Source organism: Porphyrobacter sp. TH134 (assembly GCF_002855495.1).
Lineage (GTDB): Bacteria > Pseudomonadota > Alphaproteobacteria > Sphingomonadales > Sphingomonadaceae > Erythrobacter.
This window is the reverse complement of sequence record NZ_PKRO01000017.1, coordinates 1-57,391: the sequence shown is the minus strand read 5'-3', so window position 1 is coordinate 57,391 and position 57,391 is coordinate 1. Positions and strand designations below refer to the sequence as shown.

Below are 57,391 nucleotides of genomic sequence, written 5' to 3'. Positions count from 1 at the left end.
GATGCTCGCCGGGTCCCCGCCATGTTCGCCGCAGATGCCGAGCTTGATATCGGGGCGGGTCTTGCGCCCACGCTCCGCCGCCAGTTCGACCAGTTGGCCGACACCCTCGATATCAAGGCTGACGAAGGGATCGCGCGGAAAGATGCCTTTCTCGACATAAACGCTGAGGAACCGCGCCGCATCATCGCGGCTGACGCCCAGCGTGGTCTGGGTGAGATCGTTGGTCCCGAAGCTGAAGAACGCGCCTTCCTCGGCAATCTCGCCGGCCATCAGCGCGGCGCGCGGCAATTCGATCATGGTGCCGACGAGGTAATCCACCCGCGTGCCGACTTCGGCAAACACCGCTTCGGCCACCCGGTCAACCAGCGCGCGCAGGATCGCCAGTTCCCGCTTTGTGGCGACCAGCGGGATCATGATCTCGGGCAACGGCGCTTCGCCCGTCGAGGCCTTCACCGCGCACACCGCCTCAAAGATCGCGCGGGCCTGCATCTCGTAGATTTCAGGGTAGGTGATCCCGAGGCGGCAGCCGCGGTGGCCGAGCATCGGGTTGAATTCGTGGAGTTCCCCCGCCCGGCGCTTCAGGTGATCGACCCCAAGCCCGGTGGCATCCGCCAGTTCGGCAAAGTCCTCGTCCGCATGGGGCAGGAATTCGTGCAGCGGCGGATCGAGCAAGCGGATCGTGCAGGGCAGGCCCGCCATCACCTCGAAGATCGCGGTGAAATCGGCGCGCTGTTCGGGCAGCAATTGCTCCAGTGCGCGCCTGCGGCCAGCCTCGTCATCCGCCAGAATCATCTGGCGCACCAGCGAGATACGCGAGGCTTCAAAGAACATGTGTTCAGTCCGGCACAGCCCGATGCCCTCCGCACCGAACTGCCGCGCCATGCGGCAATCATCGGGCGTTTCGGCATTGGTGCGCACCTTCATCCGGCGCAGCTTGTCGGCCCAGACCATCAGCGTCCCGAAATCGCCCGCCAGCTCCGGCTCGACCGTGGGGACGATGCCGAGCATCACCTGCCCGGTTGCGCCGTCGAGGGTGATGGCATCGCCTTCCTTGAGCTCGGTGGAGCCGATCCGCAGAGTGCGGGTGTTGCGGTCGATCGAGACCTGCCCGGCGCCCGAGACGCAGGGCCGCCCCATCCCGCGCGCCACAACTGCCGCGTGGCTGGTCATCCCGCCGCGCGCGGTCAGGATGCCCTGCGCGGCGTGCATGCCGTGGATGTCTTCCGGGCTGGTCTCCACGCGCACCAGAATCACCTTTTCGCCGCGCCCCGCCCATTGTTCGGCCGTGTCGGCGTCGAGCACGATCTTGCCCGCTGCCGCGCCCGGAGAGGCGGGCAGGCCCGTGGTCAGCACATTACGCTCGGCCTTGGGGTCGAGCGTCGGGTGGAGCAGCTGGTCCAATGCCATCGGATCGACCCGCCGCACGGCCTCGCGTTCATCGATCAGGCCTTCCTCGACCATGTCGACCGCCATCTTGAGCGCGGCCTTGGCGGTGCGCTTGCCCGAGCGGGTCTGCAGCATCCACAGCTTGCCGCGTTCGACCGTGAATTCAATGTCCTGCATGTCCTTGTAGTGAAGTTCCAGCAGGTCGAACACGCGGGCGAGTTCGGTGTAGGCGTCAGGCAGCGCCTCTTCCATCGACAGCGGCTTGGCGCCTGCTGCCTCGCGCGCGGCCTTGGTGAGGTATTGCGGCGTGCGGATGCCCGCGACCACGTCCTCACCCTGTGCGTTGATCAGGTATTCGCCGTAATAGGCCCGCACGCCTGTCGCCGGGTCGCGGGTGAAGGCGACGCCGGTGGCGCTGGTGTCGCCCATGTTGCCGAACACCATCGCCTGCACGTTGACCGCGGTGCCCCAGTCGCCCGGAATGTCGTTGAGCCGCCGGTAGACCTTGGCGCGGTCGCTGTCCCAGCTGTCGAACACCGCGCGGATCGCGCCCCACAGCTGTTCGTGCACGTCCTGCGGGAACGGGCGGCCCAGCTCGTCCGCGACGATCGTCTTGTAGTGCCCGACCAGCGCCTGCCAATCTTCACACGACATCTCGGTATCGCTGTAAAAGCCCTTGTCTTCCTTGGCGATCTCCAGCGCTTCTTCAAAGTGTCCGTGATCAATCCCGAGCACCACGTCCGAATACATCTGGATGAACCGGCGGTACGAATCCCAGGCGAAGCGGGCATCGCCGCTCGATGCGGCAAGCCCGGCCACGGTCGCATCGTTCAGGCCGAGGTTGAGCACCGTGTCCATCATCCCCGGCATCGACACCCGCGCGCCCGAGCGGACCGACACCAGCAACGGATCAGCGGCATCGCCGAAGGTCTTGCCGACCGTGGCTTCGACATGCTTCAGCGCACCAGCCACTGCACTTCGCAGATGGTCGGAGAAATCCGCGCCATCCTGCAGATAGGCCACGCATTCTTCAGTGGTGATCGTGAAGCCCGGAGGCACAGGCAGGCCGATGCTGGCCATTTCGGCAAGGTTGGCGCCCTTGCCGCCCGCAACGGTCTTGTCCTTCTGGCGCGGGTCGGAATGGTCGGCTTGGCCTCCGAAAACATAGACCGTCTTCAATGTCATGGCAGTTCCCGCGCAGTGTGGTGAAAGTTACAAAGGCTACACGCTGTAAACTTCAAAAAAGGCACTAATCTCCTGATCCTGAACGTCTTTTCCCAAGGTGACGGACAAAGGAGCAGCGAGGAAAATCATCCCTCGATCCGGCTGAAATCGGCGACCCGGTGCACCGCATCGCGAAAACGGGCGAGCAGGGCAAGGCGCGCTTGCCGCTTTTCCGCCTCTTCGGCATTGACAGTCACCTCTTCAAAGAACCGGTCGATGGGCGCGCGCAAGGTGGCAAGCGCAGCCATGGCATCGGCGAACTGCTCGGCCTCCACCGCCTGCGCGGCGCGCGGAGCGGCGGCATCGAGCGCGTCGATCAGCGCTTTCTCGGCGGCTTCCGGCGTGTAGGAAAGGCCCGACAGGGCGTGCGCCTGCTCAGCGACGATATCACCGATATCGGGATCATCGACCATCGCGAGCGGATCTTCCTCGCCGGTCTGCTCAATTGCGTCATGTGCCCCTTCACCGTGGGAAAGGAGTTGGGGATCGGGGTTCACCCCATCGAGCGCGGAAGCCCCCACCCCCGACCCCTCCCCGGCGGGCAGGGGAGATTGATAGCCTTCCTTCTTGAGGATATTCGCCGCGCGCTTGTAGCCAGCAAGGAGGTTGGTGCCGTCCTCGGTGGTGACGAAAGCTTGCAGCGCGCGGACGCGGGCGAGCAGGCGGACAAGATCGTCCTCTCCGCCGAGCGCGAACACCGCGTCTATCAGATCGTGGCGAACGCCGGCTTCGCGTTGCTGGACTTTGAGGCGATCGATTAGAAACTCGATAACTTCGTCCGCAATCATTGCTATGCGACGTTTGTCTTCGGCTTCAGCTTCGCTGGACGTCAGTCCGCTGTCAAAACTGTGGCCATAGATCCGCTCGAATGCAGCAAACGAGTCACTGTCGGGACCGAAAATCGGTGCATTGGCAACAACCTGCTTCAATACTGAGAGCTTGGTGCAACGAAGATTATTCGTTAACGTGAGCGCCAAGTCGCTTAAAGCCGCCCGTCGAAGCGCAAACGGATCACGAGAACCAGTGGGTCGCTCGGAAATTGCAAAGAAGCAGGTGAGCGTATCCAGCTTATCCGCCAACGACACCGCCACCGTCACCGGAGCCGTCGGCACATCATCCCCCTGCCCGACCGGCTTGTAGTGATCGCGGATCGCGTCCGAAACTTCCTGCGGCAGGCCTTCCTTTGCGGCGTAATAACCGCCCATAAGCCCCTGCAATTCCGGGAATTCGCCCACCATTTCGGTGACGAGATCGGCCTTGCACAGCTGCGCGGCCTGCTCGGCCATGTCGGCCAACTTTTCCTTCGTCATGCCAGCGGAAGCTGGCACCTCGGGCGTGGGGTCACTGCCGCCCGAGGCCCCAGCTTTTGCTGGGGTGACGATATCGGATTCAACCAACCACCGCGCCAGCTTGGCCACCCGCTCGACCTTGTCGGCGACGGTGCCGAGCTTCTCGTGGAAGGTGATGCGCGCCAGCTTTTCGGCATGAACCGCCAGCGGAGTCTTCTGATCCTGTTCCCAGAAAAACCTTGCATCCGAAAGCCTTGCCGCGAGCACCTTACGGTTTCCGTTAACCACCACCGCGGGGTCAATCGCGTCGATATTGGCGGTGCAGATGAAGGCATTCGCCAGCTTCCCGTCTGCGCCCTCGCACACGAAATACTTCTGGTTCACCCGCGCGGTCAGCTGGATGACCTCGGGTGGCACCTCCAGAAACGTATCATCAAAGCGGCCCAGCAGCGGCACCGGCCATTCGGTGAGGCCGGCATTCTCGGTCACCAGCCCCTCGTCAGCGACCAGGGTCAGGCCCGCTTCCGCAGCTGCCTTGGCCGCGCCGTCGCGGATCAGGCGGCAGCGTTCGGAGAAATGGACGATCACATGGGCGGCGCGCAGGGTTTCGATGTAGCTCGCAGCATCGGCGATTTCGACCGGGCCGGAATGGTGGAAGCGGTGCCCCATCGTTGTGCGCCCGCTGGCAATCCCGTCAACCGCGCAAGGAACCACCGCGCCGTCGAGCAGCGCAATGATCCCGGACAGCGGGCGCACCCAGCGCAGGCTTTCGGTCGTCAGCGAGGCTTCGCCCCAGCGCATCGACTTGGGCCAGGGAAAGGCGCGGATGATCGCCGGGATGGCTTCGGCCAGCACATCGGCGGTATCGCGGCCCGGCTTTTCGACCACGGCGAAATAGACCCCGCCGCGCTCGACAAGCTGTTCGGCGGTGAGGCCGACCTTGCGCAGGAAACCCTCCAGCGCCTGCGGCGGTGCACCGACCTTGGGGCCCTTGGTTTCCTCAGCGACCGCCGTGGTTGCGAGCGGCAAATCCTTCGCGATCAACGCCATACGGCGCGGCGTGGCGAAGGTTTCGATCGATCCCGCCGCCAATCCGGTCTTGGCCAGCGCATCGGCGAACAGCCGCGCCAGATCCTCCTTGGCCTTGGGTTGCATCCGGGCGGGGATTTCCTCGCAGCGCAGTTCGAGCAGAAAGTCAGCCATCAGACGAGACTCCACTCGGGATATTTCGCTTCCCATTCCGGCGTCATCTTCTGCGCGTATGCCTCACACGAAGAGCGCGCCAGATCACGCACGCGGCCCATATAGCTGGCGCGTTCCTGCACAGAGATCACGCCGCGCGCCTGCAACAGGTTGAACACGTGGCTCGCCTCGACTGCCTGTTCGTAGGCGGCGATGGGCACGCCTGCAGCAAGGGCATTGCGGCATTCAGCCTCGGCCTTGGCGAACAGATCGAACAGCGCGTCCGTATCCGCGACCTCGAAGTTCCACTTCGACATCTGGCGCTCGTTTTCGAGGAACACATCGCCGTAAGTCACGCCCGAGGAGTTAAACGCCAGGTCGTACACGTTGTCGACGCCCTGGATATACATCGCCAGACGCTCAAGCCCGTAGGTCAGCTCGCCCGCGACCGGCTTGCAATCGAAGCCGCCCATCTGCTGGAAATAGGTGAACTGGGTGACTTCCATCCCATCGCACCAGACCTCCCAGCCCAGCCCCCATGCGCCGAGCGTAGGCGATTCCCAATCGTCTTCCACGAAGCGGATGTCGTGCGCCAACGGGTCGATGCCGATGGCGCTGAGGCTTTTGAGGTACAGCTCCTGAATGTTGGGCGGAGAGGGCTTCAGGATCACCTGATACTGGTAGTAATGCTGCAAGCGGTTGGGGTTTTCGCCATAGCGCCCGTCGGTCGGGCGGCGGCAGGGCTGCACGAAAGCGGCGTTCCACGGCTCCGGGCCGAGCGCGCGCAGGGTGGTGGCGGTGTGGAAGGTGCCTGCCCCCATGCGCATATCATAGGGCTGGAGAATCACGCATCCGGCCTCGGCGCTCCAAAAATCGTGGAGCGTCAGGATCATGTCCTGAAACGAACGCGCCGGATCACGCGGCGCAGGCTGATAAAATGGGACGGCGGTCATGGCGGCTCGCCATGGCCGAACACCCCCACAGCGTCAATGCCGCAGCGCAGCAAGGCCGGGCATCAGCACGGCAATGGTCAGGGTGATACGACATAAAGTCAGGTGTTCTTGACATTGTCACCAAATCGCGACATAAAGTCAGGCATACCTGACATACACAGACACCCGACAGGAACGTCCGCGCCATGACCACCCAACGCCGCGAAAAAGCCACCAGCATGGTTCTGACCGCGTCCTACATCGGCAGCTTCGGCACATTGTTCGTCGCTCTCGCTTTGTTGCTGCACATGCCTGACTTTATCCGCGGCGTGGCGATCGGGCTGCTCATCGCCAGCCTGTTCGTCTTGTTGCTGCGCCAATTGCGCGACGAATATCTCCAGCGGCTATGGTCAGCGGGGACATCATGGGCGTTCATCGCCACCGTTTTCTGGGTCACCGCCGTGCCGCTCGCGCTTGGCACCTTTGAAGGCAGCCGCGCCGATGCCTGGGTGCCGGATGTGCCGGCGATCTGGACCTTCATCGTCGCGCTCGCCGCATTTTTTGCAGGGTTCCACTGGACCCGGCTGAGGGCGTGAGAGGATGAAGAACCGGCTCAAGGTCCTGCGCGCCATGCGCGACTGGTCGCAAGCGGATCTGGCAGTGCGTCTGGATGTCTCGCGCCAGGCGGTGAACGCGATTGAAACAGGCAAGCATGACCCGTCCCTTCCCCTTGCCTTTCGGATTGCTCGCCTGTTCGACATGGCAATCGAGGAGATTTTCGATGACCAAGCCTGATCTTGCCGACCATGACGATGGCCCGTCGGCGAATGCGGTGAACACCAGGCGCGCGCTCCTGGGGACACTGGCCGGGATCGCTCTGTTATTCCTCGCTGGCGTTTTCGCAGGCTTTCTCAGTGGCGCTATCGAACAGGGGACGGTGCGGCCGCTCGATGTCGTAATTCTCGCAGGCATCGCCGGGCTGATGGCCGTGGTGGCGTATAGCGTCTGGCGGTTCTGGCCGGGCAGTTCGGGCGAACCGGTGGCACAAAGCGCGCGCAAAGCGACCCGCATTATCTACGCCATGTGCGGCATTGGTGCGATCATGGGCTTTGCCCTCGGCGCGGCTGATGACACGGGTTCGATGGCCTTTCTGTCCAACCGCCCTGTCAGCAATGTGGTCGCTGGGCTGAGTATCGCCGTTTGGGCGGTGGTGGTTCCGGCGCTGACCTGGATGTGGTGGCGGACCGTCGATGAGCATGAAACCGCCGTTTACGCAGAATCCGGGCTGGCTGCCGTTCACGTTTACCTCATCGGTGTGCCGACATGGTGGATGGCAACCCGCGCCGGGTGGCTTCCTGCGCAGGATCCGATGATCGTCTGGGTGATCATCGCGGTGCTGTGGTCGGCCATCTGGCTGTATCGGCGATATACGTAATCCCGCCTTTCAAGCAAACTTCGTTGCAAATGCAGCGCCAAAACCTACCAACCATGTTTATCGAAAGGGAATGATGATGAAACTTGCTTCCGTGCTTACCCTGAGCGCTGCGCCCTTTGCCTTGCTGGCGGCAAGCCCGGTGCTGGCCACCGAACCGGCGCCGACCACTGCCGCAGCGCCCGCCGCGCCCACCGGCAATGGCCCCGCCCTGTGGAAGGTCGCTGACGAGGATACGACCATCTATCTGTTCGGCACAGTCCATGTCCTGCCGCAAGGGGTCGAATGGTACGACACGACGATCGCCGCTGCCCTTGAAGGGTCCGAGACGATCGTGACCGAAATCCCGATGAACGCGGCCGCCGATGCCCAGCTCCAGCAGCTCACCATGGCCAAAGGCATGCTGCCCCAGGGCACCACACTCCGCTCGTTGCTGACCCCTGAGCAGGCAGCCACTTACAGCGCTGCGGTGGCTAAGCTGGGCATGCCGGTCGAAGCCCTTGATACCTTCAAGCCGTGGATGGTGGGCCTTACCTTGTCGCTTCTGCCGCTGATGCAGCAAGGCTATGATCCCAATAGCGGGGTGGAAAAGGTTCTGCTGGCGAAGGCGGGCAACAAGCCCACCGACGCGCTGGAGACGGCTGAATTCCAGCTCGGCATCTTCGATGGGATGACGCAGGAAGCGCAGATCAGCTTCATGATGGAAGCCGCCACCGGCATTGACGAGATGAAGCCGATGCTCGACCGGATGGTCACCGAATGGGCCAAGGGCGATGCTGACCGGCTTGCCGAAGTGATGAACGAAGGCATGACCGATCCGGCTGTCGCTGAAGCGCTGCTTTACAGCCGCAACGCCAACTGGGCCGAATGGATCGACACGCGCCTCGATACGCCGGGTTCTGTTTTCATCGCGGTCGGTGCTGGCCACCTTGCCGGGGCCAAAAGCGTGCAGGATTATCTTGAACAAAAGGGCATCTCGGTCGCACGGGTGAAGTGATGCGCGGTTGGCTGAGGGCACGGGCCATGCGCTTTGCCGCGCTGAGCATGGCTCCCTTGGCGCTGGCTCTCGGCGGTTGCAGCGACACCGGCGGTGAGGCGGCCGCCGGGCCGCCGCCGGACCCGCTGTTCTACGAAATCGCGAACGCCGACGGCACGGTGGAGGGGTGGATGCTTGGCACCATCCACGCCCTTCCCGATGGCGCGCGCTGGCGCACTGCAGAAATCGGCCGGGTCATCGACACGGCCGATTTCCTCGTGGTCGAGATCGGCGAATTGAACGGCCGCGGCGAAGGCCCATCGATCTATGCGAACCTTGCGCAGAGCCCCGGCCTGCCCCCGCTCGATACCCGCCTGCCGCCCGAACTGCGCCCGCAGCTGGCTGCGTTGCTGGAACGCGGCGGGTTGGAGCCGGACGATTTCTCCACCGAGGAAAGCTGGGCTGCCGCCATTGCGCTGGCCCGGATCGATGCGACCGGCGATCCCGCCAATGGCGCTGATCGCGCGCTGATTGCGGATTTTGCCGACCGCCCGGTGCGCGAACTCGAAGGGCTGCGCGGGCAATTATTGATCTTCGATCGCTTGCCCGAAAGCGCCCAGCGTTCGATGCTTGCCGCCGTGGTGCGCGAAAGCGAGCGGGGGCGCCGGGACCCGGCCCGGCTCCAGCGCGCCTGGCTGGCAGGCGATGCGGCAACCATCGAAGCCTCAACCCGCGAAGGATTTCTGGCCGACCCGATCTTGCGCGAAGCGCTGCTTGTCGGGCGCAACCGGCGGTGGACCGCCGCGCTCGTCCCCGTGCTCCAGCAGCCTGCCCGACCGTTGATTGCGGTGGGCGCGGCGCATCTGGTTGGCCCTGACGGCCTGGCCGCGATGCTTGCAGCCGAAGGGTTCACTGTGCGCCGCCTGCCATAGGGGCTGCGCCCTAAAGCGGTTGCCAATCAGGCCATCTGTCTCTAAGGGCCCGCGCTTCGATGCTCCGGACATCCCTGGAGGCGGTGCATCGGATACCACGCTAAACAACACGCATTCGAAAGGCAAACGTATGAGCGAGACTCTTACCCTGCCGGCTGAAGCGCGCGAACGGGCTGGCAAGGGAGCCTCCCGTGCAATTCGCCGCGAAGGTCGGACACCTGCTGTCATTTATGGCGGTAAGGAAGAACCCACCATGATCCACGTCGAGCAGAAGGAACTGGTCAAGCTGTTGATGACCGGCCACTTCATGAACTCGATCGTCAACATCGAGATCGGTGGCAAGACCGTCCGCACTCTGCCCAAGGATGTTGCGTTCCACCCGGTGACGGACCGCCCGCTTCACGTCGATTTCCTGCGCATGACCGGCGATAGCATGGTTGAAGTGCAGGTGCCGGTTGTGTTCGTGAACGAAGACGCCTCGCCGGGCCTCAAGAAGGGCGGCGTGCTGAACATCGTCCGTCATGAACTGGAACTGCTGTGCCCCAACGCCGACATCCCTGACGAAATTCAGATCGATGTCACCGGCAAGGATGTGGGCGATGCGATCCACATCAGCGAAGTCACCCTTCCAAAGGGCGTGAAGAGCGTGATCACCGATCGCGACTTCACCATCGCCACTCTGGTAGCCCCCTCGGCGCTCAAGAGCAGCGACGGCGACACCACGACTGCTGAATAAGCCGTCTTTGTCATGACAGCTATCGAACGCCGGGCTTCGCAAGAAGTCCGGCGTTTCGTTTTGTGTGAGCGGCAGCTAGGGATCTTGCTATGCAAATCTGGGTCGGCCTTGGAAATCCCGGACCGCGCTATGCGCTCCACCGGCACAATGTCGGCTTCATGGCGCTGGACGTGATCGCGGACATGCACAGCTTCGGCCCGGTGCTGACCAAATTTCAGGGATGGGTGCAGGAAGGGCGGATCGGCAGCCAGAAAGTGCTGCTGCTGAAACCGGCCACCTTCATGAATGAAAGCGGCCGCGCTGCCAGCGAAGCGTTGCGGTTCTACAAGCTTGGCGCCGACGCTCTCACCGTATTCCATGACGAACTCGACCTCGCCCCATTCAAGGTGAAGGTGAAGCAAGGCGGCGGCCATGCGGGGCACAATGGCTTGCGCTCGATCGACCAGCATTGCGCCAGCATCGGTGCGCCCGAATACCGCCGCATCCGCCTCGGGATTGGTCATCCGGGGCACAAGGACCGTGTCACCGGCCACGTGCTTGGCAATTACGCCAAGGACGAACAGGATGATCTGGTCGCCATGCTCGGTGCGGTTGCCGCGGAGGCGGAATGGCTCGCCAAGGGTGATGACGTGCGCTTCATGAACGATATTGCCATCAGGATGCAGGGTTAGGGGCACCCGTTTGTCCCATTCCGCAACAGGCCTTGAAGGCTGCGAGATTTTTCCGATCCGTCCGATTAACCCCGCACATGAACCAACGCCATTGCTGCGTGGTCAGGGCTAAAGGAGGGCATCTGTATATGCTGAAGACCAATTTCGTTTCCGGTTGCTTCGCGGCCGCAATGCTGACCGTTTCGTTGGCTGCACCGCTTCAGGCCATGAAGCTGCCGCCGCAGGAGCCGCCGGTCAGCTCGTCGTCTGGCGGCGGATCGTCGGGCGGCACCGCCGTTCCCGAGCCTGCAACGGCCGCCCTGTTTGGCGCGGCCGCGGCTGCGGTGCTTGTGGCGAAGCGCCGCCGCCGCAAGGGAGCGGACGACTGACCCGCTGAAAGCTGCGGGCGGCTCTCATTGATTGTCCCGGATTGACCCGGGGCCGATAATCGGCGAGGCGGCGCCATGCGCCGCGTGCTGATTATCGGCCCCTGTGGCTCGGGCAAAAGCACCCTCGCCCGCGAACTTGCGCCCCTGCTGGGTCTGCCGCTTGTTCACATGGACCAGCTTGGCTGGCAGGCCGGCTGGGTCGAGACCGCCAAAGCCGATCTCAACGCCCGCCTCGCTGCAACCCTTGCGGGTGACGCTTGGCTGATCGAAGGCAATTACGGCAGCACGCTCGCCCCGCGCCTTGAACGGGCGGACACGGTCATCTATCTCGATTTCCCGATCCGGCTGTGCCTGTGGCGGCTTGTCAAACGGATCGCCGCCCATCGCGGCCGTTCGCGGCCCGACATGCCCGATGGCTGCCCTGAACGGTTCGATCCGGCCTTTTTCTGGTATGTCATGACATGGCACGCCGGCCCCGGCCCGCGCACCGAAGCAAAGCTGGCGACTTTCACTGGCGACATCATCCGCCTCACCAGCCCGCGTGCCTTGAAGCAATGGCGCACGCGCAACAATCTGGCCATTGCCGATGGGACCCGCTAAGGGCGGCGGCTTTCCAGCTAATCAAGAGAAGACACCATGGGTTTCCGCTGCGGCATTGTCGGCCTTCCGAATGTGGGCAAGTCCACTTTGTTCAATGCCTTGACGCAAACGCAGGCGGCGCAGGCTGCGAACTATCCGTTCTGCACCATTGAGCCCAACGTGGGTCAGGTCGCGGTGCCGGATGAACGCCTGCAAAAGATCGCCGCCATCGGCAAGAGCGCCAAGATCATCGAAACCCAGCTCGGCTTTGTCGACATCGCCGGCCTCGTGAAGGGTGCGAGCAAGGGCGAGGGCCTCGGCAACCAGTTCCTCGGCAATATCCGCGAGGTGGACGCCATCGTCCATGTGCTGCGCTGCTTTGAGGATGACGATATCCAGCACGTCGCCAACAAGGTCGATCCCATTGCGGATGCCGAAGTGGTCGAGACAGAACTGATGCTGTCCGACCTCGAAAGCCTCGAAAAGCGCGTGCCGGCTGCGGCCAAGCGCGGCGCTGCGGGCGACAAGGAAGCCAAGGCCATGGCAAGCGTGCTCGGCCAGGCGCTGGAGCTGTTGCGCGATGGCAAGCCCGCGCGGCTCACCGTACCGGGTGATGACGAGGAAGCGCGCCTGTTCAAGCAAGCCCAGCTGCTCACCGCCAAGCCCGTCCTCTACGTCTGCAACGTCGCGGAAGAAGACGCAGCGGAAGGCAATGCCCTGTCAGCCAAGGTGTTCGCCAAGGCCGCCGCTGAAGGCGCGCAGGCTGTGGTCGTCTCCGCCGCTATCGAAGCCGAACTGGTCGCCATGCCGGTGGAAGATCGGGGCGAATTCCTCGAAGCGCTGGGTCTCACCGAAAGCGGCCTCGCCCGCGTGATCCGCGCCGGATACAAGCTGCTGGGCCTCAAAACCTTCTTCACCTGCGGCCCCAAGGAAGCCCGCGCCTGGACCTTCCCCGATGGCGCCAAGGCCCCGCAAGCGGCCGGCGAAATCCACTCCGATTTCGAACGCGGCTTCATCCGCGCCGAGACGATTGCCTATGACGACTACGTCGCGCTCGGCGGCGAAGCGGGCGCCAAGGAAGCGGGCAAGCTGCGGCAGGAAGGCAAGGAATACGTCGTGCAGGACGGGGATGTGCTATTGTTCAAGTTCAATGTTTGAGGAGTGGCGTCGCCCTTCCGTCACCCCAGCGAAAGCTGGGGCCTAGGACATCTGGACACTGCACTTGCCGCTTGAGGTCCCAGCTTTCGCTGGGATGACGAAGGCGGGACGGCGCTTTTAATGCCGCCCAAACAGCTTCTCAACGTCCTCCATGCTCAGCTTCACCCACGTCGGCCGCCCGTGATTGCACTGGCCTGAGCGCGGGGTTGCTTCCATTTCGCGCAGCAGCGCGTTCATTTCCGCCACGCTGAGCACCCGCCCTGCCCGCACCGAACCGTGGCAGGCCATCGTCGCCAGCACCAGTTCAAGCCGCTCGGCCAGCAGCAGCGCGCCGCTGTCCTCTTGGCTCCCGTGCTTGGCGATATCGTCAGCCAGATCGCGCAGCAGCTTGGCGCTGTCCGCCTTGGCAATCGCGGCCGGAACCGCGCGCACCAGCATCGCGGCAGGGCCGAAGCGTTCGATCACGAGACCGTAGCGCGCCAGCCCCTCGGCGGCGTCCTCCAAGCGGTCGCAATCGACCTCGTCCAACTCGACCACATCGGGGACCAGCAGCGCCTGGCTGCGACGTTTGGCTTCCTCCGCCCCGGCAGCGCGCAGGCGTTCCAGCACAAGCCGTTCATGCGCCGCGTGCTGATCGACCAGCACCAGCCCATCGGCGGATTCGGCGACAATATAGGTGTTCGCCACCTGCCCGCGGGCGATGCCGAGGGGGTATGCTTGCGCTTCGGCAGGCACGGGCGCGGCTTCCTCGGCGCGGCCCTGCGGCTGGGCGAGCGGCGCATTCCACGCGGGGCGCGCTTCGCCGAGGCGGGGCTGCGAAGCGCTCCAGTCACGGCCTGTAAAAATGCTCTCTAGCATCGGAGCTATCGGCGCAGCAGCCGGTGCGACCGGCTCGGCCTGCCACCGCGCCATCGCGGCGCGATCCGGCCCCTGCGCACTCCGCCGATCCCCCGTCGCCAAAGCCTGCCGCAGGCCCGAGACGATAAACCCCCGCACCCCCGCGCTGTCGCGGAAGCGCACTTCGGTTTTCGCCGGGTGGACATTCACATCGACATCCTGCGGCGGCAGGTCGAGGAACAGGGCGAGCACCGCATGGCGATCCCGCGCCAGCATATCGGCATAGGCCCCGCGAACCGCGCCCACCAGCAGCCGGTCCTTCACCGGACGGCCATTGACGAACAGGTACTGATGATCGGCCACGCCGCGATTATAGGTCGGCAAGCCCGCCAGCCCCGTCAGCCGCATTAATCCATGCGGCGTCTCACGCTCCATTGCGATGCCGACCGAATTGTCCTTCATCTCATGCGCGATGATCCGCGCTACGCGGGTTGCCAGTTCTTCATCCGCTTGCAGCGAGAGCACCGTGCGTTTGCCCGCATCACCCACTGTCTCCAGCGTGAAAGCAATATCCGGGCGCGCCATCGCGAGCCGCCGCACCACATCAAGGCAGGCCGCATATTCGCTGCGGGCCGTGCGCAGAAACTTGCGGCGCGCGGGCACCTTGGCGAAGAGTTCTTCAACGCGAACCCGCGTGCCGGGAGGGAGCGCGGCGGGTTCGTCTGCCACGAGCGCGCCATGATCGACCACGCGCCGCCAGCCCTCAGCCGCCCCGGCCTCGCGGCTTTCGATGGTCAGCCGCGCAACACTGGCAATGCTGGGCAAAGCCTCCCCGCGAAAGCCGAGGGTGGTGACCAGTTCGATTGCACCGTCCGGCCCGATCAGCGAATCGGGCAGCTTTGATGTCGCGTGACGTTCGAGGGCCAGCGCCATGCCGTCCGGCCCCATGCCGCAGCCATCGTCCACCACTTCGATCCGGGTCAGCCCCCCGTCTGCCAACACCACCCCGATTCGCCGCGCGCCAGCGTCAATCGCGTTCTCGACCAGCTCTTTCAGCGCTGCTGCGGGGCGTTCCACCACTTCCCCTGCGGCAATGCGGTTCACAAGCGACGAAGGCAGGCGGCGGATTTCGGGCATTTGTCGCACGCTAGCGATGAGCCATCGCAATTTCGAGGCTTAGCGCACAGAAAACGTCGCGGCAGTGGACAAATATTTTGGCCTTTTCTGCGCGGATTCGCTAGGCGCGCCGTGTCATGTCACAAACGGGTCGATAGTCCCGCAGCCGCACTGCAAGCGCGGCCCGCGGCCCTGCCCGCCACCACTGGAACACCGCCACCCATGAGCTTCCTGTCCGACCTCTTCAAATTCCGTTCGCAGAATATGGCGATCGACCTCGGCACGGCCAATACGCTGGTTTATGTGCAGGATCAGGGGATCGTGCTGAACGAGCCATCAGTGGTCGCGATTGAGACGATCAACGGGATCCGCCGGGTCAAGGCGGTGGGCAATGATGCCAAGATGATGATGGGCAAAACCCCCGACAGCATCGAAGCGATCCGCCCCTTGCGCGACGGCGTGATCGCCGACATCGAAGTGGCCGAGCAGATGATCAAGCACTTCATCCAGAAGGTGCACGGCAAGAAGTCGATGTTCCGCTACCCGGAAATCGTGATCTGCGTGCCATCGGGCTCGACGTCGGTGGAACGCCGCGCGATCCGTGATGCGGCCTCGAACGCGGGTGCCAGCGACGTGCACCTGATCCTTGAGCCGATGGCCGCCGCGATCGGCGCGGACATGCCGGTGACCGAGCCGGTCGGCAGCATGGTCGTCGACATCGGCGGCGGCACCACCGAAGTCGCCGTTTTGTCCCTGCGCGGTCTCGCCTACACCACTTCGGTCCGCACCGGCGGCGACAAGATGGACGAAGCCATCGTCAGCTACGTGCGCCGCCACCACAACCTGCTGATCGGTGACGCGACCGCAGAGCGCATCAAGAAGGATTACGGCATCGCCATGATCCCGGAAGACGGCGTGGGCGAAACCATAACGCTCAAGGGCCGCGATCTTGTGAACGGCGTGCCCAAGGAAATCACCATCAACCAGGCGCATGTTGCCGAAGCCCTGAGCGAACCGATTGGCGCCATCGTCGAAGGCGTGCGCATCGCGCTGGAAAACACCGCGCCGGAACTGGCTGCGGATATTGTTGACCAGGGTATAGTGCTCACCGGCGGCGGTGCCTTGATCCGGCGGCTCGATGAACATCTGCGCGAAGAAACCGGCCTTCCGGTCTCGGTCGCGGAAGATCCGCTGCTTTGCGTCGCCATCGGCACAGGCCGGGCGATGGAAGATCCGATCTATCGCGGCGTGCTGATGACCGCGTGACGCCAGCCACGGTGAGCCGGGCCGCACGGCAGAAGGGATTGTAAGCCATGGCGCCTCCCTCGTCGCGTCGCTCGGGTTTTTCCAAGAAAGCGCAGTATTCGCTGTTCACCGGCTATCTTCTGGCCGGCGGGGCAGCGGTTGTTGGAGCAGGCCTGCTGGCCGTGTCGCTGCTTCAGCCTGCGGCCTTTGCCCCGTTGCGCGGGGTCGCCAGTGATGTGGTCGCTCCTGTGGGGACGGGAACCGCAGTGGTTCGCACCGAAAGCCAGGGCTTGTTTGCGGGCATCGCGGGCTACTTTTACGCCGGACAGCAAAATGCCGCCTTGCGCCGCGAAATGGAAATCGCCCGCATCCGCCTTGCCGAAGCTGACGCGGTCAGGGCCGAGAACCTGCGCCTGAAGGGCTTGCTTGGACTGCGGGAGGGCGAGGCAAATCCTGTTGCCGTTGCCCGCCTCGTTGGCTCCACCGCCACCAGCAGCCGCCGGCTTGGCTTCATCAACGCTGGCGCAAACAACGGCGTGCAGCCGGGGATGCCGGTCTTGTCGGAACGCGGGGTGATCGGGCGGGTGCTTGAGACGGGGCGCAATTCAGCCCGCGTGCTCTTGCTGACCGACAGCGAAAGCGTGCTGCCCGTGCGCCGCGCCAAGGACAATATCATCGCCTTTGCCGAAGGGCGCGGTGATGGCTTGCTTCGCATCCGGCTGGTCAATCTTGGCGTCAATCCGCTCAAGGTTGGCGATATGATGGTCACCAGCGGTGCCGGGGGATATTACCGGCCCGGCGTTGCGGTTGCAGTGATTGCCAAGATTACACCGGACGGCGGTATTGCCCGCCTCGTGGCGGAACCGGCGGCAACCAATTTCGTCGCGGTTGAACCGGTGCATCAGCCTGCTGCCATTGCCGAGCTTGCCGACCCCGAAACGCAAGACCCGGCTCCCGTTGCGACAGCCTCCGGGGCGGCGTCCCCCGGTGCGGCAGCGTCGGCCGCGGTGGCGGAATAATGGAACGGCTCGACCCGCGGGCACGCTCGGACCTTTACGGGCTCCGGATTAACCGCGCGCCCTACCCGTGGCGCGTGCGCAGCGTGCCCTATGTGTCGATCATGCTCGGCTCGTTGTTGCCGGTGTTGCTGATCGCCGATCTCATGCCGCTGGTTCCGCCGCTGGGATTTATCATGCTGCTGGGCTGGCGCATGGTGCGCCCCGGCCTCCTGCCGCTGTGGGCCGGTGCACCGCTGGGTGCGTTCGATGATCTGGTGAGCGGCCAACCCTTCGGCAGCGCGATCCTGCTCTGGTCGCTGGCGATGATCGGGCTGGAAATTATTGAAACGCGCTTTCCCTGGCGCGGGTTCTGGCAGGATTGGTTTACGGCCAGCGTCCTGGCGCTGCTCTATTGGTTCGCCGCCCTTCTGGTGTCCGGGGCGAAAGCTTCGCCCGAGATGATGCTGGTTGCCGTGCCGCAGGCCTTGCTGTCCCTGCTGCTCTATCCGATAACAGCCCGCATGGTTGCTAGCCTTGACCGGTTCCGGCTCGCGCGGGCGCGGAAAATCGATTGATGAAGATCCCGTTCCTGCATGACAGGCCGGATCGTCCGACGCGGATGATCAGCGCTTCGATACTGCGCAGCACCTTTGATCGCCGCGCTGTCGTGATCGGCGCTGTCCAGGGGGGCATCGGCGTGCTGCTCGCCTTGCGGCTTGGCTATCTCGCCATCGCCCAGAACGAAAAGTACCGGCTGGAATCCGAAAGCAACCGGGTGAACCTGACGCTGGTGCCGCCGCGGCGGGGCTGGATCCTTGATCGCAACGGCGCTCCGCTGGCTTCAAACCGCGCCGATTTCCGTGTCGATCTTATTCCCGAGCGGCTCCAGAATGCCGATGCGACGATTGATCGGCTGGGCGAATTGCTGGCGCTTGAACCGGCCCGGATCGCTGACATCAAGGACAAGGTCGAGACCGCTCGCGGATTTCAGCCGGTCGAAGTGGCGACCGGCCTGCGGTATGAACAATTTGCCGCGCTCAGTGTGCGCTTGCCCGATCTGCCCGGCGTGGTGCCGCAGCGCGGGTTTTCGCGGTATTACCCCACCGCGTCCAGCGTGGGCCACCTGATCGGCTATGTCGGCCCGGCTTCGGCCGAGGAATACGAAAAAGACCCCAACCCGCTGCTCATCACGCCCGGCTACAAGATCGGCAAGGACGGGCTGGAAAAGCAGTTCGAAAAAGAACTGCGCGGCGTGCCCGGCGCGCGGCGTGTTGAGGTGACGGCCGGCGGCCGGATCGTGCGCGATCTGGAGACCCGCGAGGATGTTCAGGGGGCGCCCATCCGCCTCACCATCGATGGCCCGCTTCAGGACTATGCCGCGCGCCGCATCGGGCTGGAAAGCGGCTCGGTGGTCGTGATGGATTGCCGGTCGGGCGACCTCTTGTGCATGGCCTCCATGCCAAGCTTCGATCCCAATTCCTTCTCCGACGGGATCGGCGGGGTCGAATATGGAATGCTGCGCGATGACGAGCGGGTGCCGCTGCGCAACAAGGTGCTCAAAGGGCTCTATCCGCCCGGTTCGACCGTGAAGCCGATGGTGTCGATGGCCCTGATGCAGGCCGGGGTCGATCCCAACGAAACCGTGTTTTGCGGCGGGGGTCTTCAGGTTGGCAACCGGCGGTTTGGCTGCTGGAACCGGCGCGGGCATGGCTCGGTCGATATGGCCAAGGGCATCTACCAAAGCTGCGATGTCTATTTTTACGCGATGGCCCAGCGGGTCGGGATGGACCCGATTGCGGCCATGGCGCGGCGCTGCGGGATGGGGCAGGAATTCCCGCTGCCCGTCACCAGCCAGTTCTTCGGCACGGTGCCCGATGCGGCATGGAAGATGAAGAAATGGGGGCGCGAGTGGCAGGCTTTCGACACCGTCAATGCCACCATCGGCCAGGGCTACATGCTCTCCAGCCCTTTGCAGCTGGCCGTGATGGCCTCGCGCCTGGCCACCGGGCGGCACGTCATGCCGCGCCTCACGCTCGATACCAAACCCAAGGGCTTTGAAACGATCGATTTCCCCGCCGAGCAGGTGGAATATGTCCGCAAGGCGATGAGCGATGTGGTCAATGGCCCGGGCACAGCGGGCCGCGCGCGGCTGCCGATCGATGGCACGCTGATGGCCGGCAAGACCGGCACGGCGCAGGTTGTCTCGCTCAGCATTTCAAACGGCAAGTCCGGTCCGTGGAAGTACCGCGACCACGGCTTGTTCATCTTCTTCGCCCCGTATGACAATCCGCGCTACGCTGGCGCTGTCGTGATCGAGCATGGCGGCGGGTCGGGCGCGGCCTATCCCATCGCCCGCGATGTGATGACCTTCATGTTCGATCCGGCCAAGGGATTGGAGGCGCTTGCCGCCTTGGAAGCGGGATGGGGCGGCACAGCGCAACAGCGGCTTGAGGCGCGCTATGCGGCCTATGCTGCCGAGCGCGGTGCAACTGTGAGCCGTCCGCCGCGCCGCGATGAGGAAATCTTCGACCGGGTCGAAGCCGAAGCCCGCCGTGCCGCCACGCAGACGGATGCAATCGCCAATGAAGTGATTGCGCCGCGGCCTGAAGCCAATCCGTCTGGTACGCCGCCGCGGGCAGCCGCGACAGCTCAGCCTGCCGCGCCTGCGACGCCCGCAGTTTCCGCAATCGCGCCGGTGGAGGTCAGCGAATGAACACCCTTACCGCCCGCAGCGGGATCGTGCCCGAACCGATTGCCCGCCAGCCATGGGAAATGCTGATCCCGCTGGTGCTGCTGACATGCTTTGGCGGGATGGTGCTTTATTCAGCCGGCGGCGGAGCAATGGATCCGTTTGCACGGTCGCATTTTATCCGGTTTGCCGTGTTCGCCGTGATGACCGGGATCATCGCGTCCCTCCCGCGTGAGGCGGTGCGGGTGTTGACCTATCCGGGCTATGTTGTTGTCCTGCTGATGCTGCTGGGGGTGGAGATCGTCGGCCAGGTGGGCGGCGGCAGCCAGCGCTGGCTGGAAGCCGGACCGATCCGCATCCAGCCTTCGGAAATCATGAAGCCTGCCGTGGTGCTGGCGATGGCGCGGTTCTACGAGACCTTGCCGGCCGGCATGATCGGCTCGTGGCGATCCGTGGTGCCTTCGGGCATGCTGATCATGCTGCCCATCGGTCTGGTGCTGATGCAGCCCGATCTGGGCACATCGGTCGCCATTGCGTTTGGCGGGGTGGTGGTGATGTTTCTGGCAGGCCTGCCCTTGTGGTGGTTTCTGCTGGCGGGCGGCGCCGGAATTGCCGCCATGCCGCTGATCTACTTTTTCGCGCTGCACGATTATCAGCGCGCACGGGTGACGACCTTCCTTGATCCGGAAAACGACCCGCTGGGTGCAGGCTATCATATCGCCCAGTCCAAGATCGCAATCGGATCGGGCGGGATTTTCGGCAAGGGCTTCAACAACGGCACCCAAAGCCACCTCAACTATCTGCCCGAACCGCACACCGATTTCGTCTTTGCCACCATGGCCGAGGAATGGGGTCTGATGGGCGGATTGTTTGTGCTGACGATGTACGCGCTGATCTTGCGCTGGGGTTGGAAGGTGGCGAGCGAATCGCAGGACCGCTTCTGCGCCCTGCTGGCCGCCGGGGCGACCGCGACGATCTTTTTCTACATCGCCATCAACCTGTTGATGGTCATGGGCATGGCACCGGCCAAGGGCATCCCCCTGCCCTGGATGAGCCATGGCGGGTCATCGATGATGACGAATATGATCTGCATCGGCCTGCTGATGATGGTCAACCGCTGGAACCAGGCCGCACCGCGCCGCGGTTTGACCGTCTGAAAGCCAATTCGTGCGATTAGGTGCTTGCCATCGAAGCGAGACGCGCTAAATGCAGCGCCTCACGCGAATCGGCCCTCGGCTTCAGCCTACCGTTTCGCAGTCCGACACCCCCCACGGGGACTGACGGAATGGACGCATAGCTCAGTTGGTAGAGCAGCTGACTCTTAATCAGCGGGTCCTAGGTTCGAGCCCTAGTGCGTCCACCACATTTCCCTTACTTTTCAATCAGATACTAAGCTCGTCGGATCGGGCGATTGAGAGCATTTTTGTGCTAGGTAGCTCTCTAGGTAGCAGCGCGCTAATTCGGCACTGCGGCTGCTCAGCCTCCGCACATCAGCGTTCACGGTGAAAGATTCATGGCCTGCGCTTTGTCCGACTGCGTTTGAGCGAGTCGTCGTTTCACCTCCCAGTCAGCGCGACTGCTACCCATCTTGCTCCGCACCAGCATCGCACGCTGGGATGGCCACTTAGAGCCTCAGGCAGCGCGGTGTCATAATGACAGCTAGGCCACCCGAGCTCCGATCCAGATCACGCGGCCGACAATATCGACGCCCTTGCGCTGGATGCCCTGCCAGCTCGGATATGCAGGGTGGTCGGTTAGAACGGTGAGACGGCTCTTCGTTGGGTCGATCGCTATTCGCCTTACGAAGATTTCAGAAGACCCACGGATGGCGTAAAGGCCTTCACGCACCCTCTCCTGGAAGCGAACTCGGCTAATCATAACCTCGTCGCCATTGCAGAGGGTCGGCTCCATCGCCTCACCAACAATTGGCAAGATTGCGACACTGGCGGGCTGATCACACAGCCGACCGAGCCAGGCCGCATCAACCAGCCGCCATTGTGAGCGTGAATCGTTACCCGTCCCGTTCAGCAAGGGGACTTTGACTATCGAACGCTGCCCGACTGTCGGCCCCTCCTTTCCACCGAGCATCTCTACGGGCACGTCAAAATGCAATGCCAGCAGCGCTATATCGCTTTGGTCAAGGCGGGCTGGAGAACCTCGTTTAATGAACTGCTGGATGTATGCCGAGTTTCTTCCGAGGAGGCGCGAAATCGATGCGTAGGTCTCTCCTCGCTCGCTGATTAGGCCATCCAACGCCTCCCGCGGCTCCATCCTATCATCTCCTTCGATTTCCTACCTCTCTATCACATACCGGAGGAAAAATCCTAGTCGGACAGACCTTACAAGGTCAGTAGGGCAAGCGAATGAGGCAAACGCCGCACGGGAGCAAAAATGCCACGGCATCAGCACTATTGGGTCGGCCTCGACGCCGGCCACCTGGAGACTGCGGTCTGCCTCGTCGATGCCGAAGGCCACGCATTCTTCGAGGCAATAACTGAAACCCGTGCCGCTCCGATAAGAGATATCCTTCGGCGGTTCGGCGTTGAGCCCGTCCAGTCTGTTACGATCGAAGCCGGTGTCGGCACTCAAATGGTACGGGATCTCCGTTCGTTCGGGTTTCCCGTTCAAGTCGTCGACGTTCGCAAATCAAGCAAATTCCTGGCGATCCGACGTCAAAAGACTGATGCGAATGATGCCAAAGGTCTCGCTGAGCTTGGCCGACTGGCGCAGTCCTTCGGTCCCCATGTTTTCATCAAATCGGTGGAGCACCAGGACATCCGGATAATGATCAACATCCGCCGAACCCTGCTAAAGCATCGAGCCAAGACGGATGCGCTGCTCCAATCCATATTCAGATTGCACGGTGCCAGTATCAAGCTCCTGAATGGGCGAGGATCGCTCGCAGCTGAAGTCGCGAACCGACTCAGGCTTTTGAGCACCAACGGCGTGACGATCCGCGTCGATTTGGATCCCCTGGTCAAGATGGGAGAAGATCTGCGCTCTCATATCTGGGATATGGATCGAAAGATGCGCACAATGGCCGCCAGCATCCCGGTTTGCGCCAGATTTCAGACGATTCCTGGCGTTGGGACAATTACAGCGCTGTCATTTTACAGCGCCGTCGGAGACCCGTACCGCTTTAGAAGCAATCGAGATGTCGGGCCTTATCTCGGCCTAACGCCCAATCTGTATCAATCCGGCGCCACCGCGCGCCGCGGCCGGATCAGCCGTTACGGAAACAAGCTGACCAGGTCGCACCTAATCACGGCAGCCACCGTGCTGCTTCGCACAATCAAAACCGAAAGTTCATTGCGTACTTGGGGCCTCCGGCTGGCAACAAAGATCGGATTTCTCAAGGCTCGCGTTGCCGTCGCAAGGAAGCTCGCTGTGATCATGATGGCAATGTGGAAGACGGGCGCCTCGTTTGATCCAGACAAATCAAAACCGCGGTTCCTCCAGCCGGAGGAGGCAGGCTTGGACCCCGTACAGATTTCTGGGACCAAGATCCCGTTGTAGGTAATTGGGCCAAGCCTGCCGTCTGATCCCGCGTCCGGCGGCCCTTTAGCAGGTCGAGCCACGGTGCGCCCTGCTAGGCCGCAATCGCACGATCCTCTTCGAACGAATAGGCACGAGGCATTGCGACGGCGTGCCCGTCGAAGTTTCGCGTTATCTCGACAGCACAGGGCTTGTACCGAACCATCCCCTTAAGCTCTGTAATTTATGATTAAATAATGGACCTTAAGAACAATTCTCCCACACTTTCTCCCACATAATAGGCTCTCTTCGATTGACATTTGTTCGATCGTATTCTGCGGGATGGTGTAGCTGGGGGTCGGCCCGCTCATTTCGGCGTCAGTATGAGCCGATTATGCGCCTGGCACTGCCGACAGCATGGTGATGGGAACGTCGCTGAGCAGAGGCATGGTTTCAAGTGTCATGTAGCGGGCGCGCTGGACTGCCCATTCGTCTGACTGCTCCATGAGGATGGCGCTGACAAGGCGGGTTATCGCGGCCTCGTTCGGGATGATGCGGACGACCTCGGTTCGGCGCTTGATCTCGCCGTTAAGCCGCTCAATGGGATTCGTGCTGTGGAGCTTGGCGCGGTGCTCCCTGCGGAACGTCATGTAGGCCAGCACGTCGGGCTCGGCATCGTCCATCAGGGTCGCCAGTTTGGGCAGCTTGGGCCGCACCTGATCGGCCACGCTCCGCCGCTGCTGGCTTGCGCCTTCAGGCTGCTCCTGCGCGAACGCGGTTGCAAAAAAGGCGGAGACGGCGCGCCTGCCGCTCTTGGCGGCGTGGGCTAGGGCGATGCGCATGAAATGAACGCGGCAGCGCTGCCAAGTGACGCACGGCAGCTTGGAGGCAGCAGCCTTGATGCCCTCATGGGCATCGGAGATTACCAGCTTCACGCCGCACAGGCCCCGGCGCGTCAGCTTGCGCAACAAGGCTGTCTAGAATGGTTCTGCCTCGGAGGGGCCGATGTCCATACCGAGGACTTCGCGGCGGCAATCACTGTTCACGCCCGCCGCGACGATCACCGCGACCGAGACAATCTGCCCGTTCTGGCGCACCTTCACGTAAGTGGCGTCGATCCACAGATAGGGCCAGTCGCCCTCGATCTGGCGAACGAAGAAGGTATGGGCGCGCTCATTGAGCTCCTCGCACGGCCGGCTGGCCTGGCTTTTGGAGATCCCGTCCATGCTGAGCACTTTGACCAGATCGTCAACCGAACGTGTCGATATCCCCTGGATTTAGGCATCCTGGATCACCGCGGCCAGCGCCCGCTCCGCCATCCGCCGAGGCTCGAGGAAGCCACGGAAGTAACTGCCCTTGCGCAGCTTGGGGATGCGAAGCTCGACCGTCCCGCGCGGGTCTGTCAGTCGCGCTAGCGATGGCCGTTGCGCTGGATAAACTGGGCCGGCGACTTCTCGCCGTAGCCAGCACTGGTCAGGTTGCCCCCAATCGCCGAGCCGGCGATCCGATCCTGCCCGCCCTGCCGCACCTGCGGCGATCCGCACAAGATCGAACCTCGGCTGTTCCGGCACCGATCGGACCGTAAGCCAGGCAGTGATCGCTAAGAAATTGCCTCGAACCTACCGATCCTGACGAGTCTACATTCGGACCGGCGCACGGTTTTTGCTTTGAGCAGAAATGTATTCGTGATGAAATAATTCGCGAATCGAGGGCGGAGGGGAGAATGTCTGAATTCTGCGTGGCAGACATAGTCGTGGGCAAACACGATTCGAACAATCGCGAAGTGCTCGATGTCTATGCGCGCCAGTTCGACCGCTATGCCGTCTATCAGACGGACCGCCGCGTTGTGATCGCCTATTCCGACGATCCGCTTGTCCAGAAGATCCAGCGCAGGCGGCTTGCCGGCCTGGCCCTGCAACGCGCCGAGATCGACGGGCTGCTCGATCCTTGGCGGATCAGGCCTGCGGGCTACAGCCGACTCTACCAGACTGCGCGGCAGTTCGACATGCGCGTGGCATCCGCACTTATCGAGGCGCTCGAGGGAGAAACCGATGCCGCCCGCGCCATCCTCGATCAGGTCAAGGCGGAAATCCGGGGCGAAATGGGCTCGCGGGCCCGTCTGGCCTATGTCATCTGGTCGATGGTATCGGCGATCGCGGTGCTAGCCCTGTGCACGGCGGTCTTCCTGATCGCGAACCATCTGCTTGGCAATTCCCTGATCGATGCCGCCGACCGCCAGCTTCTGTTTGCCGGCATGGCGACAGGAATTCTGGGCGCGCTCTATTCGATCGCGATGCGCATCGAACGGCGCAATCTCAGCAACGACATGCGGCGACTGGACAGTTTCACCGATTCCTTCGTGCGCCTTGGCCTTGGCGCCATGGGGGCCTTCGTCCTGGTCTGTTTCCTCAACAGCGGCGCGATCGAAATCAATTTCGGCGCGGATATCAGGCCGCCGGCTGGAGGCGGAGGGAAGAACTTCATCTACCTGGTGCTCATTTCCGGCTTCCTCGCCGGCTTTGTCGAACGTTTGGTTCCCGACCTGCTCAATTCCTATTCGATCGCGCCCCACAAGGAGCCCCCGCCACCCACCGGACCTGCCCGTCCGCCGGCTGAGACCGCGAGTGCCGCCTCAGCGGGTGCCGCTGCGAATCAAGGTGCGCGCGAACCCATCAGCGAAGACGAAGTGACCAACCCGCCTTCGGAAGAGGAGGATATCGATGGCTGCGACGCGCACCTCGACGATGCCACACAACTGACCGCCGACGAAGACCTGCCGCCCAGTTCGGGCGGTGTGGCCAGTAACTGAGGGAGACGGGCAATGGTCTATTCGCTGACCTGGTTTCCCGACGTTTTCGAGCGCGCCAACCTGAAATATTCCGAATGTACCGACTGGCGCAATCGCGGCCGCGGAGAAATGGGCCTGGTGCGGGGCGTGATGATCCACCACACGGCCGGCGCGCGCAAATACAACATGCCATCGCTCGATTTGCTGATGAAGGGCCGTAGCGATCTCAGCGGACCTCTGGCCCAGCTCGGCCTGGGACGCGACGGCACGTTCTATATCATCGCCGCCGGAAGGGCCAACCACGCCGGCGAGGGCAAGTGGCGCGGGATAACTTCGGGAAACAGCAGCTTCATCGGCATCGAGGTCGAAAACGCGGGCACGGAAGACGATCCCTATCCCGACGTCCAGATGGAAGCCCTGCGGCGCGGCGTAGCGGCGATCCTCAAGCATGTCGGCGCGGAAGCCTCGATGGTTTGCGGGCACAAGGAATATGCGCCCAATCGCAAGATCGATCCGCTGTGGGACATGGCCAAGTTCCGCGAGCACGTCGCCGCCCTTCTGGGGGCCGCCGTGCCGCCTGCCATCCCCATCCCGGCGATCGACGCAATCCTTCGCCCCACCCTGCGGCGCGGTGCGCGCGGTCCATTCGTCAGCCAGTTGCAGGCCTTGCTGGGAATCGCACAACCGACCGGCAATTTCGGCCCTGTGACCGAAGCGAGGCTGCGGGAATACCAGCGCGGGCGCGGCCTTGTGCCCGATGGCATCGTCGGACCGAAGACCTGGGCGCTGCTCGATCCGGCACGTCGTGGCACTGCGCCGCCATCGACTGCCCCGGCAGTAAGCCCAAGCAATGCCGCACTGTCCGATGTCAGCGCGCCAGCCGCCGTGCCTACCACCATGGCTGCCGTTGTCGCTACCCTTGCAACTATCCCGATGGCCGACGATGCGCAGCACCCCGTGACGGCCGACCAGCGCCAGGCCTATGGCCCGGATGGCAAGCGGTTCGCATCGCGGGCAAAACTGGGTTTCTACACCAACGGCAGCACTGGCGCCGACACCTTCATTGCCTCCCACCCGGAGGCGGGTGAGGGGCTTTCGCCCTCGGCACTGCGCGCCGTGGTGGCGGTCATGGGCAACGAGGGCAAACTCGAAGCCGTCAATTCCTATGACAATTCCTTCCTTTCCTTCGGCATCATGCAGTGGACGGCCGGGCAGAGGGGCGACAAAGGCGAACTGGGCGCATTCCTCAATCGGCTGCAGACTATGGATGCGGCGACCTTTTCGGCCCTGTTCGGGCGCTACGGGCTTGGCGCATCCGCAGCAACGGGGGCCATGTACGGCACGCTTTCGCTCGACGGGAAGGCCTTGCTCACCGCGTCGCAGAAGGCGGTTCTGCGCAGCCCCGAATGGGCATACCGCTTCTGGCGCGCCGGCCACGATCCGGTCGTCCGGCATTGCCAGATCGTGCATGCCGGCAGCCGCTTCGCCTTCTTTTCCGGAGCCGTGATCCAGGGGCGGCCCGTCAGCGAATGGCAGACCAGCGAGCTGGGAATGGCCATGCTGCTCGACCAGCATGTCAACCGTCCCGCCCATGTTCCCGGAACGCTCGACGCGGCGCTGGCGGCGCTGCTTGGAGCGGGTGCCCTACCTGCCGATCCGGCGCAATGGACCGATGCCGACGAGGACCGCCTCATCGACAAGTACGTTGCCCTTCGCGCAGGCACCAGCATGACCAATTCGACCAAACGGGCCGAGCACCTGTTCGACTTGGCCCACGCCGGGAAGCTATCGACGGTCAGGGGATCGTTCAAGTGACCGGCCCGGCCCGCCTCCCGGCCAATCGGCACGACAAGGCCCTGGCCGGAGCGATGGCGGTCGAGGAAGAGTTCATCAAGGCGCGCCGCGGCAAGAACGGCAACAGAGGAGACGGCAGGCGGATCGGGCTGGCACTTTCGGGAGGGGGCATCCGCAGCGCCACCTTCAGCCTCGGCATTCTCCAGGCGCTGAGCAGCCTCGGGCTAGTCTCCCGTTTCGACTATCTGTCGACTGTATCGGGAGGCAGCTATATCGGCAGCTTCTTCGGCGCGCTCTATGTGCCGCCGGAAAAGCGCGGTGGAACTGCGCTGTCGGATGGCGACAGGGCGGAATTCGTCGAACGGCCGCTCCAGTCGCCGCGAGGCCGGGTGGCTGTCGCCAACCTGCGCGAATTCGGGCGCTATCTCACGCCCGGCGGGGCGAGCGACACGATGTACGGGATCGCCACGATCGGGCGCAACTGGGTCATGCTGCAATGCGTGCTCGGGCTCCTGCCGCTGTTCCTGTTCCTTTCGATTCGCCTGCTGCAGGCACCGGAACTGCTCCGCCAGCCGGTGCAGGTCGCCGAGAACCTGTTGGGGACGACCGGCTTCCATGATTTTCTCGCGATACTTTCGCGTCAGCAGTTTTCGGGTCTGTTCATGCTGCTGACGCTGGCATCCGGCCTGCTCGTTCTGGCGGCGGGATTTGCCTATTGGTACAGCCGCCGGGAATCAGTGCCCGAAGACCCCTTCGCCCGCGTGATAACCAATTGGCCCATTATCGCCGCCATCGTCGCCACGGGTCTTGCCGTCCAGTCGCTTGGCGCCACCAGCCCGTCCGACCTTGCAGCCAAGCTGCTGAGCTTCGCCTGCATCGTATCCGACGATGCGGATTCGTGCTCGAACCATGCGCCATTCGGCACGCTGATCGTCATCTTCCTGCTCGGATGGTCGATCCTTTTCTACCTGCTTGCTCTCCTCAATGCCCGCAGCGAACGGGCGATACGCAAGGTCGGGGCAAGGGTGGAAGAGGAAAACATCCGGGGAAAGCTGACCCGCACCCAGGCGAACATGCTGCTGCTAACACTTGCCCTTGGTGCCGCCACCCTGATCGATTATCTCGGCGGGCAGCTTGCCGTGTCAGCGCTGACATTCAACGATCACTACAAGATCGTCGCCGATGCCTGGTCGCAGTCCAGAACCTTTCACGGCCTGCGCCAGTTCTGGCATTACTTCTGGCCCTTCGTCGCTCTCGCGGCCCCGGTCTCGCTGACCTTCTGGGCCCATGGCGCCCTGCGACGCGGAACGGGTCCGGGCTGGCTGGCCAGGCCTGCTGGCCAGGGCGCAATGGGCTTGTCGATCCTGTTTTTCTGGCTGGTGATCTGGGCTGGGATCGCGCGCGCGCTGGGCGAAACGGAAAAGGCGGGAACCATCCTGCTCGCCTCTTGGCTGCTCACCCTCATCGCAATCATCATCGTCGCGATGAGCTACGGATTTCTCAACCAGTCTTCGCTGGTGTCGCTCTATTCGGGCCGGCTCAAGCGCGCCTATGTGGGTGCCTCAAACCCGGTGCCAGGCGACCGCGGTTTCGACATCGGCCGCGAGGGCGATGCGATCGACATGCCGGACTACTATGGCCTGCCGACAAGGCCTTCGCTTTCGCTACACCGCCCGGTCCACCTCATCAACCTGACGATTGCCCAGACCCAGCCCGACGGCAATTCGCGCGTGGTGGCCTATGACCGCAAGGGCAAGCCGATGCAGGTATCCCCGGCCGGACTGATCTTCGAGTCGGGCGGCGCGGGCCAGTCGGGACTCATGGCCCATGCCGATGCGGAGGAATTGAGCCTTTCGACCTGGACGGCGATTTCAGGCGCGGCGGCATCGACCGCGATCGGCGGAATGACTTCGCTCGGTCTGTCGATTCTGGCGATGATGACTAACGTGCGGCTGGGCTACTGGTGGAAATCGAACAGGCGCCCCTGGTACCTGCCGCGCGCGCTGGTGGATACGGTCCACGGCTATCTGGCCAGTGAACTGCAATCGAACTTCGCCACGGACCATGACCGGCAGCGCTGGTATCTAACCGATGGCGGACACTTTGAGAATACTGGTGCTTATGCCCTGATCCAGCGCCGGCTCGATCTGATCGTGGTCTGCGACAATGGAGCCGATCCCGATTACCGCCTCGACGACGTCATGCGCCTGGTCGAGCGCGCAAGAACCGACCTCGGGGCCCAGGTCGGCTTTCTCGACGCCACGGGCCTCGATGCCATGCTGGGTGCGGAAAATCCGGTCCGCCGCCTCTTCGGCGCCTATGAAGAACTGGCATCGCCACCCCCCGCGGAAGAGGCGGAACGCAAGGGCAAGGCCATGCCCTATGCCGCGCTCGCCCGCATCCGTTACGATATCGACCTTGCCCGCCCCGCCGGAGAGGCAGAGCCGGACGGGCCGCACGAAGGCTTACTCATCCTGATCAAGCCGCGCCTCAATTTCGCCGAACCGCCCGAACTTCTTGCCTATCGCAAGCGCGAAGGTGGCAAGGATTTTCCGCAGCAGAGCACGCTCGACCAGTTCTTCGACGAAGAGCAGTGGGAAGCCTATCGCCGCTTCGGCGAGATTGTGGGCGAAGGGCTGTTTGCCGACGTTCTGGGCAAATGGACGCCGCATAGCGCACTTCATCCGCAGGATTTGCATGGCCGCAGGGCAAGCCAGGGAAAAGCCGATGCCTGATCCAGCTTCTACGGGACAAACCGGTTCCCGCTTCGGCGTGGTCGGCATGGTAACCCTGATCGGGTCGGCCTTCATCGGTTTCAATACGCTGGTCACCAGTTGCGCTGCCGAAAATGTCGCAAGCAATGCGGCGCGGCTTCATGCCATCGAAGAGGAAGAACGCTTCTGGACAGATGCGATGCGCGATCTTGCCGACCTGACGAAGGACAAGGAAGTGCCCGGCAGCAACTACGAGGTGCGTTGCGCCTTTCTTGCCAGCAGGACCGCTCCCTTCATCGCCGAGTTCACCGACAGGAATGCCGAGCTGGAACGGCAGGGCGCAGACCCCCGGATCGGCGACGGACCCGACGATCGGAACATCACCGATGAAACGCGCGAACTGGAGCGCCGGGTGCGGATGCTGCGCGATGAATTTGTGAGGTCGATAGGGAGCGATGCGGTCACGCCTGACTGCAACGAAGCGTACGAGGCAGCGCTCGACAGAGCACAGACCGATCGGGCAGCCAAGGCTCGCGCCAATGTGGGCCTGCCGGACCGCCAGCCGGACGATGTGGCCAGCCAGCCCAGAGCACCCCTGCCCCCTCGCGAACCGTTGTTCGCGCTTTCCGGGCTGAGCAGGAAAGGCTGGGATATCGACGTATTCTGGTGCGAGAATGCGGCGGAAGAACCAACCAATGCTAATTTCGCCAGTGCCTACGACTTCGGCACGAAGCTGGCGGAACTCGCCAATGACGGCAAGCAGCTCGAACATGCCGGCAAGGCCTACGAAATCGGTCGGGTCCGCGTGCGCAGGCTGGCCGCCACGCTCTGGCAGAACCAGTCCGAATATTCAGGCGTCAACGGCACGAATGTCGTTCGCTTCGGCCCCGCAGAAGATGGTGAGGCCGATCTGGCCAGGGCCCTTTCCGGGAAGACGTTCGGCTCGATGCTGGTGCCCCAGGAGGCGCCCGGGACCAGAACGCCATGGTACCTCTCGGCCTTTTTCTGTTCGGCCAATATAGGCAGCGCGGTTGCGCCCGACGAATCTGCCGCAGCGCTCTAGGAGATTTCGATGACAAGGCTGCCCCAGTGGATTTCGTTCGATGGCGCGCTTGGTGACATTGCTTCGGTTATCCCGGAGATCGAATCATGGGCGGAGCTTGCCACGCACTGGCGCGACATTGGCGAGGCGATCTGGAAGCTGGGCAAGCAGGCCCCAGTCGACAGCCCCCTGCGCCTCGCGCAATATGTGACCGAACATGCAGGCGATGCCGAAGTCGTCGAAATCTTCGAAAAGCTGAAGCTGACGGACCTGCATGACCGGCTGGCCACGATCGGCGCGAAGCTGTCCGATCCCGCCAGCACCTGGCACAAGCTCTTGGCGCCGGTATCGGAATTTACCGAAGGCGATCCGGGCAAGCCGGAGGATGCGGGCTTCGGCTTCGACGCATCCGGCGAGGACGGCGAACTGACCCTTGAAATTCCGCGGCTCGCGCCATCGGCCGCAGCTGCGTTTGGTCCTGCTTCGCTGACTTTCGACCTTGGCCTCAAGGCAGGGATCGAGTGCGAGGCCGGCTCTCCCTGGCCATTCCGCAGCGACGACGTTTCCGGAGCACTGCTACGGATCGGCGGCGAAGGCATGGTGACGACAAGGGCCGGAATTTCCCTCCCCTTCGGACAGATCGGCAACGGCACGGCCCATGCGGGTGCCAGTTGCGAAGCGGCGATCGGCTTCTACTTCCGTCCGGATGCGCCATCCGACCCTTATGCCCGGGTCCTGGCGAAGGCCGTGGGCGGACTGCCGAATCCGCTCGATCTCGATTCGCTCAGCCATGCCATGGCGCTCTCCGGGCTCGTAGGCATCGCCCTTGGCTGCCGCGGATCGGCGGAAGGCGGCCTCGGCATCGCCCTTGGCAAGCAGTTCGAGATCGCCAAGTTCGCTTCGGGCACGCTAGGCGCGACAGCCGATGTCTCGTTCAGGCGCAATGGCCAGTGGATCGTCTCCTTGCGCAAGACTGCGGCGGGAATGCGCTTCGTTCTCAGCCGCGATGACCAAAGCGAACACAACTGGTCGGCCGGCGTGGGCATCAAGCTCGATGCGGCGCCGCTGGCGCGCAAGGTCCATGACCTGCTAATCGAAGGAAAGGATTTCGTCGGCCCGGCGCTCGAGAAGATCAAGCCCTTCCTCAGCCCCGGCACCTACCTGGCGAACGAGGCCAAGGCCCTGCTCAGGACAACGGCCGCCTCGATCATCGGCCAGGAAGACTTGCGCGATGCCCTGGTCAAGGATTTGTCGCTGGCGCTGGCCGAAGGCGCGTCGGGCTCCAGCGCGCTGACAGACCTGGTGATGGACAGGCTGGCCACCCATGCCGCTGCCACCGCCAAGGGCCTGCTGGCCGATGCCGGAGACTGGGCGCAAGCGCTGATCGAAAGCCTGACGCGCGAAGTGCCGAGCTTTGCCGGCGATGCACTGTCGGACAAGCTGCTGGCCCTGATCGAACCGATGCTGGCAGGTGCGCAATCCGCTCTGAAAGAAACGGTCGACAGTCTGGCTTCCGATACGGGCCTGTCGGCCAGGCTTGCCAAGGAACTTTCGGCAATCGGCACTTCGGTTAAGGCAGCCGAACGCGATGCCGACAAACTGCTGCAAGGCGTGCGCGAGGCCATCGGGAAACTCCAGAAGCTCGCCGACGATGTGATCGCCGCAACCGAGGACAGCGCGAAGAGCAAGCTCGAGGCGCGCTTCGGCTGGAACGGGGCCGGTCAGGAAGGCCGAAGGGTCGAGCTGGCAGGAACCATTGCGCAATCGACGCCGGAAACGGCAGAGCTCTGGCGTGCTCTGGTGACAGGGCGGCTCAAGCCCTTCCAGAAGATTCTGGCGGATCCCTCGCTCGCACCGGCCGGCATCACCCTGTCGGCCGATTCCAGCCTGTCACGCTTCGTCTCGCGCGAGCGCGGCTTTGCGGCCGAACTGGTGATCTTCGGCATCGACCTCTCTTTCGCCTCGATCGTCAAGGGCAAGGCCAGCGTGACCATCAACGGCTCGGGCGATATCGCCGTGACGGCCGAGGGCAGCGCGCTTCGCAGGATGGAAGGCTTTGACGAAGGCCGCTCGGCCACTTTCGTCAGCACCTGGGATCTCCTGATGACCAAGGCGGAAAGAGCTGACGGCCGGACACGCGCCATGACCGTGGAAGTGGGCCTCGATCACACCGACAGGAATCTCAAGGCGCGCGAGGTGGAAGGCATGTTGTCGGGCCTGTCCGAACAGGGCCTGATCGAGCCTTCACGCGTGAACGAGGCCCTCAAGGTCTATCAGGGCTGGCGCGCCGAAGACGCGGCCAAGGGCAAGATCAGGGGCCGGATCGGGATCAAGTTGCTATTGCCCGCCTCGGCAGTCGAAAACATGGTCGCCGCCGGGCGCGACCTCGTCAGGCGAAGCCAGGCGGCGCAACTTGCCCTGTTCGAAAGGGCCGTGAACAGCCAGATCGCTGCCGGCGTGGCTTCGCCCAAGCAGTTCGACCGCGATATCGACACTGCGCGCGACCACTTCAAGATTTCGGTGAAAACCGACGACCCTGCCGCCTATATGCTCGCCCTGTGGAATTCGGATGTCCCCCTGCTTCCTGGCCAGGGCGCAGGCCCCCGGATGCCCGCACTCGCACAGGTAATCCCCCGGGCCGGCGCGTTCGTGAACATGCTGACAACAATGGCGGAGATCTACGACGCCGTGCCATCGACAGGCGGGGCACTGCCTGGTGCATGGCAGGAAGACGACTATGCCCGGGCCGAAAAGAAGCTGGCCTCGTCCGCGCGCAAATGGCTCAGGCTCAATGCCGATTTCGTGCTCTGGTTCAAATCCGACCTGCATCCCGCGCTGGTGGCATTCTATCGCCTGCTTGCCGAAATGAGCCTTGCCAATCCGGTTGAGCAACCGGCACAAATGGAAGGCTATGCGGCAAGTCGCCTGTTCAAGATCACCATGGCACACGGCAAGGATGAGCAAGTCACGGTTGTCTAGCGCCGCCTGACGAAATTGAAGCGAGGGGAAATGCATGGTCCAGCTTGTCTGCGTTCACGGCGTCGCGACGCGCCCGGGGGATGACCTGACGAGGGCGGTCGAAAACCGCGACGCCCTGTTCGCCCGGATCGTCTTTCCGGGAATCGAACACAGGGTCTGGTCTCCTGTCTGGGGCGATCTGGTCCCTAGGGTCGATCCCGGCGTGTTCGATACCGACCGCAGCGCGCAGAGCTTGTCGCTCGGCACTGGCGGGGATGATCCCGGAGCGGGTCTGGGGAGTGGCGAGGGAAATCAGTCGGGGCCGGATCTTGCGGCGATTGCGGCGCAGGCGCCCAGCGTCGCCGTCGATGCGGTGATGGCCGAACTGGTCGACCGGGCCGATGCCGAAGGGCGCGCACTCGACGAGGGAGAGCTTTCCGCCTTCGAACGTGCCGCCACAGCCATCGCTTCGGGCGATGCCGGAAAGCTGCTGGAGAATGCCGCGAGCGACGACGAGATCGCATTCAACCTTGCAGTCGACTCCGGCTCGTACGGCATCGGCAACACCATTGGCGCGGCGGTCGCAGCGGTCACTGGTCGCGCGCGAAACGCCGTTTCGACCGTGGCCTTCGGAGCGGTGCGTGACAGCCTCAGCCCGGCGATCGCCTTCTTCCTTGGCGATGTCTTCGCCTATCTCAAGGATGGCGGCCTGCGCGCCCGGATTCGCGCGCGCGTGCTTGCCGACATCGCAGCAGCCCACGCCGCCCGCAAATCCGGCGAACCGCTCGTGCTGGTCGGTCACAGCCTTGGCGGGGTGATCCTTGTGGACATGCTTTGCGATCCGGGTGGCGCCGGCTTGCCGCAGGACCTGGCGGTCGATGCGCTGTTCACTGTGGGATCCCAGGCCGGGCTGTTCCAATCGGTGGGCGTGCTAGAAAGTGGCGTGAATCCGCCTGCCAAGGTCGCGCGGCCGGAAAAGGTCGCGCGCTGGTTCAACGTGTTCGATCCGATCGATCCGCTCGCCTTCCGCGCCGACGCATCCTTCACCGGGGTCGAGGACATTATGTTCGATTCGATCACTGGGCTGGCTTCGGCGCACACGACCTATTTCAAGCGGCCTCAGTTCTATGCCCGCTTCGGCAAGCGCCTTCGCCAGGCGGTCGTGATCGCATAGCCCAGCCATGGCCAGGATCTTCGAACGCGCAATAGACGGCCCGGCGACACACGCCTTTCTGGTTGGCGTGGGCGACTATCCCTTTGCCAAGCCGGGCAAGGGAAAGCTCCCCGAACTGCGCGCGGTTCGCGATCTGCCGAGCGCGGCCGACGGCGCGCGACTGATGTGCGACTGGCTGATCGAGAACAGGGATCGGCTTGCCGCGCCACTTGCCTCGATCGAACTGCTCGTCTCCGACCCGCCCGCCACGCAGAACCGTTATCAGGCCCGGAGCGACGAACTGAAGGCCGCCACCATCGAGAGGGCGACCGGACCGACGCTCATCGCCGGTGGGCAGCGCTGGATCGAGGCCCTGAAGTCGGGCAGCGGGCATACCGCGCTGTTCTATGGCTGCGGCCATGGCGCTTCGCTGGCAAAGCAGCCCGTACTCTTCCTGTCCGACCTCAACGAACGCGACGAACCCGAAGCCTGGTCGCATTTCCATGTCGGCAAGACCGGACTGGCGCTTCGCCAGATGGCCGAACTGAGGGCGGCCTTCATGTTCGTCGATGCCTGCGGCGAATTCGTCAGGAATTTCCAGCTCGCCGACGTGCAGGATCACCGCTTCGTCAGCCCTAGGCTTCCCCGCGAAAGCGATCGGGACAAGGTGTGGCTGGTTAGCGCAGCCTCGTCAGGCCTTCTCGCCTACGACGCGGCGCAGGCGCTGGCACCCGATCTACAGGTGGATTTCGAAGGCGACTACGCGAAGGGCGGAGTGCGGATCGGCCGCTTCACCCAGACCTTGCTCAAGGGCCTGGATGGCGCATCCGCGCGCTGGCTGAAGAACCGCTGGACGGTGGACAACCGCAACCTGTCGGTGATCGAGCTCAAGAAGCTCCAGCGCCACTACTTCCCCGAATGGAAGGACCGGACGTTCGAACCTTCGGACGGACTGACGGCCAACGATCAATATGCTCTCGTCCATCCCGAATCCCCCGCCCTTCCCGTGCAGATACAGGTCAATCCCGAGCAGGCCGCGACCAGCTTCGATCTGCGCATCTGCCTTACGGGCGACGGCGCCCCGCCCTGGGTTCGCGATCGGGGAGCGCGCATGGAGGGTGCCTGGCTGACCGAGGTCGCTGGCGACACCCAGCGGCCCTATTTCATCGTCGCCAGCGACGGCATTTCGCCCCATTCGACATTCTTCAAGGCCGACCAGCCGCAGTGGGATCAGTGGATTAACGTATCATGAAGACCAGCCTCGAATTCGAAGCTCCTGGCGATCTCTCGATCGGACGGGTGAAGATCACCGGTGCGGGCCGCGAAGTGGCCGACTGGGTGGCGACTCCCGACGACCGTACCTTCAGGCGCGATTCGCTCGCTCCCGGTTTCTATACAGCTGAGATCACGCCGCTCGGCCTGGCACCGCAATCGCTGGTTTTCGAAGTGCGACGCGGCGAGGCCAACACCATTGTCGCACCGCACTTTTCGGCTCTCGCCGTCAACGGTGGCGGTGCCACCTTCATCGGCATCAAGGACCGCGAGGCGGCGGTCGGTGCGCTCTATGGCAAGGCCATGGGGATGAAGGTCGACTTCGTTCCCGACGAGGCCGTTACCCCGGTCGAGTTCGCATGCACCGCCGAAGGGGCTGTGCCCGACGCGCCGGGTGAAAGACGCATCGCCATCGGGCTTTCGCAGGAAACGGGAGGCACACGGGAATCGTGGAAGCCCTTTGCCGGCACTGCCAGCTATGAACTGGCGGGCGGCAGACTGAGCTTTCGGGTCGAACCGAGGCCGGGATGGTCGCCCGCTTCCGCCGAGCGCGTGCGCCTGTCGATGGCAATCGAAGACCTGCGGGTCGAACGTCTCCTTCTGCCGATGTATCGCGGCGGCGTGCAGATTTCGGTAACGCCTTCGGTGCTGTCGGCCAACGACGTGGAAATCGAGGTCATGCCAGCCGATCCGCGCCTGCGCGCTCTGGTGCGGGCGCTCGTGGCGGGAACGCCCGAGGAAGCCGAGGCCGTCCGGAAACTGGTGCTGGAAACCGGCAAGGTTGATGCCGCCCGGGAAGCGGAACCTGCCGACCCTTGGGCCGAGATCCTGACCGCGCTTCTGTTCATCCGCTTTCCCGACATTTTCGGCAGCCTGACGCAGGACATGGCCGACCGGCTGCTGGAAACGGCACCCTGGGCCTATGACAGCCATGTGATCAAGGCGCGCCAGATGCTGTATGGATCGGCGCAGGATGACGAGCTCGAAACAGCAGGAGCGGTCCTGCAACTGCTTGCCCGGGCCCAAGCATGGAATTCTCCCTATTTCACCTATTCGAACCAGCTCTTTTCGGAACTGATCGAGGCGTTGACATCCTTTGCCGAGGCCGGCGAGCCATCGCTGCGCAAGCAGGCGGACCAGATTCGCAGCCGCTGGCTTCGCGATGGACCGCTGCAATCGTCGGCAGGTGCGTCGTTCTCGTGGTTCCGCCGCGATCAGGACCGGCTCAAGGAGGGAATGCTTGCTCCCGATCGCAGTTCCAAGGGCCAGCTTGCGGCCCGTTCAACCACCAATCTGTTCAGCGGCCGCATCGCCGGTGGGCAGATTTCGTTCGGAGCAGGAGATTCCCCTGGCCCCAGAGAGCCGAAGTCCGCTGGCCAGGAGCCCGAATCCCTCATCGATGCCGCCATCGCACCCGAAGCCTGTCCCGCGCTGAAACGCAATCCCGGCCCCGAGAACGATCCCAACAAGGGGCGATTTGGCGAAAACGACAGAGCGCAGGGATTCGCCCTGCGTGCATCGTTCAAGGAAGTGGGCGATGGCGAATGGGTTTCGATCGCCATGACGGTCGAAGCCGGTCGCGGTGTCGAACTCGGGTCGGGCGATTGCGCGTGGTTCTGCCTCCACCCGACCTTCCAGCCGCAATGGGTCAAGGTGCTGTTCAGGGGCAATGCCGCCACGCTCGTCCTGCAGGCATGGGGCGGATTCACGCTTGGCGTGTGGTTGCCCGAACATCGCGTCGAGCTTGAACTCGACCTCTCGCAGGTGCCCGGCGCGCCGAAGGCGATCGTCGAGCGCTAATCGCGGGGCAGATCTGGCCCGAGTGGCCGCTACACGTCGGCCAGGACGATCGCGAATTCCTGCTGCACCCCGCGCGGTGCGCGGAAGCCGGGAGGTGCCTCGTCGATTGCGGCAATGTTCGGCGACATGTCTTCGGGCGTGACGGGAAGACCATCGGCGCGACGCCAGCCCTTGTTCACACCGAAAAGAAGCCGGGCACCCCTTGCGCCCACCGACGAATAGGCCGCCCCGTTGCTCGTGCAGGCCGAACTGGCAAGCCAGACGGCAAGGCCGGCGGCATATTCCGGTTCCATGTAGCGGGCGAGGCATTCGGCGAGCGGATTGGCGGCGCGGACATAGCGGTGCCGCCGACAAAGTCCGCCATCTTGCTCACCGCGGTAGGCAGCAGCGCGTTGCACGCGATGCCGTGCGGCTCTCCTTCAAGGGCAAGAACGTTGGACAGGCCGACGACGCCGGACTTGGCGGCGGCATAGGATGCCATCTGCCGGTTGCCGAAAACGCCGGCGGCAGATGCGGTAAGCAAGATCCGGCCGTGACCCTGCACCTTCATGTGCGGCCAGACCGCGCTGGCAATGTTGAAACTTCCGACAAGATGGGTTTCGATCACCGCCGCAAAATCGGCAGGCTCCATCTCTTCGAACGGACCGAAGCGCATGGTGCCGGCGCTGTTGACAAGCGCATCGACCCTGCCGAACCGCTCAAGCGCGGCCTCGACAATCCGCCGGACGCCTTCGCTGGTGGCAACGCTGTCGTGATTGGCGCAGGCCTTGCCGCCATCCTTGCGGATTTGCTCGGCGACCCGGTCAGCCGCGCTCGTGTCGCTGCCCTCGCCCGGAACCGAGCAGCCAAGGTCGTTGTGTGTTGCAAAATGTCCGTTTTGACCGGGGCTGTCAGTAGCATCCGTCAATACCCTGCGTTCAACGGATAAGTAGTGAGGGACGGGCTTTGGGTCGCAATCCGCGCTTCCCGCAATGAATAAAAATCAGCTTGATACGATCTCGTGCATCCAGTCGTCGATTTCCGCTTCGACCCACACGACACATTTCGGCCCTAGCGATCGCGACCGTGGGAACCGCCCCTCGCTCATACGTTGATATATGGCGGAGCGGCGCAGCCCGACCCGCGCGATGACCTCCGGAAGGCGGAGAAACCGGGCGGGCACAGCTGCGGCAAGCTGAGGGGTATTCGATGTGTCCTGATTAGAAAGCGACATTGCTGATCTCATTCGCTTGGGTTCGGTCCCCTCCGAACTTTGGGATTTACCGCGACAGCGCCATCGCGATGTCGCGGCCCACAAAATCATCGATGTGCTTGGCTAGCATCCGCGCCACGAACTGTGAGGTGCCGTTGGCCCACCGCGGCCGGAGATCCTCGATCCGTCGCCCGAGGGTCCGCTGAAGATGGACTGGAAGGCTAGTGAAAAACTCTTCGAGAAATTCGCCCATCTCGCCATGCATCCACTCGCAGGCGAGGTCTTCCTGCCCGGCAAGAGCAAGGATCATGGTCGCGCGAGGGTGCGCTCCACAGGCGGCGAGCACAAGTGCCGCTTCGTCGAGCCCGATAGGCCGCTCGCCGCGCGCAACGCGAAGCAGGGTCTCGCGGTGCATTCCGCATTCACTAGCAATCCTATGGCGGGGTTTGCCGCCGACATCGATCGCATGAGCGAGCACGCGTGCCAGGCTTTCATTGGCCGGTCTGGCGGCGGCGGTTGGATGGTGCATGGTTGTCTCCTAGGTTCTGCACTGGTGCGACTCGCAGGCATAACGCGAAGCATCCCATGTAGGAAAACGAAAAGAACATAAACGGAACATCTCGTTTAGAGGCGAATCAGTTCCTCTATCCGATTCGTCGCCAAATACCGGCTGCCGTGACGGCTTTTACCGACACAAAAAGACCGAATTTACGTCATTATCGTCGAATTCAAGCGCTGGACTGGAAAAGATGCGTCCGCATCCTTCCACCTCCAGGCGGTATTGCCGATGAACACTTTCCTACGACCATTTCCTAGATGCATGTGGAACACACAGCGAACGCAAGAACGCTGTGACCACCCCTCCAACCGGAGCTTCACATGCAGTCTCTCACCCTCCCCAGGCGCGCCAGCGTCAAGGGTCTCGGCAAGACCCTCAACATTGCCATCCCGGTCGCAATCGCGGCGCTTGCGGCGAGCGCCGCCTATGCCGGCGCTGACACGACCTTCACCCCTGCCCTCACGAAGTTCACGGACTTTCTGGAAGGCTCGGGCGGCAAGATCATCACGGTTCTCAGCCTCGCTGGCGGCCTAATCGGTCTGGCATCCGGGCGTTTTTCGCTCGGCCAGGTCGCCGTTCCGGTGGGTGTCGGCATCGGTGTCGGCACGGGTGTTCCGATCGTCACCTCGGTCGTGACCGCGGTCATCTGAGCGCGGCAAGGGAAGGCGGCGTCGCCATGGCAGACCCATACATCATTCCTCGGCGGCTCGATGACCCGGAGCTTATCGGCTTTTGGACCATCGACGAGTTCGCGGGAATGTTGGCCCCCTTCACCTGGGGGATCCTCACCCAGCATATCTTTATCGGCATTATAGTCGCCTTCGGCGCCTGGTTCGCATTGCGAAAGGCAAAAGCAGGACGCGCCAGCTCCTGGGTAGCCCACGCCGCATACTGGTATCTGCCTGCAGGATTTCTGGGCCTCAAGGCAACGCCGCCTTCTCACTGCCGACTACTCGCCGGTTGAGGGGCACTTTCATGTATTCCGACATTTCTCACGAACGCCAGCAATCGCTGCTGCGCCAGCGCAACCTCTTTGCGCTCACTAGCGCTGGCCTAGGCCTCGCAATGGTCATCGCCGGTAGCCTTGCTGCCACCCGCGACCGCGAAGTGGTGCTGGTTCCGACCGTTCCCAAACAGCTCACGGTGAGCAGTGCCGGGGTCGAGGCCGACTATCTCGAGCTCGTCACCCGCGATGCCGCCCTTGTTCTCCTCAATCGCAGCCCCGAGGGCCTCGATTACTGGATGAACGAGATCCTGAAGCTGGCAGATCCCGGAAGCTATGGCCGCCTCAAGGCCGAACTCGTCCGGATCGTCGAAGAGCAGCGGGGCTCGGATGTCACCCAGGCATTCGTGATCCGGTCGATGACTGTCGATCCCAAGGGTCTGACATCGGATGTGACCGGCACGCTTAAGACCTTCGTCGGCGCGCAGGTGATTGCCAGCGACGAGCGCCGTTTCCGCTTCAGCTGGACTTACCGCGGCCTGCGCCTCGCGCTCTCCGGGTTCGCCCAGCTCCCCCCACAGGACAAATCGAAGGAGGCCCAGTGATGGCTTACCGAAAAGGGACCCATACACGGGGTCTATTTCTGAGCGCGGCCGCTCTGCTCACCGCAGCATCCCCCGCTCATGCCGCCGACCAGTTCAAGCAAACGGCTGACGGCGCCGGAATCGAGTGCAGCGTTTCAGCGCGAGAGCTGACCCGCTTCGCATTGGTCGACGACCAGTTCGCCAGCGTCTCGAAGATCTCGACCGGCACACCCTACAACGACTTTGCAGTGACTAACGAGCCGGTGCGCGGCGACATCTATGTGTCGGTGCCGGAAACGTACGCGGCACGGTCGATCAGCTTTTTCACCACCACGAAGAAGGGCTTCGTCTACAAGGTCGCGTGCCGGGTTGAGCAAATTCCGGCGACCCAGGTCTTCATCACCAACCCCGCCATCGCGAAGAACCGGGCGGCGGATTGGGAAAGCCAGACCCCACTCGAGACAAGCGCCGTCCGGCTCATCCAGGCGATGGCCAATGACCGTTCGGTCGATGGCTTCGAGGTCCACCAGGCTACCGCAATGCCCGCTCGGGTCGGCGATCTCGAGCTCCAGCTCATCGCCGATTATCGCGGCGCCAGCCTCACCGGCAAAGTCGTCCGCATCCACAATCGCGGATCGAAGAGCGTGACGCTCGCCGAACGCGATCTCGCACCACGCGACACGCTCGCCGTCTCGATCGCCGAGCCAAAGCTCGAACCCGGGGCCAGCACCACGGCCTTTGTTGTCGGCGCAAGCGGGGAGACCGGCCATGACTGATGCAACCCATACGCCAAGCACTGCCCCTTTGCAGGCCGAGAGCGCGGCATCGTCCGAACTTTCCGGGCTCAACGCCCGCACCGCGCGCCGTCAGAAGCTGCTGCTGGGGTCGCTGGGAGCACTCGCCCTCATCGGCGGAAGCTGGTTCATCCTTGGCGGCGACGACAAGGCCAAGACCGGCGATCCCAATGCGGCGCAGACGATCGACACGGCAGGCCTGGTCAACCGCGACCTGTCCCAGCGCGAGTTCGTCGCGACCTATGGCAACCGGCTGGATGCAGTCACGCGCGAACAGAAGGCGCTGAAAGACGGCAGCATCCCGCGAAGCGAGATCGAAGCGCAGCTGGCGGCACTCAAAGCCGAAAACCAGGCCATGCGTGTCGATGGACAGGCTGCGATCGATGCTATCTCGGCAGAGAACGCCGAGCTCAAGACCCGGCTTGCCGCGCAGCCTGCATCACCGGCACCGGCTGTACCGCCACCGGCTTATGGGCCGCAGGCAGGCGGCTATGACGCAAGGGCCCGGTCACCTCAAACCGGTACCGGCGCCGCAGCCGGTGATCCGCAGGGCGGCATGATCCCTTCGCCCGGCGAGGTGAAGCTGATGAGCTTCAGCTCCGACAAGGCAGGGACCAGTGGTCTGAGAGTGGGCCGGCCCGATGCGCCACCGGTCGTCGTCGAGGATTCGCCCGATTATCTGCCGCCCAACTCCTACGCGCCGGCACGCGTAATCGTCGGCGTCGATGCCTCGGCAGGTGTCGCCAGCCAGACCGATCCGCTGCCTGTGGTGCTTCGGATTACCGGCCCTGCTCGTTCGGTCATGCAGAACGGAAAGGTTCTGACCACCCGGATCCAGGGCTGCGTCGTCAACGGCGCGGCACGCGGGGATCTCAGCAGTGAGAAGGTCTATGTGAAGCTCGCCCGGATGACCTGCGATCAGCCTGGCGGCAGGGTCGCAGTGAGCGAGGTCAAAGGCTTCATCAGCTTCGCTGGCAAGTCCGGGGTCCGCGGCCGCGTCGTAAGCCGCGAAGGCAGCCTCGTCAGCCAGGCCCTGCTGGCCGGGATCGTCGGCGGCTTCGGGCGCGGCTTCTCGGCCAATGCCAACAGCGTCTTTTCCGGCGTCACGACCAACCCCGACGGCAGTCGCTCCAAGCTCTCAGCCGGCGACATTCTCGGTGGCGGGCTTGGCCAAGGCGCCGCCGACGCTGCCGACACGGTCAGCAAATACCTGATCGAGCGCGCCGAACAGTACCAACCCGTCGTCGAGATGCCGACCGGCATCGATGTCGAGATCGTGTTTCTCGACGGCGTCTACGTGAGGAACTCCCAATGATCGAAAATACTCTCCTCGAGCAGGACAATCGTCGGCGCCGCTGGTTGCGTGCCAGCGCCGGACTGACGGCGATCATCGCCGTGTCGGCCGCGACGGGATGGGGTGTGGCAAGCCTTGCAGCCCCTGCTGCCGCTCCAGACACGGCGAAAGTTCGAGAGGCGCTCAAGCTGCGCCTGCCCAAGACGCCGATCGACGCGATCAACTGCAAGGGCCTTGGCGGCCTGTGCGAGGTCGCGTCCAAATCGACGCTCTTCTACGTCGACCGGGCCGCAAAGTATCTGGTGATCGGCCGGGTCTACGACATGGAAGCCCGTCAGGATCTGACGGCTGCCCGGTTGCTTGCCCTCAATCCGGACCTGCTGGCAGCAGGGGCAGCGCGGCGCAGCAATCCCGAGACGCAATCGGAAGGCGGTCCGAGCGCAGCCGCAGCTTCAGATCGAAACGCGGCACCGCGACATGTCCCGCTCAGCAATCTTCCCGCCAAAGGCGCGATCACCTGGGGGCCGGCCGATGGTCCGCGTGTCGTCGTCTTTTCGGACTTCCACTGCGGCTATTGCAAGAAGCTCGAGGCCGAATTGAAGGCGATCGGAGCGCGGGTTGAAGAGCGGCCGATCTCGATCTTCGGGGCCGAAAGCCGGCGCGATGCTGAACGGGTTCTGTGCTCGCCACGGCCTGAGCTGGCGCTGCATATGGCCTATTCGGGTCTGGCGCTCGCCAATCCCAAACCCTGCGACACAAGCGGGCTCGATGCCAACGAGGCCTTCGCGCGCGCCCACGGCTTTGGCGGCACACCTGTGATCGTGCGCCCCGCCGATGGCGCTGTTCTCGAAGGCTTTCGGCCTGCCGCCGTGCTCCGGGACTTCCTGCGCGCTGGCCCCAACCGGGCCCCCACCCCTGCTCCCAAAGGATAGACCCATGCGTTTTCCGACACGTCTCCTTGCCTGCGCCTGTCTGGCCGGTCTTGCCAGTGGCTGCGCCACGTTCGGCACCAACGTCGAGGGCGATTTCACCTGCCGCGCGCCGAAGGGCGACTGCGCACCGGCTCACGTCATCGATGCCAAGGCGACGGACAATCTGTCGAACGGCACGCTGCTCCATGCTGACGCGCGGCAGAAGTCAGGCGTCGTGGATGCCGACACCAGCCGCACAGCGGAACGCACCTTGCGCGTCGTCTTCCCCGCTCATGTCGATGAAGCTGGAACGCTGCATGACGAAGCGGTCGCCTGGACCGTCGTCGAAAATCCGCGCTGGGCCACCGAGCTGCGCCGCAAGGCGGGTGAGGACCAGGGCGGATCCCTGATGCGCCAGGTCCGTCGGCAGCTGAAAGCCGCTCAGAGAGCCCCTGCACCGGACGGCGCGGAGGGAGACCCGAACGCACCTGATGAGGCGTCGCCCTTCTCGTCTGCACGCGACGACGCGGGTCAGGCTGGCGGCAGCTCGGGCGCCGATGCCCCCAGTCCCTTCAACGAAACTTCAGATGCCTCGCCGCTGGTCCTCCCCTCCACGGCGCGCGAGGCCGTTGCCGGTGCCAAGGCACCGGCGGTCGAGGGGTTCGACACGTCGCCTCGCCTTCGTGATCGAGCCCCTCGGCCTGAGGCGGGGCAGAGCGCTCCGCTTTTCCCGAGCGCAGCGGCGATTGAAGCCGCGAAAGCTGCAATCCGCCCGGCAGTCAGATCCGGCGAACAGCCGATCGTCAGCACCTCCCAGCCGAAGGAGCCCAAGTGATGGCCGAACAACTCAAGACCGTCGTCGATCGGCTGCTCAGCGGATTGCTGGGTGATGCCGAGCACGCCGACAATGCCCGCCCGCAGCTCATGGTCGACATGCTCTCCGACTGGCTCCCCTACCGGGTCTACGATCCGGCAACCCGCCTTTACTTCAACGCACGCTCGAAGGGCTTTGTCCTTTCGGTTACGCCGCTGATCGGAGCCGACGAGCGCACCGGGGAAATCCTGGGACAGTTCTTCTCGGAAGGACTGCCAGCAGGCGCTTGCCTTCAGGTACTCCACCTTGCAAGCCCGCGCATCAGCAGGATCATCGCCCCGTGGTTCGCCCCACGCTACATCCAGGGCGGCGTGTACGAGGCAATTGCCCGGCACCGGGCGCGGCGGCTCTATTCGCTCGTATGGGAGTCCGGCTCGGCGGACGCGCCCTTCCATGCGCGGCATCACCAGGTGATCGTCTCGGTCGGGGTGCCGACCTCCAAGTCGGTCAGCAATGAGGATCTCAAGCAGACCCGCGATGGCCTGGTGGCGATGCTCAAGTCGCTCAATCTCGGCGTGGTCGAAGTCGGGCCGGAAGCGCTCATCGCTGTCATCGATGATCTAACTTCTCCCACCACCGCCCCGCAGGACGATGCGGTGCCCTACAACCCGAATGATCCAATCGCCTCCCAGGCGATCCGCCACGACATCGAACTGGTGGTAGCTGAAGATCGCATGCGACTCGTGACCGAGCGTTTCCGCCCCACTGGCAAGGTCAATGACGGCGTGCCCGAGATCGGGACCGTCTATCCCGATGCCTTCGATGTCCGGCATTTTGCCGTACGCAACATGCCATCGCGCTGGGCCCCGTGGGAATGCGCGCGGCTGATCGGCGACCTGTTCACCGACAAGCTGCGCTTCCCCTGCCCCGCCGCAACCATGCTGTGTCTCGTCTATCCGGACCAGGAGGCTGCATCGGCGAAGGCCGGATTCAAGTTCATGCGGACGACCAGCCTCGCCGGGACCCGCAGCGCGCGGTTCCTGCCTCGGATCGGCGAACAGGCCGCCGAGTGGCAGCATGTTCAGGCCGAGCTCCAGGAAGGCCGCCGTCTCGTGCGGGTCTTCTACGGTGTGACGACCTATTCGCCACTGGGCCAGGGCGACCGCCACGAACGCGCGATCAAATCGATCTACAAGGCGGCGGGCTGGGACCTTACGGACGAGCGCTACCTCCAGATCCAGGGATTGCTCGCCGCGATGCCGCTCACCCTGGCTGACGGGCTCGGCGCCGATATGGAACGGCTGAAGCGGTTCAAGACCGTGCTATCGACGACCGCAGCCAACATCGCGCCCATGCAGGGCGAGTATCTCGGCAGCGCCCACCCCCACCTGCTGTTCGTCGGACGGCGGGGCCAGCCCTTCTTCTGGTCGCCGTTCGAGAACGAGGCCGGCAACCACAATGTTGCGATCTGCGGCAAGTCGGGATCGGGGAAGTCGGTGCTGCTCCAGGAGATGTGCGCCGCGCTGCGCGGCGCCGGCGCACAGGTTGTCGTGATCGACGATGGCCGCAGCTTCGAGCACTCGGTCAAGCTGCAGGGCGGTCGCTTTGTCGAGTTCACGATTGCTGCGGGCTTCTGCCTCAACCCGTTCTCGATGATCGATGCCACCCGCGCCGCGGAAGACGAGGACTACCGCCTCGACTGCTTCGGGATGATCAAGGCCATCGTCGGGCAAATGGCTCGCCACAGCGCGAAGCTGACGGATACCGAACGCGGATTGATCGACCGGGCGGTCAACCTCGTCTGGGCGCAGCACGGCGCGGCTGCCACGGTCACGACCGTCGGCGAGATGCTGGCTAGTCTCGGCCATGACACTGCGGCAGATATCGCAACCGCGCTTGCCCCCTACATGGCGGGCGGAACTTACGGTGCCTTCTTTGAAGGCCAGGCAAGCCTCGACCTCGATGCGGACTTCACGGTCTTCGAGATGTCCGACCTTGCGAGCCGGGAGGATCTGCGCAGCGTCGTCCTCTCAGCCATCATGTTCATGACCAGCCAATCCATGACGCGAAGCCCAAGGTCGCTGCGCAAGCTTCTGCTGATCGATGAAGCCTGGTCGATGCTCAAGGGCGGTTCGATGGGTGAATTCGTCGAAACCTACGCCCGCACCTGCCGCAAGTATGGCGGCGCGCTGGCGACCGCTACCCAGTCGCTCAACGACTACTACAAGTCCGACGGGGCAACGGCGGCGCTCGAGAACAGCGACTGGATGCTGATCCTCCAGCAGAAGCCGGAGACGATCGCCGATTTCAAGGCGAGCAAGCGCCTCGATATGGACGATCGCACCGAGACGCTGATCCGCAGTCTCAAGCGCTCCGGGAGCGACTATTCCGAGGTGTTCATCAAGGGGCCGGAGACCGAGGCGATCGGGCGGCTCGTGCTCGATGACTATTCGGCAACGCTCTTCTCGAGTTCGCCCCAGACCTTTGCCGCCATCGATGCCGAGATCGCGCGCGGGCACCAGCTCGCCGATGCCATCGAGCGCATCGCTCATCCCACCCGCTGACACCCCATCACCAAAGGATCCCTATCTCCATGCCTCTCCACCTCGTCACCCCCTTCGACCGGACCGACCCGTCCGAAGACGAACAGCCCGTCAGCCAGCCAGTCCAGACCTTGCGCTCGCGCATGGCCGATGGCTGCTACATCCTGCTTCGCGGCTGCCTGTTTCTCGGCTCATCCTACCTGATGGCACTGGGCCTGCCGCTGCTGTTCTTCCTGCTGTTGTCGGGCGGCAATCCCGATGCCTTCTTCGCCCATGTCGCCAATCTCGGTGACCGCTTCCTGGCGGCCGACCTCGCACGGCGCGTGACCTTCCTCGGCCAGTGCAAGTTCGTTCTGATCGGTCTCGCGACGCTCGTCGTCGTGTGGCGCATGCCGCGCTTCATCCGCGACCTCGACCGCGAACTCTCGGGAGAAAAGCTGTGAAGAACATTCTGGCAACATCGAGCCTGCGGGGGCGGCTTTCAGCGATCAATCTCACCGCTGTCGTGGTCGGCGCTGGCATGGTCAGTCAGGTTCTGTGGGGTGTCTGGGCGACGGACAAGCTGCTCACCCTGGAAAAACGCGAGGTCGTCACGGTCCAGCTGAGCCGGATCATGGGCGACTTCATCGAAGCCGAAGCGCGTGCCGGTCGGCCGCCTGAAGAAACCAGACTGCGCGTCCAGGCCTACCTCAAGGCCGTGGAAGCCTCGGTACAGAAGCTCGGCCGCGAAGGCCGGACAGTTCTGGTTGCCGAAGCAGTGGTCGCCGGGAGCACGCCGGACCTGACCGGGTCTGTGCGTGCCGACGTCGTGCGCCGCATGGGAGCCCTTCCCGATGCTGCCCGCTGATCTCTTGATCCGCTCAGCATCGGCGCGCCGGCTCGTGCTTTGGGGCGTGCTCGGCGCCGGGGCACTGGCGCTCTCCTCGCTTGCCGCCTTCGCGCAGGGCCATGCGCTCATGATCAATGTGAGCCCCAGCCTGCCCTACTGGGCCATCTGGGTCACGCGAGGGGCACCCGTGCATCGCGGGGACATCATCCTGTTCGAACCGCCCACCTCGCCTTTGTTGGTCAAGCATTTCGGGGCGAAGCCCAAGCCGTTCGGCAAGCGTGTGAGCGGTGTTCCGGGCGACATCATCACCGAGCAAAACCGGATCTACTTCGTCAACGGTGAGGCCGTGGCCAAGGCCAAGCTTGAGAGCCGCTTTGGCGAACCGCTGGCGCTTGGACCTACGGGGCGCGTGCCGCAAGGCTGCTATTTCGTCACCAGCGAACACATGGATGGCTTCGACAGCCGCTATGCCGCGATCGGTTGGATCTGTGGCCAGCGCATTCTCGGGGTCGGGAGGCCGATCCTGTGAGGCTCCTCACTTTTCCCGTTTGCGCCACTGCGCTGGCGCTGGCCATCGCACCACAGGCAATGGCCCGCGATTACGGCCAGCACGGCGCGGTATGGCCGGTCATTGAACCGGACCTGCTTCAGCAGATCCATGCCAGGCTCACCCAGCTTGAGAAGACCGGAGAAACGGCCCGCCTCAACGAAGAGCTGAAGCGGCGGACCATCGCCCGGGTCAACCGGCCAGAGCCTGTTGCTAGCGTTACCATCGCCTCGGCGCTGCGCAGCTGGCGCTTCGATCCGACGATCACCGTCGAGCGCGATATTGCCGACGACAAGGGCCGGCTCATCATTGCCGCAGGCACGCGGGTCAATCCGCTCGATACCGTGCCGCTCCGGGCTCCCCTCGTCTTTCTCGATGGCGACGACCCGGCACAGCTCGCTTGGGCCACCCGCCGCTATGCCAGCACAAAGGCGAAGCTCATCCTCGTAGCCGGTGCCCCGCTCGAACTCATGAAAGCCCGTCAGCGGCGCTTCTACTTCGATCAGGGCGGCACGCTGGTGAAACACTTCGGCATTCGCGCGGTGCCCGCAACCGTCGAGCAGCAGGGCCGCGCGCTCGTCATCACCGAACAGCCCGTGCCTCTCAAGGAGCGTGCGCCGTCATGAGCAAGAAAAAACGCCTTCTGTCATGGCTTTGCGGAGCACTTCTGCTCACCAGCCTGAGCGTCGTGTCCAGTGCTCCTGCCCAGGCTGCGGCCGGCCCCGGGCGCTGCACTGGCAAGTTCGTCAATCCGATCACGGACATCTGCTGGTCGTGCCTGTTTCCGATCTCGATCGGTGGCCTGAAGATATGGCCGTCGAGCCGTCCCGATCCGAGCAACCCGGCTCTCCCTGTTTGCCTCTGCGGTTTGCGGCCCGGCATCGCCATGGGGTTCTGGGAGCCGGTCCGGCTTGCCGACGTCAGCATGAAGCCATGGTGCTTCGTCAATCTCGGCGGGATGAAGCTCGATCCGGGATTCGACATCGGCTTCAAGTCGATGGCGGGGCCATCGGCGGTTGGCGGCAACACCCAGTACAACTCGCAGTGGCATGTCCACTGGTATGCCTATCCGCTGATCTACTGGATGGAGATCGTCGCCGATTTCCTGTGCCTCGAGTCCGGCTCGATCGACATCCTCTACATCACCGAGATTGATCCGCTGTGGCAGGACAGCGAGCTAACCGCGATCATCAATCCCGAGGCGGTCCTCTTCGCCAATCCCTTGGCGCTTGCCGCATGTGCAGCGGACTGCGTGGCGGCAACGGCCAAGCTGCCGACTGACGAGCTGTTCTGGTGCGCGGGCTGCCAGGGCACGATGTATCCGCTCAACGGCAATGTCTCGGCAACGATCGGCCATGTGCAGGCATCGCGGCTCGCGCTCGCCCGCTTCTCCTACAAGCTCCACCGCGAGCTCGTCGCTTGGGGGACGATGGGCAGCAAAGGGCTTTGCGGCAAGTACTTGATGCCGGTGATGCGCAAGCAGCAGTACCGCTTCCAGGCCACCAATCCCAATCCGCAGACCAAGGGCCGCTACGCCTGCGCGCCCATTGGTGCCTCCACCACCTTCATGTCGGCAGGCCAGGTCTATCCCGCCATTGGCGAGGACATGGGCTACCTGGTCTGGCGCAAGCGGAATTGCTGCGCGCTATGAACAAACTTCCTCACCTTCTTGTAGTCGCGTCGCTTTCCAGCCTTGCTGCTTTGGCTGGCGCCTCGGCGCAGACGGCCGAACCGGACCTTGATCTGGCCGCTATTCGGGCTCGGGCCAGTGCGGGCGCCGGCGATGCCGACGCGCTGTCCGCCGATGCCCGCGCCAGAGCCGAAGCCCTCGCGCGGGAAGCGAGGACCAGCTCCGACGAGGCCGAGGCGCACGCCCGCCGCTACAACCGTGAGGCTGCAGCGAACGCGAAGCCTGGTGAGGCCAGCACGTTCGATTTTGACCGGATGGTGGCCGATGCCGGCGCCATGACCAGCGAAGGCATGGGCGAGGCGCCGAGGTTCATCGCCTTTGCTTCGCTATCGATGCCGCCTGCAGCGCTGCGTGCGATGATCGACGACGTGACCAAGGCTGGCGGTGTTGTTGCCTTGCGCGGGCTGCCCGGCAACAGCGCCAAGGCTCTCACGGCGGCATTGGCCAAAGTTGCCAAGCCCGGCGAGCAACTGGACGGCGTCGGCATCGACCCGCGACTGTTCCGCGCCTTCGGGATCGAGGCGGTGCCCACCTACGTCGTCACCAGCAGCGACTTCGATCTGTGCGACGGGTTCGACTGCCGGACGCAAGTTCCGCCGCACGACCGGATGAGCGGCAATGTCAGCGCAGCTTACGCGCTCGAGACCTTCGCGCGCGGCGGCGGGCCCGGCGCTTTGCTCGCCGCCCAGCACCTCGCCCGTCTTGAAAGGCAGGTTCCATGAAACGACCAGTCATCTCTCTCGCTGGCGTGGGCGCGCTTCTTCTCGCCCTCGCCGGCCCGCTCTACGCCCAGACTACAACCGATGCGTCGAAGGCCGACGGCAAGGCTTTCGGGCGGGACAAGACAGCCGCGGCGCAAAGCGCGGCAACGACGAACCCGGATGCAAACCGTATCCCCAATTTCGGCGGCACGCCGAGCCAGTCGGGTTACTTCGACGATCCTGACCGGATGAGCCGCGAAGCGGCGAGCCAGGCGACGACCAACACCGGCTACAAGGCCATGCGGGATTCGATGGACCGGCGCGCCCGGTTTGCGCCGCAGGATCTCGATGCAACGATCGCGCGCAGCAATGTGATCAGCGATGACCCGCTCGCCTATACGAGCGGAATGGCCATCGGCGGCTCACAGGGACGCTGCGTGCCCTTGCCGCCGGCCAGCGGAACTGCGGCGCGCTACATGGCGACCTGCAATGTTGGCTATACGGCGACACAGGAAACGCGGACCTGCCCCGTGACGTTGACCGCGCGTGTCGAACAGCGGCAGGTCTACGGCTACTACTGTGTTGGTGGCAGCGGTGTGGACCCGGCTTCGGTCTACAATTGCAACCGCTACCCCGCGCCGCAATGCACTGTCACGCAGTCCTATCCGATCAACCTTTGCGATCCTTATTTCGGGATCTACTGGGGCTGTACCTCGGGCGATCTGAGGGTTGATCTCGTCAGTTGCACGTCGCCGGTCGATGGCGCGACGCCCTATACGGTGACAGGCGAGAACGTCGTCACGACCACGCGCGATGAAAGCCAGTGTGCTGGTCTGGCGGCTGATACCTCGTGCCAGCAGGACACCGAGACGTGCACGGACAGCGATCCGGTGACCCGCATCGTCGATGGCATCGCCGTGACGCAGCCGTGCTGGGCGTGGAGCCGCAATTACAGCTGCGCGCAGTTCACCGAGGCACAGGACTGCCAGACACTTGAAGCCACTCCGGGCTGCAAGCTGGTGCGCGAAGACTGCCTCGCGGGCGAGCCCTGCCGCACCTGGGAGCGGGTCTATGATTGCCCCGTTCCAGACCAGCCTGCGAACACCAACCAGTTCATCTGCGACGGCGACGTCTACTGCATCGATGGCTCGTGCGAGACCATCCAGCGCGAGGCCAACGACGAGTTCAAGGACGCGGCCGTCGCCTTGAACGCGATGAACCAGGCGCGCCGCGAATTCGATCCGGACAATCTCACTTTGTTCAAGGGGACCCGGGAAAGCTGCTCGTCCAAAGTCTTCGGCGTGCTCAACTGCTGCAAGGGCAAGGGTTTCCCGCTTATCCCCGGCATCCAGCTGCTCGTGGCGCTGGGCTGCAGCCGCGAGGAGATGCTGCTGCATCAGAAGGATGCGCAGGGTCTGTGCGCCTACGTCGGCACATATTGCTCGTCCTCCTTCCTTGGCGTGTGCCTGACCAAGCGCAAGGTCTACTGCTGCTTTGAATCCAAGCTCTCGCGGATCCTGCAGGAACAGGGTCGCCAGCAGCTGAACAAGCCCTGGGGCAAGCCGAAGACCGAGCAATGCCAGGGCTTCACCATCGACGAGTTTGCTCGGCTCGACCTCTCGAAAATGGATTTCAGCGAGGTCTATGCCGAGTTCACCGACGCCGCCCGCCTGCCTGACGAGCTGCAGGCAACCCAGGACATCCAACAGAAGATCGAGGACTACTATGCCCGCACCCGCCAGTAAGGTCGCGTGGCGGCTGCTTGCCGCCTGTGCGATTGCCAATTCCGTTTGCCAGCTTTCTCCGGCGACCGCCCAGCCGGTCGCAAGCCGGACCGATGCGCCTCCCAGCGCACAATCGGCCGAGCGCCAGGATAGCTTCTATTGCGAGGAGCGGCGGCTCGGATACTGGTTCTACTGCGAGCGGCCCAAGACGCCGGAGCAGAATTCGCCCTCGCCAGCGCCTGCGGCCAGCGCGACCAGCCAACTTGATGCGATCACGGCGACCTTGCGCGAACTGAAGGCCAAGGCGATCCTCGAGCCGACGCCAGCGAATGTAACGGCCTATATCCGCTTCCAGCGCGCCCAGCTCGACCGCGCGTCGCTCTTCAGCGACGTCTGGCAGCGGGCGATCTGGCAGGATCCCGAGCTCGACTACACGCTGCAGCGCCCGGTCTCGACGCTTGGCAAGCGCCAGTGGCAGGATTCGCGAAGCGCGGAACGCAACGCCGCGATGGCCCAGCTTTCCGAGCGTTACGGGCTCTTCTACTTCTTCGCCCAGAGCTGCGGCGCTTGCGAAGTCATGTCGCCGATCGTGCAGAGCGTTGCCTCGACCTGGCATATCGCGGTGCGCGCGATTTCGACCGATGGCGGCCCGTCGCGGCATTTCCCGAACTACACGGTCGAGACCAACCAGCGCAGCCGCATGGGGCTCGAGCCCAAGATCACGCCAGCGGTCGTGCTCTGGGACGCGCAGACCGGCCGCCCCATCCCGATCGGCTACGGCGTCATGAGCGCCGACGAGCTGCAGGACCGGATTTACCTCCTCACATCGAAGGAAGCTGGACGTGACTATTAGGATAAAAAGAGCCGTCGCTGCGATCCTTGCAGCCACCCTTCCCCTCACCCTCCCGCTATCTGGCGCATCGGCCGACGTCGGCAGTTCGATGGACTCGTTTCTTAACGACGTCGGGGGCGCTGCCAACGTCAACGGACCTACCGCGTTCCAGGGGCAGTCGGCCGGCTATTACAGCCTCGGCAATGTCTGGACGCGGTTCCCGCAGAAGACGACCAACATCGCCAATCTGCAGCTGCCGCGCGCCCGCGCCGGTTGCGGCGGCATCGACATCTTTGCCGGGTCCTTCAGCTTCATCAACGCGAGCGAGATCGTCGCGATGCTGAAGGCAGTCGCGAACAACGCTGTCGGTTTTGCCTTCAGCCTGGCGATCGACACGGTCTGCCCGGAATGCTCGAAGATCATGCAGGAGTTCAGCCAGAAGGCTCAGCTCATGAACAACCTCAACATCAACTCCTGCGAAATGGCGCAGGGTCTGGTGGGCGGGATCTGGCCGAAGGGCGACCTTGCCGACAAGGCGATCTGCGAAGCGATCGGCAACTCCGAAGGGATCTTCACCGACTATGCCGCGGCCAAGCATGGGTGCGGCACCCGGGGGCAGCGATCGAGCACGACCGCGCAAGGCTCGGGCAAGTATGACGACGTCAATCCCGGGGTGCCGCGAAACTACACCTGGACGATCCTGAAGAAGTCGGCGTTCTTCTCGCCAGGCGGCCGGTTCGACGAAGAGCTCGCCGAATATGCGATGACGCTGCTCGGCACGATAATATACGTGCCCCCAAAGGACGATGAGCCGGGCAAGTTCGTGCCAATCGTCGGCGAAGCCTCGTCCACCCTCGTGACTTCGCTGCTGGATGGCACGGCGAATGGCAACGTCCTTATCTTTGACTGCGATGAGCCGGAAAAGTGCCTCAACCCGGGCTTCAAGTCGCTGAGCCTGCCGGCATCGAAAGCGCTGCGGCCGCGCGTGGCTGCGCTCATCGGCGGGATGGTTCAGGCCATCCGGGACGACACCGCGATCAGCGAAGAGCAGAAGGAACTGCTGCAAGTCGCGTCCATCCCGCTCTACAAGATCCTGACCGTCCAGGCGGCCTATGGCCGGGGCATGCCGACCGACGACCGGGAGACCCTGGCCGAGATCGCCAGTGTCGACCTGCTGTTTGCCGTGCTCGACAGGATCGTCAGCGAGGCGGGCCGCTCGATGTCGAGCTTCATCGGGGCGGACGAAGCCAAGATCGCGATGTGGCAGAATCAGGTCAATGTCGTGCGTCAGGCGCTCGCTGACCGGCAGGTCAACACGCATCTCAAGGTCAATGCTGTGCTGCAGATCGTTGAGAAGACGGCGTTCATCGAGAACGTGCTGGCTGCCTCGATGTCGCCCGGAATGGCCGCATCGCTGGACTGGTCGCGCGGCGTCCAGAGCCGCGCCCTCACCCACTGACCGGACCAACCACATCCAGGCGGGACAACAGATATGGTCGAGATTTTCACGGTCGGCGGCGGGGACTATTTGGTCAACGTCTTCCAGGCGGTCGCCGCCTGGACCGGCAACGGGGGCTACAAGAGCCTGCTCCAGGTGGTGATGGTAATGGGGCTTGGCCTGTCCGCCCTCACCCTTGCGTTCAATCAGGACTGGCGCGCCTGGATCAACTGGTTCCTAGGCGCAACGCTCATTTACTCCTGCCTCATGGTGCCGCGGCTCGATGTCCATGTGACCGACCGGCTCAACCCGAGCCTTGCCCCGGCCAATGTCAGCAACGTGCCGTTGGGTCTTGCGTTGATGGCGAGCTTTACCAGCCAGGTCGGCGACTATCTGACGGGCTCGGCAGAAGTGGTGTTTGGCCTGCCCGGTGATCTCAACTATTCGAAAAACGGGATGATCTACGGCGCGCGGCTCTACGATGCGACCCGGTCCTTGCGGATTTCCGATCCGGAGTTTGCTGCCAATCTCGACGAGCATTTCCGGCAATGCGTGTTCTACGACGTCCTGCTCGGCCGCTACTCGATGAAGGAGCTGGCGGAAACCGGCGACATCTGGGCGACGATCGCGCCGGGCAGTCAGGCGCGCGCGCAGCGGTTCCTGACCCGGGATGCCATTTCAGGCCAGGTGAGTTCGAACATCGTGACCTGCCGCGAGGCCTATGACACGCTCAATGCGCAGTGGGCTGGCCTCGTCGATGCGATGGGATCGGTGTTTGGCCGTCAGCTTTACCCCAACCAGACGGCCGCGCTCGCCAAGGCGAAGCTCTTTGCCGACCTGCCGGTGGCCTATCAGTACCTCACCGGCGTCTCGGCCAACGCGACCGAAATCTTCAAGCAGACGCTGACCATCAACGCGATGAGCCAGGCCATGCATTCGATGTCAGGCACCAGCGGCGCGGGCAATGTCGACGTCTACGCCCAGACCCGCGCCGACATTCAGACCGAGCGGACCTATGGCTCGATTGCGAGCAACGCGATGAAGTGGGTCCCGCTCCTGAACCTCGTGCTGACCGTGCTGTTCTACGCCCTCTTCCCGGTCCTGTTTCCCCTGTTCCTGCTTCCCAAGACCGGGCCTGTCGCACTCAAGGGCTACGTTGTTGAAGGACAGTTCACAGGAGCCGTAAGGCGACATCCAGCTTTACGAGGTGTCGCCTTGGCCTGATCGATTTCCCGGCGGATGGTCTTCCGG

General features: G+C 63.7%; 49 protein-coding genes, 1 tRNA gene and 3 pseudogenes (1 of these 53 cut by a window edge). 43 read left to right on the top strand and 10 right to left on the bottom strand.

Features of this window, described 5'->3' with window-relative positions:
* From ppdK to C0V72_RS09210, 3 genes are all read right to left on the bottom strand, one after another.
* Positions 1 to 2,571: the 5' portion of a pyruvate, phosphate dikinase gene (gene ppdK / locus C0V72_RS09220; protein ID WP_101793841.1), read on the bottom strand. Its footprint begins 102 nt before the window's first position; the window shows 2,571 of its 2,673 coding nt (coding positions 1-2,571); the start codon lies at positions 2,569 to 2,571; the stop codon falls past the left edge of the window.
* Between the two features lie 125 nt (positions 2,572 to 2,696).
* A complete protein-coding gene (gene glyS / locus C0V72_RS09215) occupies positions 2,697 to 5,102 on the bottom strand; it encodes a glycine--tRNA ligase subunit beta (protein WP_101793840.1) in 2,406 nt (801 codons plus the stop codon).
* Positions 5,102 to 6,034 (bottom strand): glycine--tRNA ligase subunit alpha, encoded by a 933-nt coding sequence (locus C0V72_RS09210; RefSeq protein ID WP_101793839.1) that lies wholly within the window; start codon positions 6,032 to 6,034, stop codon positions 5,102 to 5,104. Before C0V72_RS09210 ends, glyS begins: the two co-directional genes overlap by 1 nt.
* A gap of 185 nt (positions 6,035 to 6,219) precedes the next feature.
* Between C0V72_RS09210 and C0V72_RS09205 the strand changes: the two genes are divergently transcribed.
* The 10 genes from C0V72_RS09205 (at position 6,220) to ychF (ending at position 12,865) form a co-directional block, all read left to right on the top strand.
* The gene (locus C0V72_RS09205; protein ID WP_101793838.1) at positions 6,220 to 6,609 is read left to right on the top strand and encodes a hypothetical protein; all 390 of its coding nucleotides are present in this window, start codon (positions 6,220 to 6,222) and stop codon (positions 6,607 to 6,609) included.
* 4 nt (positions 6,610 to 6,613) lie between these two features.
* Complete coding sequence (locus C0V72_RS09200) at positions 6,614 to 6,808, top strand: helix-turn-helix transcriptional regulator (protein ID WP_101793837.1); 195 nt, start codon at positions 6,614 to 6,616, stop codon at positions 6,806 to 6,808.
* Entirely contained in the window at positions 6,795 to 7,448 is a 654-nt protein-coding gene (locus C0V72_RS09195; RefSeq protein ID WP_101793836.1) for a hypothetical protein, read from the top strand. The genes C0V72_RS09200 and C0V72_RS09195 overlap by 14 nt, the downstream gene beginning before the upstream one ends.
* 76 nt (positions 7,449 to 7,524) lie before the next feature.
* On the top strand, positions 7,525 to 8,442 hold the full coding sequence (locus tag C0V72_RS09190) for a TraB/GumN family protein (RefSeq protein ID WP_101793856.1): 918 nt from the start codon (positions 7,525 to 7,527) through the stop codon (positions 8,440 to 8,442).
* Entirely contained in the window at positions 8,442 to 9,353 is a 912-nt protein-coding gene (locus C0V72_RS09185; protein WP_101793835.1) for a TraB/GumN family protein, read from the top strand. The genes C0V72_RS09190 and C0V72_RS09185 overlap by 1 nt, the downstream gene beginning before the upstream one ends.
* Positions 9,354 to 9,483: 130 nt before the next feature.
* Positions 9,484 to 10,089 (top strand): 50S ribosomal protein L25/general stress protein Ctc, encoded by a 606-nt coding sequence (locus C0V72_RS09180; RefSeq protein WP_101793834.1) that lies wholly within the window; start codon positions 9,484 to 9,486, stop codon positions 10,087 to 10,089.
* 89 nt (positions 10,090 to 10,178) lie between these two features.
* Positions 10,179 to 10,760, top strand: a complete 582-nt coding sequence (gene pth / locus C0V72_RS09175; protein WP_101793833.1) for an aminoacyl-tRNA hydrolase — start codon at positions 10,179 to 10,181, stop codon at positions 10,758 to 10,760.
* A gap of 128 nt (positions 10,761 to 10,888) precedes the next feature.
* Positions 10,889 to 11,128, top strand: a complete 240-nt coding sequence (locus C0V72_RS09170; RefSeq protein WP_233999869.1) for a PEP-CTERM sorting domain-containing protein — start codon at positions 10,889 to 10,891, stop codon at positions 11,126 to 11,128.
* A gap of 75 nt (positions 11,129 to 11,203) precedes the next feature.
* Positions 11,204 to 11,728, top strand: a complete 525-nt coding sequence (locus C0V72_RS09165) for an AAA family ATPase (RefSeq protein ID WP_101793831.1) — start codon at positions 11,204 to 11,206, stop codon at positions 11,726 to 11,728.
* A gap of 36 nt (positions 11,729 to 11,764) precedes the next feature.
* Positions 11,765 to 12,865 carry a redox-regulated ATPase YchF gene (ychF, locus tag C0V72_RS09160; RefSeq protein WP_101793830.1) on the top strand — a complete coding sequence of 367 codons (1,101 nt, stop codon included), beginning with the start codon at positions 11,765 to 11,767 and terminating at the stop codon, positions 12,863 to 12,865.
* Between the two features lie 117 nt (positions 12,866 to 12,982).
* Here ychF and mutL read toward each other — a convergent pair whose 3' ends face one another.
* A complete protein-coding gene (mutL, locus tag C0V72_RS09155; protein ID WP_101793829.1) occupies positions 12,983 to 14,839 on the bottom strand; it encodes a DNA mismatch repair endonuclease MutL in 1,857 nt (618 codons plus the stop codon).
* A 201-nt stretch (positions 14,840 to 15,040) separates the two neighbouring features.
* Here mutL and C0V72_RS09150 point away from each other — a divergent pair, with 201 nt between their 5' ends.
* The 6 genes from C0V72_RS09150 to C0V72_RS09125 all read left to right on the top strand — a co-directional run bounded on the left by C0V72_RS09150 (position 15,041) and on the right by C0V72_RS09125 (position 21,113).
* Positions 15,041 to 16,084 (top strand): rod shape-determining protein, encoded by a 1,044-nt coding sequence (locus C0V72_RS09150; protein ID WP_101793828.1) that lies wholly within the window; start codon positions 15,041 to 15,043, stop codon positions 16,082 to 16,084.
* A 47-nt stretch (positions 16,085 to 16,131) separates the two neighbouring features.
* Positions 16,132 to 17,082 carry a rod shape-determining protein MreC gene (gene mreC / locus C0V72_RS09145; protein ID WP_101793827.1) on the top strand — a complete coding sequence of 317 codons (951 nt, stop codon included), beginning with the start codon at positions 16,132 to 16,134 and terminating at the stop codon, positions 17,080 to 17,082.
* Positions 17,082 to 17,636 carry a rod shape-determining protein MreD gene (locus C0V72_RS09140; protein WP_101793826.1) on the top strand — a complete coding sequence of 185 codons (555 nt, stop codon included), beginning with the start codon at positions 17,082 to 17,084 and terminating at the stop codon, positions 17,634 to 17,636. Before mreC ends, C0V72_RS09140 begins: the two co-directional genes overlap by 1 nt.
* Positions 17,636 to 19,774: a penicillin-binding protein 2 gene (mrdA, locus tag C0V72_RS09135; protein ID WP_101793825.1), complete on the top strand. Its 2,139-nt coding sequence runs from the start codon at positions 17,636 to 17,638 to the stop codon at positions 19,772 to 19,774. Before C0V72_RS09140 ends, mrdA begins: the two co-directional genes overlap by 1 nt.
* Entirely contained in the window at positions 19,771 to 20,907 is a 1,137-nt protein-coding gene (gene rodA, locus C0V72_RS09130) for a rod shape-determining protein RodA (RefSeq protein ID WP_101793824.1), read from the top strand. The genes mrdA and rodA overlap by 4 nt, the downstream gene beginning before the upstream one ends.
* 130 nt (positions 20,908 to 21,037) lie before the next feature.
* Positions 21,038 to 21,113 (top strand) — tRNA-Lys (locus tag C0V72_RS09125).
* A 296-nt stretch (positions 21,114 to 21,409) separates the two neighbouring features.
* On the opposite strand, the gene C0V72_RS09120 is transcribed toward C0V72_RS09125, so the two are convergent.
* Positions 21,410 to 22,021 (bottom strand): S24 family peptidase, encoded by a 612-nt coding sequence (locus tag C0V72_RS09120; RefSeq protein ID WP_101793823.1) that lies wholly within the window; start codon positions 22,019 to 22,021, stop codon positions 21,410 to 21,412.
* A gap of 120 nt (positions 22,022 to 22,141) precedes the next feature.
* On the opposite strand from C0V72_RS09120, the gene C0V72_RS09115 reads away from it, so the two are divergent.
* On the top strand, positions 22,142 to 23,266 hold the full coding sequence (locus C0V72_RS09115; RefSeq protein ID WP_101793822.1) for an IS110 family transposase: 1,125 nt from the start codon (positions 22,142 to 22,144) through the stop codon (positions 23,264 to 23,266).
* 350 nt (positions 23,267 to 23,616) lie between these two features.
* Here the strand turns inward: C0V72_RS09115 and C0V72_RS09110 are convergent.
* Positions 23,617 to 24,707: pseudogene (locus C0V72_RS09110) on the bottom strand (IS256 family transposase); the annotation flags it as partial.
* A 363-nt stretch (positions 24,708 to 25,070) separates the two neighbouring features.
* Between C0V72_RS09110 and C0V72_RS09105 the strand changes: the two are divergent.
* From C0V72_RS09105 to C0V72_RS09070, 8 genes are read left to right on the top strand one after another with little or no spacing between them, the layout of a single operon-like run.
* Positions 25,071 to 26,033: a hypothetical protein gene (locus tag C0V72_RS09105; RefSeq protein ID WP_143704555.1), complete on the top strand. Its 963-nt coding sequence runs from the start codon at positions 25,071 to 25,073 to the stop codon at positions 26,031 to 26,033.
* A 12-nt stretch (positions 26,034 to 26,045) separates the two neighbouring features.
* Entirely contained in the window at positions 26,046 to 27,827 is a 1,782-nt protein-coding gene (locus C0V72_RS09100; protein WP_101793820.1) for a peptidoglycan recognition protein family protein, read from the top strand.
* Positions 27,824 to 30,541, top strand: a complete 2,718-nt coding sequence (locus C0V72_RS09095) for a patatin-like phospholipase family protein (RefSeq protein ID WP_199797785.1) — start codon at positions 27,824 to 27,826, stop codon at positions 30,539 to 30,541. Before C0V72_RS09100 ends, C0V72_RS09095 begins: the two co-directional genes overlap by 4 nt.
* On the top strand, positions 30,447 to 31,583 hold the full coding sequence (locus C0V72_RS09090; RefSeq protein WP_143704554.1) for a hypothetical protein: 1,137 nt from the start codon (positions 30,447 to 30,449) through the stop codon (positions 31,581 to 31,583). The genes C0V72_RS09095 and C0V72_RS09090 overlap by 95 nt, the downstream gene beginning before the upstream one ends.
* Before the next feature lie 9 nt (positions 31,584 to 31,592).
* Positions 31,593 to 34,541: a hypothetical protein gene (locus C0V72_RS09085; protein ID WP_101793818.1), complete on the top strand. Its 2,949-nt coding sequence runs from the start codon at positions 31,593 to 31,595 to the stop codon at positions 34,539 to 34,541.
* A gap of 34 nt (positions 34,542 to 34,575) precedes the next feature.
* On the top strand, positions 34,576 to 35,694 hold the full coding sequence (locus C0V72_RS09080) for a hypothetical protein (protein ID WP_101793817.1): 1,119 nt from the start codon (positions 34,576 to 34,578) through the stop codon (positions 35,692 to 35,694).
* A 7-nt stretch (positions 35,695 to 35,701) separates the two neighbouring features.
* On the top strand, positions 35,702 to 36,925 hold the full coding sequence (locus tag C0V72_RS09075) for a hypothetical protein (protein ID WP_101793816.1): 1,224 nt from the start codon (positions 35,702 to 35,704) through the stop codon (positions 36,923 to 36,925).
* A complete protein-coding gene (locus C0V72_RS09070) occupies positions 36,922 to 38,745 on the top strand; it encodes a pYEATS domain-containing protein (RefSeq protein WP_101793815.1) in 1,824 nt (607 codons plus the stop codon). The genes C0V72_RS09075 and C0V72_RS09070 overlap by 4 nt, the downstream gene beginning before the upstream one ends.
* Positions 38,746 to 38,774: 29 nt before the next feature.
* On the opposite strand, the gene C0V72_RS16605 is transcribed toward C0V72_RS09070, so the two are convergent.
* The 4 genes and pseudogenes from C0V72_RS16605 to C0V72_RS09055 all read right to left on the bottom strand — a co-directional run bounded on the left by C0V72_RS16605 (position 38,775) and on the right by C0V72_RS09055 (position 40,466).
* On the bottom strand, positions 38,775 to 39,143 hold the full coding sequence (locus C0V72_RS16605) for a hypothetical protein (protein ID WP_233999868.1): 369 nt from the start codon (positions 39,141 to 39,143) through the stop codon (positions 38,775 to 38,777).
* A gap of 20 nt (positions 39,144 to 39,163) precedes the next feature.
* Positions 39,164 to 39,652, bottom strand: a pseudogene (locus C0V72_RS16810) (SDR family NAD(P)-dependent oxidoreductase); the annotation flags it as partial.
* A gap of 75 nt (positions 39,653 to 39,727) precedes the next feature.
* Complete coding sequence (locus tag C0V72_RS09060) at positions 39,728 to 39,958, bottom strand: AlpA family transcriptional regulator (RefSeq protein ID WP_101793813.1); 231 nt, start codon at positions 39,956 to 39,958, stop codon at positions 39,728 to 39,730.
* A 46-nt stretch (positions 39,959 to 40,004) separates the two neighbouring features.
* On the bottom strand, positions 40,005 to 40,466 hold the full coding sequence (locus C0V72_RS09055) for a transcriptional regulator (protein WP_101793812.1): 462 nt from the start codon (positions 40,464 to 40,466) through the stop codon (positions 40,005 to 40,007).
* Positions 40,467 to 40,816: 350 nt separating this feature from the next.
* Between C0V72_RS09055 and C0V72_RS09050 the strand changes: the two genes are divergently transcribed.
* The 18 genes and pseudogenes from C0V72_RS09050 to C0V72_RS08965 all read left to right on the top strand — a co-directional run.
* A complete protein-coding gene (locus C0V72_RS09050) occupies positions 40,817 to 41,146 on the top strand; it encodes a hypothetical protein (protein ID WP_011445803.1) in 330 nt (109 codons plus the stop codon).
* 26 nt (positions 41,147 to 41,172) lie between these two features.
* Positions 41,173 to 41,460: a type IV conjugative transfer system protein TraL gene (traL, locus tag C0V72_RS09045; protein WP_020819170.1), complete on the top strand. Its 288-nt coding sequence runs from the start codon at positions 41,173 to 41,175 to the stop codon at positions 41,458 to 41,460.
* Positions 41,461 to 41,471: 11 nt separating this feature from the next.
* Entirely contained in the window at positions 41,472 to 42,044 is a 573-nt protein-coding gene (locus tag C0V72_RS09040; protein ID WP_101793811.1) for a type IV conjugative transfer system protein TraE, read from the top strand.
* Positions 42,044 to 42,799 carry a type-F conjugative transfer system secretin TraK gene (locus tag C0V72_RS09035; protein WP_101793810.1) on the top strand — a complete coding sequence of 252 codons (756 nt, stop codon included), beginning with the start codon at positions 42,044 to 42,046 and terminating at the stop codon, positions 42,797 to 42,799. The genes C0V72_RS09040 and C0V72_RS09035 overlap by 1 nt, the downstream gene beginning before the upstream one ends.
* The gene (locus C0V72_RS09030) at positions 42,792 to 44,132 is read left to right on the top strand and encodes a TrbI/VirB10 family protein (RefSeq protein WP_101793809.1); all 1,341 of its coding nucleotides are present in this window, start codon (positions 42,792 to 42,794) and stop codon (positions 44,130 to 44,132) included. The genes C0V72_RS09035 and C0V72_RS09030 overlap by 8 nt, the downstream gene beginning before the upstream one ends.
* Positions 44,129 to 45,043 carry a DsbC family protein gene (locus tag C0V72_RS09025; protein WP_101793808.1) on the top strand — a complete coding sequence of 305 codons (915 nt, stop codon included), beginning with the start codon at positions 44,129 to 44,131 and terminating at the stop codon, positions 45,041 to 45,043. The genes C0V72_RS09030 and C0V72_RS09025 overlap by 4 nt, the downstream gene beginning before the upstream one ends.
* 4 nt (positions 45,044 to 45,047) lie before the next feature.
* A complete protein-coding gene (locus C0V72_RS09020; RefSeq protein ID WP_101793807.1) occupies positions 45,048 to 45,857 on the top strand; it encodes a conjugal transfer protein TraV in 810 nt (269 codons plus the stop codon).
* Positions 45,857 to 48,400, top strand: coding sequence for a type IV secretion system protein TraC (gene traC, locus C0V72_RS09015; protein WP_101793806.1), 2,544 nt, complete (start codon positions 45,857 to 45,859; stop codon positions 48,398 to 48,400). Before C0V72_RS09020 ends, traC begins: the two co-directional genes overlap by 1 nt.
* A 29-nt stretch (positions 48,401 to 48,429) precedes the next feature.
* Positions 48,430 to 48,822, top strand: coding sequence for a hypothetical protein (locus C0V72_RS09010; RefSeq protein WP_073974249.1), 393 nt, complete (start codon positions 48,430 to 48,432; stop codon positions 48,820 to 48,822).
* Positions 48,819 to 49,226, top strand: a complete 408-nt coding sequence (locus tag C0V72_RS09005; RefSeq protein WP_101793805.1) for a type-F conjugative transfer system protein TrbI — start codon at positions 48,819 to 48,821, stop codon at positions 49,224 to 49,226. The genes C0V72_RS09010 and C0V72_RS09005 overlap by 4 nt, the downstream gene beginning before the upstream one ends.
* Positions 49,213 to 49,737 carry a S26 family signal peptidase gene (locus C0V72_RS09000; protein ID WP_101793804.1) on the top strand — a complete coding sequence of 175 codons (525 nt, stop codon included), beginning with the start codon at positions 49,213 to 49,215 and terminating at the stop codon, positions 49,735 to 49,737. Before C0V72_RS09005 ends, C0V72_RS09000 begins: the two co-directional genes overlap by 14 nt.
* Positions 49,734 to 50,381, top strand: coding sequence for a type-F conjugative transfer system protein TraW (gene traW, locus C0V72_RS08995; protein WP_199797784.1), 648 nt, complete (start codon positions 49,734 to 49,736; stop codon positions 50,379 to 50,381). The genes C0V72_RS09000 and traW overlap by 4 nt, the downstream gene beginning before the upstream one ends.
* Positions 50,378 to 51,406, top strand: a complete 1,029-nt coding sequence (traU, locus tag C0V72_RS08990; RefSeq protein WP_101793803.1) for a conjugal transfer pilus assembly protein TraU — start codon at positions 50,378 to 50,380, stop codon at positions 51,404 to 51,406. Before traW ends, traU begins: the two co-directional genes overlap by 4 nt.
* Positions 51,391 to 52,167 carry a type-F conjugative transfer system pilin assembly protein TrbC gene (gene trbC / locus C0V72_RS08985; RefSeq protein ID WP_233999865.1) on the top strand — a complete coding sequence of 259 codons (777 nt, stop codon included), beginning with the start codon at positions 51,391 to 51,393 and terminating at the stop codon, positions 52,165 to 52,167. Before traU ends, trbC begins: the two co-directional genes overlap by 16 nt.
* Entirely contained in the window at positions 52,164 to 53,891 is a 1,728-nt protein-coding gene (locus C0V72_RS08980; protein WP_101793801.1) for a conjugal transfer protein TraN, read from the top strand. The genes trbC and C0V72_RS08980 overlap by 4 nt, the downstream gene beginning before the upstream one ends.
* Positions 53,872 to 54,723 (top strand): conjugal transfer protein TraF, encoded by an 852-nt coding sequence (locus tag C0V72_RS08975; protein ID WP_101793800.1) that lies wholly within the window; start codon positions 53,872 to 53,874, stop codon positions 54,721 to 54,723. Before C0V72_RS08980 ends, C0V72_RS08975 begins: the two co-directional genes overlap by 20 nt.
* Position 54,724: 1 nt before the next feature.
* Complete coding sequence (locus C0V72_RS08970) at positions 54,725 to 56,161, top strand: conjugal transfer protein TraH (protein ID WP_101793853.1); 1,437 nt, start codon at positions 54,725 to 54,727, stop codon at positions 56,159 to 56,161.
* Between the two features lie 33 nt (positions 56,162 to 56,194).
* A pseudogene (locus tag C0V72_RS08965) lies at positions 56,195 to 57,298 on the top strand (conjugal transfer protein TraG N-terminal domain-containing protein); the annotation flags it as partial.
* Between the last annotated feature and the right edge of the window lie 93 nt (positions 57,299 to 57,391).

Excerpts from the sequence above, each read along its gene's own strand:
- glyS (WP_101793840.1), bottom strand. The coding sequence starts at position 5,102 with ATGGCTGACTTTCTGCTCGAACTGCGCTGCGAGGAAATCCCCGCCCGG.
- C0V72_RS09210 (WP_101793839.1), bottom strand. The coding sequence starts at position 6,034 with ATGACCGCCGTCCCATTTTATCAGCCTGCGCCGCGTGATCCGGCGCGT.
- C0V72_RS09205 (WP_101793838.1), top strand. The coding sequence starts at position 6,220 with ATGACCACCCAACGCCGCGAAAAAGCCACCAGCATGGTTCTGACCGCG.
- C0V72_RS09200 (WP_101793837.1), top strand. The coding sequence starts at position 6,614 with ATGAAGAACCGGCTCAAGGTCCTGCGCGCCATGCGCGACTGGTCGCAA.
- C0V72_RS09195 (WP_101793836.1), top strand. The coding sequence starts at position 6,795 with ATGACCAAGCCTGATCTTGCCGACCATGACGATGGCCCGTCGGCGAAT.
- C0V72_RS09190 (WP_101793856.1), top strand. The coding sequence starts at position 7,525 with ATGAAACTTGCTTCCGTGCTTACCCTGAGCGCTGCGCCCTTTGCCTTG.
- C0V72_RS09185 (WP_101793835.1), top strand. The coding sequence starts at position 8,442 with ATGCGCGGTTGGCTGAGGGCACGGGCCATGCGCTTTGCCGCGCTGAGC.
- C0V72_RS09180 (WP_101793834.1), top strand. The coding sequence starts at position 9,484 with ATGAGCGAGACTCTTACCCTGCCGGCTGAAGCGCGCGAACGGGCTGGC.
- pth (WP_101793833.1), top strand. The coding sequence starts at position 10,179 with ATGCAAATCTGGGTCGGCCTTGGAAATCCCGGACCGCGCTATGCGCTC.
- C0V72_RS09170 (WP_233999869.1), top strand. The coding sequence starts at position 10,889 with ATGCTGAAGACCAATTTCGTTTCCGGTTGCTTCGCGGCCGCAATGCTG.
- C0V72_RS09165 (WP_101793831.1), top strand. The coding sequence starts at position 11,204 with ATGCGCCGCGTGCTGATTATCGGCCCCTGTGGCTCGGGCAAAAGCACC.
- ychF (WP_101793830.1), top strand. The coding sequence starts at position 11,765 with ATGGGTTTCCGCTGCGGCATTGTCGGCCTTCCGAATGTGGGCAAGTCC.
- mutL (WP_101793829.1), bottom strand. The coding sequence starts at position 14,839 with ATGCCCGAAATCCGCCGCCTGCCTTCGTCGCTTGTGAACCGCATTGCC.
- C0V72_RS09150 (WP_101793828.1), top strand. The coding sequence starts at position 15,041 with ATGAGCTTCCTGTCCGACCTCTTCAAATTCCGTTCGCAGAATATGGCG.
- mreC (WP_101793827.1), top strand. The coding sequence starts at position 16,132 with ATGGCGCCTCCCTCGTCGCGTCGCTCGGGTTTTTCCAAGAAAGCGCAG.
- C0V72_RS09140 (WP_101793826.1), top strand. The coding sequence starts at position 17,082 with ATGGAACGGCTCGACCCGCGGGCACGCTCGGACCTTTACGGGCTCCGG.
- mrdA (WP_101793825.1), top strand. The coding sequence starts at position 17,636 with ATGAAGATCCCGTTCCTGCATGACAGGCCGGATCGTCCGACGCGGATG.
- rodA (WP_101793824.1), top strand. The coding sequence starts at position 19,771 with ATGAACACCCTTACCGCCCGCAGCGGGATCGTGCCCGAACCGATTGCC.
- C0V72_RS09120 (WP_101793823.1), bottom strand. The coding sequence starts at position 22,021 with ATGGAGCCGCGGGAGGCGTTGGATGGCCTAATCAGCGAGCGAGGAGAG.
- C0V72_RS09115 (WP_101793822.1), top strand. The coding sequence starts at position 22,142 with ATGCCACGGCATCAGCACTATTGGGTCGGCCTCGACGCCGGCCACCTG.
- C0V72_RS09100 (WP_101793820.1), top strand. The coding sequence starts at position 26,046 with ATGGTCTATTCGCTGACCTGGTTTCCCGACGTTTTCGAGCGCGCCAAC.
- C0V72_RS09085 (WP_101793818.1), top strand. The coding sequence starts at position 31,593 with ATGACAAGGCTGCCCCAGTGGATTTCGTTCGATGGCGCGCTTGGTGAC.
- C0V72_RS09080 (WP_101793817.1), top strand. The coding sequence starts at position 34,576 with ATGGTCCAGCTTGTCTGCGTTCACGGCGTCGCGACGCGCCCGGGGGAT.
- C0V72_RS09075 (WP_101793816.1), top strand. The coding sequence starts at position 35,702 with ATGGCCAGGATCTTCGAACGCGCAATAGACGGCCCGGCGACACACGCC.
- C0V72_RS09070 (WP_101793815.1), top strand. The coding sequence starts at position 36,922 with ATGAAGACCAGCCTCGAATTCGAAGCTCCTGGCGATCTCTCGATCGGA.
- C0V72_RS09060 (WP_101793813.1), bottom strand. The coding sequence starts at position 39,958 with ATGTCGCTTTCTAATCAGGACACATCGAATACCCCTCAGCTTGCCGCA.
- C0V72_RS09055 (WP_101793812.1), bottom strand. The coding sequence starts at position 40,466 with ATGCACCATCCAACCGCCGCCGCCAGACCGGCCAATGAAAGCCTGGCA.
- C0V72_RS09050 (WP_011445803.1), top strand. The coding sequence starts at position 40,817 with ATGCAGTCTCTCACCCTCCCCAGGCGCGCCAGCGTCAAGGGTCTCGGC.
- traL (WP_020819170.1), top strand. The coding sequence starts at position 41,173 with ATGGCAGACCCATACATCATTCCTCGGCGGCTCGATGACCCGGAGCTT.
- C0V72_RS09040 (WP_101793811.1), top strand. The coding sequence starts at position 41,472 with ATGTATTCCGACATTTCTCACGAACGCCAGCAATCGCTGCTGCGCCAG.
- C0V72_RS09035 (WP_101793810.1), top strand. The coding sequence starts at position 42,044 with ATGGCTTACCGAAAAGGGACCCATACACGGGGTCTATTTCTGAGCGCG.
- C0V72_RS09030 (WP_101793809.1), top strand. The coding sequence starts at position 42,792 with ATGACTGATGCAACCCATACGCCAAGCACTGCCCCTTTGCAGGCCGAG.
- C0V72_RS09025 (WP_101793808.1), top strand. The coding sequence starts at position 44,129 with ATGATCGAAAATACTCTCCTCGAGCAGGACAATCGTCGGCGCCGCTGG.
- C0V72_RS09020 (WP_101793807.1), top strand. The coding sequence starts at position 45,048 with ATGCGTTTTCCGACACGTCTCCTTGCCTGCGCCTGTCTGGCCGGTCTT.
- traC (WP_101793806.1), top strand. The coding sequence starts at position 45,857 with ATGGCCGAACAACTCAAGACCGTCGTCGATCGGCTGCTCAGCGGATTG.
- C0V72_RS09010 (WP_073974249.1), top strand. The coding sequence starts at position 48,430 with ATGCCTCTCCACCTCGTCACCCCCTTCGACCGGACCGACCCGTCCGAA.
- C0V72_RS09000 (WP_101793804.1), top strand. The coding sequence starts at position 49,213 with ATGCTGCCCGCTGATCTCTTGATCCGCTCAGCATCGGCGCGCCGGCTC.
- traU (WP_101793803.1), top strand. The coding sequence starts at position 50,378 with ATGAGCAAGAAAAAACGCCTTCTGTCATGGCTTTGCGGAGCACTTCTG.
- C0V72_RS08980 (WP_101793801.1), top strand. The coding sequence starts at position 52,164 with ATGAAACGACCAGTCATCTCTCTCGCTGGCGTGGGCGCGCTTCTTCTC.
- C0V72_RS08975 (WP_101793800.1), top strand. The coding sequence starts at position 53,872 with ATGCCCGCACCCGCCAGTAAGGTCGCGTGGCGGCTGCTTGCCGCCTGT.